The 54,158-nt window shown below is 70.0% G+C and carries 44 protein-coding genes, 1 tRNA gene and 5 pseudogenes; 19 read left to right on the top strand and 31 right to left on the bottom strand.

Annotation, left to right across the window (positions count from 1 at the left end; all coding sequences use genetic code 11):
- The 4 genes and pseudogenes from BJF85_RS13920 to BJF85_RS31450 form a co-directional block, all read right to left on the bottom strand.
- Positions 1-522: SRPBCC family protein (locus BJF85_RS13920; RefSeq protein WP_369822170.1), on the bottom strand; the 522-nt coding region annotated here is incomplete at its 3' end.
- Positions 519-3,377, bottom strand: coding sequence for an excinuclease ABC subunit UvrA (gene uvrA / locus BJF85_RS13925; protein ID WP_075847995.1), 2,859 nt, complete (start codon positions 3,375-3,377; stop codon positions 519-521). The genes BJF85_RS13920 and uvrA, both read right to left, overlap by 4 nt.
- A 121-nt stretch (positions 3,378-3,498) precedes the next feature.
- On the bottom strand, positions 3,499-4,245 hold the full coding sequence (locus tag BJF85_RS31445) for an acyltransferase family protein (protein WP_369822171.1): 747 nt from the start codon (positions 4,243-4,245) through the stop codon (positions 3,499-3,501).
- Positions 4,233-4,610, bottom strand: a pseudogene (locus BJF85_RS31450) (acyltransferase family protein); the annotation flags it as partial. The pseudogene BJF85_RS31450 and the gene BJF85_RS31445, both read right to left, overlap by 13 nt.
- Before the next feature lie 254 nt (positions 4,611-4,864).
- On the opposite strand from BJF85_RS31450, the gene BJF85_RS13935 reads away from it, so the two are divergent.
- Positions 4,865-5,542 (top strand): MBL fold metallo-hydrolase, encoded by a 678-nt coding sequence (locus BJF85_RS13935; RefSeq protein WP_075847996.1) that lies wholly within the window; start codon positions 4,865-4,867, stop codon positions 5,540-5,542.
- Between the two features lie 19 nt (positions 5,543-5,561).
- Here the strand turns inward: BJF85_RS13935 and BJF85_RS13940 are convergent, their stop codons facing one another.
- Complete coding sequence (locus tag BJF85_RS13940) at positions 5,562-6,776, bottom strand: DUF222 domain-containing protein (RefSeq protein ID WP_369822172.1); 1,215 nt, start codon at positions 6,774-6,776, stop codon at positions 5,562-5,564.
- A 576-nt stretch (positions 6,777-7,352) separates the two neighbouring features.
- Between BJF85_RS13940 and BJF85_RS13945 the strand changes: the two genes are divergently transcribed.
- Together BJF85_RS13945 and BJF85_RS13950 are read left to right on the top strand one after the other, a co-directional pair.
- Positions 7,353-8,126: an IclR family transcriptional regulator gene (locus tag BJF85_RS13945; protein ID WP_075847998.1), complete on the top strand. Its 774-nt coding sequence runs from the start codon at positions 7,353-7,355 to the stop codon at positions 8,124-8,126.
- The gene (locus tag BJF85_RS13950; RefSeq protein ID WP_075848000.1) at positions 8,123-8,974 is read left to right on the top strand and encodes an SMP-30/gluconolactonase/LRE family protein; all 852 of its coding nucleotides are present in this window, start codon (positions 8,123-8,125) and stop codon (positions 8,972-8,974) included. The genes BJF85_RS13945 and BJF85_RS13950 overlap by 4 nt, the downstream gene beginning before the upstream one ends.
- A gap of 18 nt (positions 8,975-8,992) precedes the next feature.
- Here the strand turns inward: BJF85_RS13950 and mmsB are convergent, their stop codons facing one another.
- From mmsB to BJF85_RS13985, 8 genes and pseudogenes are all read right to left on the bottom strand, one after another.
- The gene (mmsB, locus tag BJF85_RS13955) at positions 8,993-10,231 is read right to left on the bottom strand and encodes a multiple monosaccharide ABC transporter permease (protein ID WP_075848002.1); all 1,239 of its coding nucleotides are present in this window, start codon (positions 10,229-10,231) and stop codon (positions 8,993-8,995) included.
- 10 nt (positions 10,232-10,241) lie between these two features.
- Positions 10,242-11,774, bottom strand: coding sequence for a multiple monosaccharide ABC transporter ATP-binding protein (mmsA, locus tag BJF85_RS13960; protein WP_075848053.1), 1,533 nt, complete (start codon positions 11,772-11,774; stop codon positions 10,242-10,244).
- A 122-nt stretch (positions 11,775-11,896) separates the two neighbouring features.
- On the bottom strand, positions 11,897-13,027 hold the full coding sequence (chvE, locus tag BJF85_RS13965) for a multiple monosaccharide ABC transporter substrate-binding protein (protein ID WP_139320625.1): 1,131 nt from the start codon (positions 13,025-13,027) through the stop codon (positions 11,897-11,899).
- Positions 13,028-13,029: 2 nt separating this feature from the next.
- On the bottom strand, positions 13,030-13,767 hold the full coding sequence (locus BJF85_RS13970) for a hypothetical protein (protein WP_255375625.1): 738 nt from the start codon (positions 13,765-13,767) through the stop codon (positions 13,030-13,032).
- Positions 13,768-14,026: 259 nt separating this feature from the next.
- Positions 14,027-15,046 (bottom strand): zinc-binding dehydrogenase, encoded by a 1,020-nt coding sequence (locus BJF85_RS13975; RefSeq protein WP_075848004.1) that lies wholly within the window; start codon positions 15,044-15,046, stop codon positions 14,027-14,029.
- Positions 15,043-15,753, bottom strand: coding sequence for a mandelate racemase/muconate lactonizing enzyme family protein (locus BJF85_RS30140; protein ID WP_255375626.1), 711 nt, complete (start codon positions 15,751-15,753; stop codon positions 15,043-15,045). The genes BJF85_RS13975 and BJF85_RS30140 overlap by 4 nt, the downstream gene beginning before the upstream one ends.
- 172 nt (positions 15,754-15,925) lie before the next feature.
- Positions 15,926-16,465, bottom strand: a pseudogene (locus BJF85_RS30145) (hypothetical protein); the annotation flags it as partial.
- Positions 16,404-17,048, bottom strand: coding sequence for a class I SAM-dependent methyltransferase (locus BJF85_RS13985; protein WP_075848006.1), 645 nt, complete (start codon positions 17,046-17,048; stop codon positions 16,404-16,406). The gene BJF85_RS13985 and the pseudogene BJF85_RS30145, both read right to left, overlap by 62 nt.
- A 153-nt stretch (positions 17,049-17,201) precedes the next feature.
- On the opposite strand from BJF85_RS13985, the gene BJF85_RS13990 reads away from it, so the two are divergent.
- Positions 17,202-18,458, top strand: coding sequence for a M14 family metallopeptidase (locus tag BJF85_RS13990; protein ID WP_075848008.1), 1,257 nt, complete (start codon positions 17,202-17,204; stop codon positions 18,456-18,458).
- Positions 18,459-18,513: 55 nt separating this feature from the next.
- On the opposite strand, the gene BJF85_RS13995 is transcribed toward BJF85_RS13990, so the two are convergent.
- The gene (locus BJF85_RS13995; RefSeq protein ID WP_075848010.1) at positions 18,514-18,972 is read right to left on the bottom strand and encodes an SRPBCC family protein; all 459 of its coding nucleotides are present in this window, start codon (positions 18,970-18,972) and stop codon (positions 18,514-18,516) included.
- A gap of 2 nt (positions 18,973-18,974) precedes the next feature.
- The gene (locus BJF85_RS14000) at positions 18,975-19,340 is read right to left on the bottom strand and encodes a helix-turn-helix transcriptional regulator (RefSeq protein ID WP_075848012.1); all 366 of its coding nucleotides are present in this window, start codon (positions 19,338-19,340) and stop codon (positions 18,975-18,977) included.
- 117 nt (positions 19,341-19,457) lie between these two features.
- Between BJF85_RS14000 and BJF85_RS14005 the strand changes: the two genes are divergently transcribed.
- Together BJF85_RS14005 and BJF85_RS14010 are read left to right on the top strand one after the other, a co-directional pair.
- Positions 19,458-20,042, top strand: a complete 585-nt coding sequence (locus BJF85_RS14005) for a helix-turn-helix domain-containing protein (protein ID WP_075848014.1) — start codon at positions 19,458-19,460, stop codon at positions 20,040-20,042.
- A gap of 50 nt (positions 20,043-20,092) precedes the next feature.
- Positions 20,093-20,742: pseudogene (locus BJF85_RS14010) on the top strand (RES family NAD+ phosphorylase).
- Positions 20,743-20,764: 22 nt separating this feature from the next.
- Here the strand turns inward: BJF85_RS14010 and BJF85_RS14015 are convergent.
- A pseudogene (locus tag BJF85_RS14015) lies at positions 20,765-22,745 on the bottom strand (alpha/beta fold hydrolase).
- Positions 22,746-22,777: 32 nt separating this feature from the next.
- Positions 22,778-23,734: a TerC family protein gene (locus BJF85_RS14020; RefSeq protein ID WP_075848016.1), complete on the bottom strand. Its 957-nt coding sequence runs from the start codon at positions 23,732-23,734 to the stop codon at positions 22,778-22,780.
- Between the two features lie 329 nt (positions 23,735-24,063).
- Between BJF85_RS14020 and BJF85_RS14025 the strand changes: the two genes are divergently transcribed.
- Together BJF85_RS14025 and BJF85_RS14030 are read left to right on the top strand one after the other, a co-directional pair.
- Positions 24,064-26,991 carry an alpha/beta fold hydrolase gene (locus BJF85_RS14025; protein ID WP_075848018.1) on the top strand — a complete coding sequence of 976 codons (2,928 nt, stop codon included), beginning with the start codon at positions 24,064-24,066 and terminating at the stop codon, positions 26,989-26,991.
- A complete protein-coding gene (locus BJF85_RS14030; RefSeq protein ID WP_075848020.1) occupies positions 26,991-27,959 on the top strand; it encodes an ABC transporter permease in 969 nt (322 codons plus the stop codon). The genes BJF85_RS14025 and BJF85_RS14030 overlap by 1 nt, the downstream gene beginning before the upstream one ends.
- Positions 27,960-28,069: 110 nt before the next feature.
- Here the strand turns inward: BJF85_RS14030 and BJF85_RS14035 are convergent, their stop codons facing one another.
- On the bottom strand, positions 28,070-28,642 hold the full coding sequence (locus tag BJF85_RS14035; RefSeq protein WP_075848022.1) for a TetR family transcriptional regulator: 573 nt from the start codon (positions 28,640-28,642) through the stop codon (positions 28,070-28,072).
- A gap of 112 nt (positions 28,643-28,754) precedes the next feature.
- Between BJF85_RS14035 and BJF85_RS28970 the strand changes: the two genes are divergently transcribed.
- The 3 genes from BJF85_RS28970 to BJF85_RS14045 all read left to right on the top strand — a co-directional run bounded on the left by BJF85_RS28970 (position 28,755) and on the right by BJF85_RS14045 (position 30,774).
- On the top strand, positions 28,755-29,504 hold the full coding sequence (locus BJF85_RS28970) for an MFS transporter (RefSeq protein ID WP_222844554.1): 750 nt from the start codon (positions 28,755-28,757) through the stop codon (positions 29,502-29,504).
- A 10-nt stretch (positions 29,505-29,514) separates the two neighbouring features.
- Complete coding sequence (locus BJF85_RS28975; RefSeq protein ID WP_222844555.1) at positions 29,515-30,276, top strand: MFS transporter; 762 nt, start codon at positions 29,515-29,517, stop codon at positions 30,274-30,276.
- 114 nt (positions 30,277-30,390) lie between these two features.
- Positions 30,391-30,774, top strand: a complete 384-nt coding sequence (locus BJF85_RS14045) for a VOC family protein (RefSeq protein WP_075848024.1) — start codon at positions 30,391-30,393, stop codon at positions 30,772-30,774.
- A gap of 19 nt (positions 30,775-30,793) precedes the next feature.
- Here the strand turns inward: BJF85_RS14045 and uvrB are convergent, their stop codons facing one another.
- On the bottom strand, positions 30,794-32,953 hold the full coding sequence (gene uvrB / locus BJF85_RS14050; protein ID WP_075848057.1) for an excinuclease ABC subunit UvrB: 2,160 nt from the start codon (positions 32,951-32,953) through the stop codon (positions 30,794-30,796).
- Between the two features lie 94 nt (positions 32,954-33,047).
- On the opposite strand from uvrB, the gene BJF85_RS14055 reads away from it, so the two are divergent.
- The gene (locus BJF85_RS14055) at positions 33,048-33,563 is read left to right on the top strand and encodes a DUF402 domain-containing protein (RefSeq protein ID WP_075848026.1); all 516 of its coding nucleotides are present in this window, start codon (positions 33,048-33,050) and stop codon (positions 33,561-33,563) included.
- Positions 33,564-33,576: 13 nt separating this feature from the next.
- On the opposite strand, the gene coaE is transcribed toward BJF85_RS14055, so the two are convergent.
- Positions 33,577-34,770: a dephospho-CoA kinase gene (gene coaE / locus BJF85_RS14060; protein WP_075848059.1), complete on the bottom strand. Its 1,194-nt coding sequence runs from the start codon at positions 34,768-34,770 to the stop codon at positions 33,577-33,579.
- Between the two features lie 155 nt (positions 34,771-34,925).
- Here coaE and BJF85_RS14065 point away from each other — a divergent pair.
- Positions 34,926-35,134 (top strand): annotated as a pseudogene (locus BJF85_RS14065) (hypothetical protein); the annotation flags it as partial.
- A 209-nt stretch (positions 35,135-35,343) separates the two neighbouring features.
- Here the strand turns inward: BJF85_RS14065 and rpsA are convergent.
- Positions 35,344-36,879, bottom strand: coding sequence for a 30S ribosomal protein S1 (rpsA, locus tag BJF85_RS14070; protein WP_075848028.1), 1,536 nt, complete (start codon positions 36,877-36,879; stop codon positions 35,344-35,346).
- A gap of 297 nt (positions 36,880-37,176) precedes the next feature.
- Between rpsA and BJF85_RS14075 the strand changes: the two genes are divergently transcribed.
- Positions 37,177-38,064: a class I SAM-dependent methyltransferase gene (locus tag BJF85_RS14075; protein WP_075848029.1), complete on the top strand. Its 888-nt coding sequence runs from the start codon at positions 37,177-37,179 to the stop codon at positions 38,062-38,064.
- A gap of 7 nt (positions 38,065-38,071) precedes the next feature.
- Here BJF85_RS14075 and BJF85_RS14080 read toward each other — a convergent pair whose 3' ends face one another.
- Together BJF85_RS14080 and polA are read right to left on the bottom strand one after the other, a co-directional pair.
- Positions 38,072-38,680, bottom strand: coding sequence for a hypothetical protein (locus tag BJF85_RS14080; RefSeq protein ID WP_255375627.1), 609 nt, complete (start codon positions 38,678-38,680; stop codon positions 38,072-38,074).
- A gap of 73 nt (positions 38,681-38,753) precedes the next feature.
- Positions 38,754-41,435 carry a DNA polymerase I gene (gene polA / locus BJF85_RS14085; RefSeq protein ID WP_255375629.1) on the bottom strand — a complete coding sequence of 894 codons (2,682 nt, stop codon included), beginning with the start codon at positions 41,433-41,435 and terminating at the stop codon, positions 38,754-38,756.
- 132 nt (positions 41,436-41,567) lie between these two features.
- On the opposite strand from polA, the gene BJF85_RS14090 reads away from it, so the two are divergent.
- A complete protein-coding gene (locus tag BJF85_RS14090; protein ID WP_075848031.1) occupies positions 41,568-42,023 on the top strand; it encodes a hotdog fold thioesterase in 456 nt (151 codons plus the stop codon).
- A gap of 59 nt (positions 42,024-42,082) precedes the next feature.
- Positions 42,083-43,822: a hypothetical protein gene (locus BJF85_RS14095; protein WP_075848033.1), complete on the top strand. Its 1,740-nt coding sequence runs from the start codon at positions 42,083-42,085 to the stop codon at positions 43,820-43,822.
- Positions 43,823-43,887: 65 nt separating this feature from the next.
- On the opposite strand, the gene BJF85_RS14100 is transcribed toward BJF85_RS14095, so the two are convergent.
- Positions 43,888-44,502, bottom strand: a complete 615-nt coding sequence (locus BJF85_RS14100) for an ANTAR domain-containing response regulator (RefSeq protein ID WP_075848035.1) — start codon at positions 44,500-44,502, stop codon at positions 43,888-43,890.
- Between the two features lie 198 nt (positions 44,503-44,700).
- On the opposite strand from BJF85_RS14100, the gene BJF85_RS14105 reads away from it, so the two are divergent.
- Positions 44,701-44,774, top strand: a tRNA-Leu gene (locus tag BJF85_RS14105).
- 71 nt (positions 44,775-44,845) lie between these two features.
- Here the strand turns inward: BJF85_RS14105 and BJF85_RS14110 are convergent.
- From BJF85_RS14110 to BJF85_RS14130, 6 genes are all read right to left on the bottom strand, one after another.
- Positions 44,846-45,259, bottom strand: coding sequence for a hypothetical protein (locus BJF85_RS14110; RefSeq protein WP_139320626.1), 414 nt, complete (start codon positions 45,257-45,259; stop codon positions 44,846-44,848).
- Positions 45,260-45,427: 168 nt separating this feature from the next.
- Positions 45,428-46,000 (bottom strand): hypothetical protein, encoded by a 573-nt coding sequence (locus BJF85_RS14115; RefSeq protein ID WP_075848039.1) that lies wholly within the window; start codon positions 45,998-46,000, stop codon positions 45,428-45,430.
- Positions 46,001-46,101: 101 nt separating this feature from the next.
- A complete protein-coding gene (locus BJF85_RS14120; protein ID WP_075848041.1) occupies positions 46,102-47,721 on the bottom strand; it encodes an ABC transporter ATP-binding protein in 1,620 nt (539 codons plus the stop codon).
- Positions 47,722-47,833: 112 nt separating this feature from the next.
- The gene (locus BJF85_RS14125; protein WP_222844556.1) at positions 47,834-48,697 is read right to left on the bottom strand and encodes a DUF1611 domain-containing protein; all 864 of its coding nucleotides are present in this window, start codon (positions 48,695-48,697) and stop codon (positions 47,834-47,836) included.
- Positions 48,694-48,993 carry a hypothetical protein gene (locus BJF85_RS28980; protein ID WP_222844557.1) on the bottom strand — a complete coding sequence of 100 codons (300 nt, stop codon included), beginning with the start codon at positions 48,991-48,993 and terminating at the stop codon, positions 48,694-48,696. Before BJF85_RS28980 ends, BJF85_RS14125 begins: the two co-directional genes overlap by 4 nt.
- Before the next feature lie 181 nt (positions 48,994-49,174).
- Positions 49,175-50,068 carry a LysR substrate-binding domain-containing protein gene (locus BJF85_RS14130; RefSeq protein WP_075848043.1) on the bottom strand — a complete coding sequence of 298 codons (894 nt, stop codon included), beginning with the start codon at positions 50,066-50,068 and terminating at the stop codon, positions 49,175-49,177.
- 104 nt (positions 50,069-50,172) lie between these two features.
- Here BJF85_RS14130 and kdgD point away from each other — a divergent pair, with 104 nt between their 5' ends.
- On the top strand, positions 50,173-51,108 hold the full coding sequence (gene kdgD, locus BJF85_RS14135; protein ID WP_075848045.1) for a 5-dehydro-4-deoxyglucarate dehydratase: 936 nt from the start codon (positions 50,173-50,175) through the stop codon (positions 51,106-51,108).
- Positions 51,105-52,682, top strand: a complete 1,578-nt coding sequence (locus BJF85_RS14140; RefSeq protein ID WP_075848047.1) for an aldehyde dehydrogenase (NADP(+)) — start codon at positions 51,105-51,107, stop codon at positions 52,680-52,682. The genes kdgD and BJF85_RS14140 overlap by 4 nt, the downstream gene beginning before the upstream one ends.
- Here BJF85_RS14140 and BJF85_RS14145 read toward each other — a convergent pair.
- The gene (locus BJF85_RS14145; RefSeq protein ID WP_075848049.1) at positions 52,679-53,932 is read right to left on the bottom strand and encodes a DUF222 domain-containing protein; all 1,254 of its coding nucleotides are present in this window, start codon (positions 53,930-53,932) and stop codon (positions 52,679-52,681) included. The genes BJF85_RS14140 and BJF85_RS14145 overlap by 4 nt on opposite strands.
- Positions 53,933-54,158: the final 226 nt, after the last annotated feature.

The following is a 54,158-nucleotide window of genomic DNA, read 5'->3' on the forward strand; positions in this document are numbered from 1 at the left end:
CCGGTTGGTCGGGGTTAGTCTCCGCGACCGGGATCCGGGTTCAGGTGAGCGAGACCAGCCCGCGCAGGCGCGCAGCCCGCGGCGCATCATCAGTCCGTGGTTCATGCGGAAGATCGGATGGGCGACCGGTGACAGCACGCGCAGTACCGTCTTGTCGACGACCACGTGCTGCCGGATGTCGAGCACGGTGCCGTCGGACCCGTCGGCACCGCTGCGCTCGACCTGTCCGGTGAGAGTGCCGTCGAGATCGCCGGTGAGCCGCACGGCGACACGGCCGGCCGCACGGTCCTCCTCGAGGCGGGTCATCCGCAACCGCAACGCCAGGGGCAGGCTCGACCGGCACACCAGTGCCGCCGTGTCGTCGTCGACCTTCGTCACCGACCGCACGTCGGGCCACCAGTCGGGGTACCGGGCGAGGTCGACGAGCGCGTCGAACACGGGACCGGGTGGGGCCGCCAGCGACCACGTGGTGTGGAACGCGTAGCGGTTCAACGGCAGTGCGGCCATGCCCGGCGCACTCACACGTCCAGGGACGACTTGAGGAAGCGGCCGGTGTAGCTGTCCGGGTTCGCCGCGACGTCCTCGGGGGTGCCTTCGGCGACGACGGTTCCGCCGCCGCGGCCGCCCTCGGGGCCCATGTCGATGACCCAGTCCGAGGTCTTGATGACGTCGAGGTTGTGTTCGATGACGATCACCGTGTTGCCCTTGTCGACGAGGCCCTGGACCACGTCGAGCAGCCGGCGGATGTCCTCGAAGTGCAGTCCGGTCGTCGGCTCGTCCAGGATGTACACGGTCTGACCGGTGGAGCGCTTCTGCAGTTCGCTGGCGAGTTTGACGCGCTGCGCCTCGCCGCCGGACAGTGTCGGCGCGGGCTGGCCGAGGCGCACGTAGCCGAGGCCGACGTCGACGAGCGTCGACAGGTACCGGTGGATCGGCTTGATCGGCTCGAAGAACTCGGCGGCCTCCTCGATCGGCATGTCGAGGACCTCGGCGACGGTCTTGCCCTTGTAGTGCACCTCGAGCGTCTCGCGGTTGTAGCGGGCGCCCTTGCAGACCTCACAGGGCACGTAGACGTCGGGCAGGAAGTTCATCTCGATCTTCAGCGTGCCGTCGCCGGCGCACGCCTCGCAGCGGCCGCCCTTGACGTTGAACGAGAAACGGCCGGCCTGGTAGCCGCGGACCTTCGCCTCGGTCGTCTCGGCGAACAGCTTGCGCAGCCGGTCCCACACGCCGGTGTAGGTGGCGGGATTGGATCGCGGGGTACGCCCGATCGGCGACTGGTCGACCCGCACCAGCTTGTCCACATTGGCCAGTCCGTTGACACGGGTGTGCCGGCCGGGGACCTGGCGTGCGTTGTTGAGCTTGTTGGCCAGCACGGTCGCCAGGATGTCGTTGACGAGCGTGGACTTGCCTGATCCGGACACGCCGGCCACGGAGATCAGCGTGCCGAGGGGGAACGAGACGTCGATGCCGCGCAGGTTGTTCTCGCGCCCGCCGACGACGGTGAGCTGCTTCTTCTTGTTGATCGGCCGCCGCAGTTGCGGGACCGGGATCTCCTTGCGGCCGGCCAGGTACTCGCCGGTGATCGACTTCTTGCTCTTCAGCAACTTCGAGTACGGTCCGCTGTGGACGACCTGACCGCCGTGCTCGCCCGCGCCCGGCCCGATGTCGACGACCCAGTCGCTGGCCTTGATCGTGTCCTCGTCGTGTTCGACGACGATCAACGTGTTGCCGAGGTCGCGCAGCCGGCTCAGCGTGTCGATGAGCCGCTGGTTGTCCCGCTGGTGCAGGCCGATGGACGGTTCGTCGAGCACGTACAGCACGCCGACGAGGCCGGAGCCGATCTGGGTGGCCAGGCGGATGCGCTGCGCCTCGCCGCCGGACAGCGTGCCGGCGCCGCGGTCGAGGGACAGGTAGTCGAGGCCGACGTCGAGCAGGAAGTGCAGGCGGGCCTGGATCTCCTTCAGCACCGCCCCGGCGATCATGGCCTGCCGTTCGCCGAGCACCAGGTCGTCGAGGAACTCGGACGCCTCGGCCACCGACAGGGCGCACACGTCGGCGATCGAACGCTCCCCGTGCTTGCCGTGTTCGAGGGTGACGGCGAGGATCTCCGGCTTGAGCCGCGTGCCCTGGCATACGGGGCACGGCACCTCGCGCATGTAGCCCTCGTACCGCTCCCGGGTGTGCTCCGACTCGGTCTGGTCGTGGCGGCGTTCGAGGAACGGGATGACGCCCTCGAAGTTGGCGTAGTACGAGCGGCGCCGGCCGTAGCGGTTGCGGTACTGGACGTGGACCTGCTCGTCGACGCCGTAGAGCACGGCCTTCTGCACCTTGGCCGGCAGCGACCGCCACGGCGTGTCCATGCGGAAGCCCATCGCCTCCGACAGGGAGGTCAGCAGCCGTTCGAAGTAGTCGGCGCTCTGCCCGCCGCTCCACGGCTGGATCGCGCCGTCGCCGAGCGGCAGATCCTCGTCGGGGACGATCAGCTCGGGGTCGACCTCCTTGCGGACGCCGATGCCGGTGCAGTCGGGGCACGCGCCGTAGGGCGAGTTGAACGAGAACGACCGCGGTTCGAGGTCCTCGACGGTGAGGGCGTGCCCGTTGGGGCAGGCGAGGTTCTCGGAGAAGCCGCGGATGCGGTGCGGGTCGTCCTCGGGCAGGTCGACGAACTCGAGTTCGACGAGCCCGTCGGCGAGCCTCAGCGCCGTCTCGACGGAGTCGGTGAGGCGCTGTTTGGCACCCGCCTTGACCTTGAGCCGGTCGACGACGACGCCGATGTCGTGCTTCTCCTGTTTCTTGAGCTTGGGCGGGTCGGTCAGCGAGTGCACGACACCGTCGACGCGCGCCCGCGCGTAGCCCTGCTGCTGGAGGTTGGCGAACAGGTCGACGTACTCGCCCTTGCGCCCGCGCACGACGGGCGCGAGGACCTGGAAGCGTACGTCGGCCTCCATGTCGAGCACCTGGTCGACGATCTGCTGCGGGGTCTGCTTGCTGATGGCCGCGCCGCACTGGGGGCAGTGCGGTTTGCCCGCGCGCGCGTACAGCAGCCGCAGGTAGTCGTAGACCTCGGTGATCGTGCCGACGGTCGAGCGGGGGTTGCGCGAGGTCGACTTCTGGTCGATCGACACGGCCGGCGACAGGCCTTCGATGAAGTCGACGTCCGGCTTGTCCATCTGACCGAGGAACTGCCGCGCGTACGCCGACAGCGATTCGACGTAGCGGCGCTGACCCTCGGCGAAGATCGTGTCGAAGGCCAGGCTCGACTTGCCCGATCCGGACAGCCCCGTGAACACGATCAGGCTGTCGCGGGGCAGGTCGATGTCGATCCCGCGCAGGTTGTGTTCCCGGGCGCCGCGGATTACCAGTCGATCAGCCACCGGCGAAGGTCCCTTCGAATGAGTGCGTGAGGCAGGCGGCGCGCTCACCTCGCGCGCCTACCGTCCTCCACTGTAGGCCGCACCCCTGACAGAAACGGCGCCCGCCGCCGGGTGCGGGCGCTCATCCCCTGGTCGGCGGCGCCTCCGGCGCCACTTCCGGGGCCGTCTCGGGGGCCACCTCGGGGGCCGCCTCGGGTGCCGGGCGCGCGGTGCGCCGCGGGGCGAGGAGGCGGTGCGCGGGCCGTTCGACGAGCACGGTGAGCGCCCACGCGGCGAGCAGGATGGCGCCGATCACGAAGGCGAGGCGGAGCCACCACTGTTCGATCTCGAGGCCGGTGGCGACGCGGGCGAAGACGTAGCCGAGCTTCTGGTGGACGAGGTAGATGCCGAAGCTGATGCCGGCCAGCCAGGAGATGGGTCGCCGGGCGAAGCCGAGCACGGGGGTCCAGTCGGGGCCGCGGGCGGCGAGGCACATGAGGCCGAGCATGACGCCGAGACAGGCGACGATCAGCAGCCGCGGTTCGCTGGAGCGGAAGATCTGCATGATCAGCACGGCGAGCAGCATCGCGGTGAGGTTGGGGCCGGCGATGCGCCGTTCGGACCACAGCCAGATCGCGGTGCCTGCGGCGAACAGATGGGCGTAGTACAGGCCGATGGCGGTGGGCATGACCTCGGTGATGCCGCTGAGCACGGGGCTGACGGCGGAGGCTGCGAGGACGGCCCAGACGACGACGGCGGGTCGCGGGCGGCGGCGGGTCGTCTTGCGCCACCACAGCCAGGCGACGACGGCGGCGCGACGAAGGCGGCGACCTGCACGGGCAGCGTCCAGTAGGAGGCGTCGATGCGTTCGTGCATGGTGCCGGTCCACTCGTGGACGAGCAGCAGGTTGCGCAGCAGGTCGTCGGCGCCGGGCAGGTACCAGGGGCCGTCTCCGTCGACGGCGTCGTTGAAGGTGGGGACGACGGCGCGCAGGACCAGGAAGGTCACGAGCATCGCGACGAAGTAGGCGGGCAGCAGGCGCGCGAGTCGGGCCTGCAGCCAGGCGCCGACGCTGAGTTTGCGCAGGGTGGGGCCCATGAAGAAGCCCGAGAGCACGAGCAGGGTGAACGTGCCGAACGGCAGTCGCAGCGTGCCGGGGTAGGGCTCGATGTCGGGCATGGCCTGGGCACCGGCGGTCACGTGTCCTGCGACGACGAAGCTGATGGCGAGGACGCGGATGACGTCCCAGCTCATCTTGCGGTTCGACGTCCGCGCCCCGGCGGCCGGTGCAGGTGTCGACGGCGGCGGCGTGTCGGTTCCGGTGGGTTCGGTTTCGGGCGTCGCCGGAACCGGGGTGTCGGGGTTGACGGGTGCGGTTGACGTTGAGGTCACCTGCTGTCCCCCTTGCCGCGTGCCGCGCCCGTCCGGTTTGACTGCTTGTCGAATGCCGCACCCTAACGGCCGCGGCAGGTGTCGTGTGACGACGGTGGCGTAATACGCTGTGTGATGTGAACGTCTCGGAGGACTACACCGGTCATGTCGAGCCGGGTGGCGACGCGGCCCGTCGCACGTTGGAGAAGCTGACCATCACGAAGTTGTCCGTCGGCCCGATGGACAACAACGCCTACTTGTTGGTGTGTCGCGCGACGAACGAGGCGTTGCTGGTCGATGCCGCGGCCGATCCGGAGCGCATTTCCGATCTGATCGGCCACGCGGAGGACCGGCCCACGTTGCGCACGGTCGTGACGACGCATCAGCATCCGGATCATTGGCAGGCGTTGGGTGCGGTCGCGGGCGCGAACGGCGCGTACACGGCTGCGCATCCGGCGGATGCCGAGCCGTTGCCGGTGCCGCCGGACCATCTGGTCGAGCAGGGCGACACGTTGTCCGTCGGCGAGTGCACCCTCGAGGTGATCCACCTGCGCGGCCACACACCGGGTTCGATCGCGTTGTTGTACCGCGACCCGACGGGCCACCCGCACCTGTTCACGGGCGACTCCCTGTTCCCCGGCGGCGTCGGCAAGACCGGCTCGCCGGACGACTTCACGTCCTTGATCGACGACGTCGAGCAGCGCGTGTTCGCCGAGCTGCCGGACGACACGTGGTTCTACCCGGGTCACGGCGACGACTCGACGTTGGGCGCCGAGCGTCCGAAGCTGGCCGAGTGGCGCGACCGCGGCTGGTGAGCCGGGACGTCCTGTCGGGTCAGAACGGCGGCGGGTCTTCGGGCACGTCGGCCGGTTCCGGTGATCGGGGTTCGAGGACGGGCTCCCGCTTGTCGGTGTAGGTGACGCCCAGCGGCGTGGTGACCGAGGACGTGCCGTGCAGCGGGTCGTAGGAGTGAATCCAGCCCGGGGCGTTCTTGAGCCGGTGGTGCTTGCGGCAGCGCGGTGCGGCGTTGTCGGTGGCGGTGGTGCCGTTGTCTTTGGCCCACTGTTTCTGGTGGTCGAAGTCGCAGTGCCGGGCGGGCCTGCGGCACCAGGGCACGATGCACATCCGGTCGCGGACCTCGACGAGTTTCCGGATCGTCGAGTTCGGACGATACGAGGTGCGGCCGAGGTCGACGGGGTTTCCGGTGGCGGAGTCGCAGAGGACCTTCCGCCAGATCGACTTGGGGTTGGTCATGATCTCCCGCGCGTACACGGCCGGGATTGGTCCGATCCCGTCGATCGATGCGCCGGTCTCGGACATCGACAGGGCCGTGTCGATGGGCATGTGCAGATAGACCATCGCCGCCGACTGAGGCACGGTCACACCGGGATCGTTGCCGAGCAGCAGGTCCGCGAACACGTCCGCCCGCAGCTGGTCGAGATTCCGCGACGAGTCCCCCAGTCGCAGCTTGCGCGCCATGGCGTCGACTCGCGCGTAGGCGGCGGAGGCAACGTCCGACGGCAGATCGGCCGCCAGGCGCGACTGGGCATAGACACCGTGATCGAGCGTCACCTTGCGACCCTCATGAGCCATGCGAGCGGCCGCGGTCTCAGCACCGGGATCGACCTGCTTGACGAGCTGAGAAGCATGCCAGGCCATATTCCGAGGCTGCCAAGCAGTCAGAGATAGCCGAGAAAGCTTCTCCTCCAACAGCCGGTCAACTTCGAGCGCATCGGAATCGGAAACCGGCGCAACTACATTCAACACCCGCTCAGCGCCATACCGATCCACCTGACCATGCTGCATAGCGGAAAGAAGCCGAGGCATCCGATAAGTCAAAGCCAGCGCGGTATGAATCCGATCCAAAACGCCCTGCGGAGATAGTCGAAGCTCAGGCGCCAAAGCCTCAGCCAACGACCGCCGCTCCAGTGAATCAGACGACGCCCCAGAGTCGAGCGAAGCAAGAAACGAAACCTCAGCAGCATCAGCACGAGCCCGAACAGCCAGCACCGAACGGGCCAACTCAACAATCCCCTCAACATCTCTCACGCACCCAACGATACCAAACAAATAATCGACAAGGCTCGCCCATTAGGGCTACAACAAACCCTAACTAAAAGTAACCCCACCCCACACCACAAAACCGCCACCGCCGAAGCGAAGCAAGGCACCCCCGCCAACCACCCCACCCACAAATCCGCCAAGAGAAGTGGCATCCCGTCGACCTAAAACGCAACCATCACACTGCAGTCAGGGCGCAACCAACCCCCAAACAGGAACCAAGAAACAAAACCTTGCGCCCTGACTGCAGTGTGATACCCCAAAGCCGAGGTCGACGGGATGACACTTCACCCGGGCGGCAAAGCCGCCCAACATCCCAGAGACCAGCCCGCCGGCGAGGCATCCCCACACCCCGAACCGCCAACAAAGCGACACGAGGTGCCAACACAACGACGCAGAATGCCAACACGGCGACGCGAAGTGCTGACACGGCGACGCAGGATGCTGACACGGCTGACAGGCCCACTCCCACGGCGTATCCTGATGTCCGAGATACCGGCCCACGTCCGTAATACCGAACACAACGGAACAAGAACCACCACGAGAACCGAACACGGGGAGAGCATGGGACGTCAGGTACCGGCTGTGGCGAGGGCGCTGGACATCCTCGAGTTGTTCCTCGACGGGCCTGTGGTGCTGTCGCCGCCGGAGATGACCAGGAAGCTCGGGTTGCCGCGGACGACGGTGCACGAGCTGGTCAGCACGCTCACGGCGCGTGGTTACCTCTCCCCCGCGCCGGATCAGCCGGGCGGTTACCGCCTCGGGGTGCGTACCTATCAGCTCGGCAGCCATTACGCGGAGCAGCTCGATCTCGCGGCGGAGGGCAGGCAGGTGGCCGCCGACGTCGCGCGTACGTGCGACGAGACGGTGCACATCGCGATCCTCGAGGGCACGGACGTCATCTACATCGCGAAGGTCGACAGCACGCACGCGGTGCGGATGGTGTCGGCCGTGGGCCGCACGTTGCCGGCGCACTGCACGGCGGTCGGCACGATGCTGTTGGCGATGTTGCCCGAGGACGAGCTGGACGAGCGCATCCCCCGCGGCGGCGCCCTGGCCGCGATGACCGACAACAGCATCACCTCCCCCGTCGCGCTGCGGGCCCGGCTGGCCGAGGTCCGGACGCGGGGCATCGCCGTCGAGGACCGCGAGTCCAATCCGGACGTCCACTGTGTGGCCGCTCCGGTGCGCGACTCCTCCGGTGCCGTGGTCGCGGCGTTGAGCATCTCGGTGCCGTCGATCCGCTGGGACGACCGGCGCACGCCCGAGCTGGAACAGCTCGCCCGCAAGGGTGCCGCCGACCTTTCCGCCCGCCTCGGCCACCGGAGCGCACCGTGACCGCCCGCGCCGACGTGGCCGTGCGCGCCGAAGCCCAGCTCGGCGAGGGCCCCACCTGGGACGTCGAGACGGGCAGGCTGATCTGGGTCGACATCCTGTCGGCACGCGTGCACACCTCCGATCTCGCCACCGGCGAGACGTCGACGCTGGACGTCGGCCAGCACGTCGGTGCGGCCAAACCCCGCACGGGCGGCGGCCTTGTGCTGAACCTCCGCGACGGCATCGGCGCCTACGACGCCGCAGGCACGTTCGCGTGGCTCCACCACGAACCCGTGGACGGTCGGCGCGGCAACGACGCCGCCGTCGCCCCGGACGGTGCCCTGTGGGCCGGCACGATGCGCTACGACGAGGCGGCCGGCGGCGGCACGCTCAGCCGTCTCGCGCCCGGCGGTCCGGCGGACCCGGTCCTGCCCGACGTGACGATCAGCAACGGCACCGGCTGGAGTCCCGACGGACGCCGGATGTACTACGTGGACACCCCGACCCGGCGGATCGACGTGTTCGACGTCCACGACGACGGTTCCGTCGGCGGCCGCCGCCCCCTCGTCGTCGTCGAGGACGGCGCCGGCTTCCCCGACGGGCTGTGCGTCGACGCCGACGGGTGCGTGTGGGTCGCGCTGTGGTCGGGCGGCGCCGTGCGGCGCTACACACCCGACGGCCGCCTCGACCACACGATCACCCTGCCGGTGAGTCATCCGACCGCGTGCGCGTTCGCCGGCTCGGCACTGTCCGATCTGTACATCACCACCGCGCGTGTCGACCAGCAGGCACCGCATCCGGACGCCGGTTCGGTGCTGGTGGTCCCGGACGCCGGCCGGGGCCTGGCGCAGCCCGCGTTCGCGGGCTGAACCGGCCCCGGCCTCCGGTCAGGTCGTCGTCGCGGTCCTGCGCTTGTTCCACACGTCGAACCCGACGGCCGCGAGCAGCACGAGACCCTTGATCACCTGCTGTGCGTCGGTGCCGATGCCGACGAGCGACATGCCGTTGTTCAGCACGCCCAGCACCAGACCGCCGATCACGGCGCCGATGACCTTGCCGACGCCGCCGCGCATCGACGCACCGCCGATGAACGCCGCGGCGATCGCCTCGAGCTCGAACATGAGACCGGCCTGTGGCGTGGCCGCGTTGAGCCGCGCGGCGTACACACAGCCCGCGAGCGCGGCCAGCACGCCCATGTTGACGAACACGAGGAACGTCACGCGCTTGTCGCGCACACCCGACAGCTTCGCCGCCGCCTTGTTGCCGCCGAGCGCGTAGATGTGCCGGCCGATGACGAAGTTGCGCATGACGTAGCCCAGCACGATCACCAGCGCGCACAGGATCAGCAGCACCACGGGCACGCCGTGGTAGCTGGCGAGCGTGAGCGTGACGACCACGATCGCCGCGGTCATCGCCGCGCACTTGGCCAGGAACAGCTTCCACGGCAACACGTCGAGATCGTGCGCCAGCTGTTGCCTGCGGTCGCGCCACTGCTGCACCAACAAGCCTACGACGGCCAGCAGGCCCAGGACGAGCGTCGGATTGTGGTACTGCGTGTACGGCCCCATCTCGGGGATGAAGCCCTGCGCGATCTGCTGGAAGCCCTGCGGGAACGGCGCGACCGACTGTCCTTCGAGGACGATCTGCGTGGCGCCGCGGAACAGCAGCATGCCGGCCAGCGTCACGATGAACGACGGAATGCCGACGTAGGCGATCCAGAACCCCTGCCACGCCCCGGCAAGGGCGCCGATGCCGAGCGACAGCGCGAGCGCCAGTCCCCACGGCAGGTTGTAGTTGACCATCATCACGGCCGCTATCGCGCCCACGAACGCCGCGAGCGAGCCGACCGACAGGTCGATGTGCCCCGCGATGATGACGATCATCATGCCGATCGCGAGGATGAGGATGTAGCTGTTCTGCTGGACGAGGTTGGACACGTTGCTGGGCAACAACAACGTGCCGTCGGTCCAGATCTGGAACAACAGGACGATCAGCGCCAGCGCGATGAGCATGCCGTACTGGCGGACGTTGTTGCGCGCGACGTCGAGCAGGATCCCGCCGGTGGACTTCGGTCCCGGCAGATGCTCCTCCGACGGCGCGTTCGGGCGGTCTTCGGTCGTCGTCATGTGCCGGCCCTCAGTTCCTGTCCATGGTCATGTACCGCATGAGCACTTCCTGCGTGGCGTCGGCACCGTCGACCTCACCGGTCAACCGGCCCGCCGCCATCGTGTAGATCCGATCGCACATCCCGAGCAGTTCGGGAAGTTCGGACGAGATGAACAGCACGGCCTTGCCCTGCGCGGCCAGCTCCTCGATCACGGTGTAGATCTCGAACTTCGACCCGACGTCGATGCCGCGCGTCGGTTCGTCGAGGATCAGCACCTCCGGTCCGGTGTGGATCCACCTGCTCAGCACGACCTTCTGCTGATTGCCGCCGCTGAGCCGTTCCACCGGCTCGAACACGGTCGGCGTCTTGATGTTCATCGACTTCCGGTAGTGCTCGGCGACCCGCTGCTCCTTGTGCTCGTCGACGGCTCCGTGGCGCGTGAGCCCGGGCAGCGAGGTGAGCGAGATGTTGCGGTGCACCGTGTCGATGAGGTTGAGGCCGAACGTCTTGCGGTCCTCGGTGACGTAGGCGACGCCGGACCCGATCGCCTCCGGCACGGTCCGCGTCCGCACGGGATTCCCGTTCACCGCAACGGTTCCGCCCTCGTACACCCCGTAGCTGCGGCCGAACACGTTCATCGCCAGTTCGGTCCGGCCCGCGCCCATCAGTCCGGCGATGCCGACGATCTCGCCGCGGCGCACGGTGAGCGACACGTCGTCGACGACCTTCCGCGGTTCGACGGGGTGGCGCACCGTCCAGCCGGACACCTCGAACGCGACCTCGCCGGCGCCGTCCCCCTCGTAGGGGCGGCGTTCGGGGAAGCGGCTGTCGAGGTCGCGGCCAACCATGCCGCGAATGATGCGGTCCTCGGACAGCTCCGGCTCCGCGTCGGGCGTCTGCCGCACGCGCAGGGTCTCGACGCTGCGGCCGTCGCGCAGGATCGTCACCGAATCGGCGATCCTGCGGATCTCCTCGAGCTTGTGCGAGATGACGATGCAGGCGATGCCCTGATCGCGCAGGTCCAACATGAGCTGCAGGAGGTTGTCGCTGTCCTCCTCGTTCAACGCGGCCGTCGGCTCGTCGAGGATGAGCAGGCTCACCTCCTTCGACAGCGCCTTGGCGATCTCGACGAGCTGCTGCTTGCCCACGCCGAGCTCGGCCACCCGGGTACCCGGGTTGTCCGGGAGTCCGACGCGGCGAAGCAGGCGCGCCGAGTCCCGCAACGTGGCGCCCCAGTTGATGACCCCGCGGGACGCCTGCTCGTTGCCGAGGAAGATGTTCTCCGCCACCGACAGTTCGGGCACGAGCGCCAGTTCCTGGTGGATGATGACGATGCCGTGCCGTTCGCTCTCGGCGATGTCCCGGAACGCGACGGGCTCGCCCTCGAACCGGATCTCCCCGTCGTAGCTGCCGTGCGGATGCACCCCGCTGAGAACCTTCATCAGCGTCGACTTGCCGGCACCGTTCTCCCCGCACACCGCGTGGATCTCGCCCGCGCCGACGACGAGGTCCACCCCGGACAGCGCCGTGACCCCGGGGAAGGTCTTCGTGATCCCGCGCATCTCCAGCACCGGGCCGTCATCGCCGTCGGCGGCTTCGGCCGGTGCCGTGTCTGCCGGCGCGGTGTCTGCCGGTGCCGTGTCGGCCGGTTCGGTCTCGGCGGGTTCGGTCTCGTCGGTCGCCGTCATCCGATCTGCCCTGCCGTGTAGTAGCCCTCGTCGACGAGGAGCTGCGTGTTGGACTCGTCGATGCTCACCGGGTCCAGCAGGTAGGCCGGCACGACCTTCGGGCCGTTGTCGTAGTCGGTCGTGTTGTTGAACTCCGGCTCGCCGCCGGTGAGCAGCGCGTCGGCGATCTGCACCGCGCGGTCGGCGAGTTTGCGGGTGTCCTTGAAGACGGTCTGCCGCTGTTGGCCCGCGTTGATCGACTTGACCGAGGCGAGTTCGGCGTCCTGTCCCGTGACGATCGGGTAAGGCTGGTTCGCGCCGCCGTACCCGGAGCTGCGCAGCGCGGAGATGATGCCGAGCGAGATGCCGTCGTACGGCGAGAGCACCGCGTCGACCTCGGCGTTGCCGTAGTGCCTGCTCAGCAGGTCGTCCATCCGGCGCTGCGCGGTGCCGCCGTCCCAGCGCAACGTGGTCGCCTGGTTCATGCGCGTCTGTCCACTGCCGACCTCGAGCTGGCCGCTCTCCATATAGGGCCGCAGCGCCGACATGGCCCCGTTCCAGAAGAACTGGGTGTTGTTGTCGTCGGGCGAACCGGCGAACAGTTCGATGTTGAACGTCTCGTTCGGGTTCTGCTCGAGTTCGAGCGCATCGACGATGTACTGGCCCTGCAGCCGGCCGACGCGTTCGTTGTCGAACGAGGCGTAGGCGTCGACGTGTTCGGTGCCCATGATCAGCCGGTCGTAGGCGATCACCTGGGTTCCCTGCTGCTCGGCCTGCTCCAGGACGTTCGTCAGCGCCGCACCGTCGACGGCCGCGACCACCAGCAGCGCATGGCCCTGGGTGATCATGTTCTCGACCTGGGCGATCTGGTTCTCGACCTTGTCGTCGGCGTACTGCAGATCGGTCTGGTAGCCGGCTTCCTCGAACGACTCGGCCATGTTCTCGCCGTCGGCGATCCAGCGTTCGGACGATTTCGTCGGCATGGCCAGGCCGACGGTCGCCCCTTTGCCGCCCTCCGGTTGGTAGCGGCTGCCACCGCGCGCCTCCTGGCCACAGCCGGCCAGTGTCACCACGAGCGCGACGGCCATCGCGGTGGCGGACACGACCGTCGCCACGCTGCGACCGCCGTGCCTCACACGTTTGCGCATGATCAACTCCTTTCGGGTACGGGGAACCTCGTGAGCGGTCCGGGGGCGCGCGAGCCGAGCGGCGACATACCGCCGTCGGCCCCGTGCCGGGCGAGCAGGTCGAGGGCGAGCCGGCCGCGTCGCACGCGTTCCCGCGCGGTGTCGAGCGCGGTGTCGCGCAGCTGCCCGCCGTAGGGGTAGATGCCGGGTGCGTTGCTGAGGCCGAACTTCAGGTACAGCGGGGCTCCGCGCCGGACGAACTCGGCCGCGTCGTACATACGCACGTAGCCGCCGAGGTCGTCGGGCGCCTCCAGGTACAGGTCCATGGGTGCGCGCGACGCGCGGCGGATCTCGGTGAGCTGGTCGAGGCCGAGGTCGGAGGGGATGTTCACCGAATCGGCGCCGAGCCCTTCCCACACCGCGTACGCCGCGGGATTCACCGGTCCGACGAGCGCGGAGACCTTGAACGTCGTGTCCGCAGGCACCGTTCCGTTCTCCCGCAGCCGGTGCAGGGTCCACAGCACGCCCTCGTCGGCGATCAGGAGGCAGCGCACGCCGAGTTCGGTCGCCCGCACCGCGTCCTCGACGCAGCCGGCGAGCGCGGCGTGCCCGCGGGCGCGCAGGCCGCCGCCGCCCGAAGCCGTGCGCGTGGCCGCGCCGATGTCCCACGTGCCGCGCGGTCCGGTGAACAGGCACAGTTCGACGTCGCGTTCGGCGCACGCCTCGACCATCTCGGTGATCTCGCGTCGGTGAGCATCCACACGCCGCTGCCCTGGCTGACCCGGTGCACGGGCACGTCCAGCCGGGTGGCCTCCTTGAACACGGTCGCCAGCGCCTCGGGTCCCTCGACGGACGGGATCTCCGTGCGCCAGGTGCCGCCGTCGGGGAACGTGTGCGCCGAGCCGTCCGCCGGATCCGGCGCGGGGACGCCCAGGCCGAGTGGCGCCAGTGCGCCCTCGGCCGGTCTGCGGGGGCCGCGGGGCCGATTCGGTGCCGTCATGGAACTCCTTCTGCCGGGTGTCAGGGCATGAGCAGGACCTTGCCGACCGCCGGGTCGCCGGAGCCGGCGAGCGCGATCGCCTCGTCGGCCCGTTCCAGCGGCAACCGGTGGGTGATCAGCGGTTCGGTCCGAAGTAGACCGATGCGGTACGCGCGGACCGCGTGCGCCCAGGCGCGCGGCGGGGCGCCGAACACGGTCCGCACGTCGAGCCTGCGCACGACGAGGTCCGTCGGGTCGAGACCCGCCGCACCATCGGCGGGGATGCCGGTGAGCACGAGGCGTCCGCCGCGGCGCAGCAGCGACGCCGCCGTCACGGCCGACGTCGACGCCCCTGCGGTCTCGACCACGACGTCGAAGCGGCCGGCGAGCTCGTCCAGCGGATCGTCCTTGGTGTGGAAGGAATCCGCGCCGAGTTCCAGCGCGAGTGCGCCGCGCTGCGGACCGCCGCCGATCATCAGCAGCTCCGCGGGCGAGGCCGCCGCCAGCAGCTGCAGCGCCGTCAGGCCGAGGGTTCCGTCGCCGACGACCGCGATGCGCTCACCGGCCGCCGGTTCGGCCGCCAACACCGCCGCGGCGCTGCATGCCGCGGGTTCCAGCAACGCGGCGCCTGCGAGGTCGGCGTCGTCGGGCAACACGTGCACCAGCCGTGCGGGCAGGGTCACCGCGGAGGCCATGGCGCCAGGGCTCGTGAAGCCCGTCTCGTCGTAGCCGGCCGTGCACAGGGTCGGATCGCCGTCCCGGCACCGCTCGCACGTCTGGCAGTTGCGAAAGCCCTCCGCGACGACCTTGCGCCCGACAAGGCCGGGATCGACCCCGGCACCGACGGCCTCGACGACACCGGCCCACTCGTGGCCGGGCGTCACTGGGTAACGCACGTACTCGGCGGGCCGGGTGCCGGCGAACAGTTCCCGGTCGCTGCCGCAGAGCCCGCACGCATGCACGCGCGCGAGCACCTCACCCTCGCCGGGGGCGGCGGGTTCGTCGTCGACCACCCGGACGCTGCCCGGGGCGTCGACGACGACCGCGCGGCCGGAGGTCACGACGCACCCGTCGGGTCGCGCTTCTCCCACCCTTCGGCCCACAGGTCGAAATGTGCGCGCTGCTGCGGGAACTCCGCCGCCGCGTCGGTGTCGAGTTCCACGCCGAGGCCCGGTTCGGTCGGCAACGCGAAGTAGCCGTCGACGACCTTCGGTGCGCCCCGGACGACGCGGGCGATCTCGGCGTCGGCGAAGTCGTTGAAGTGCTCCAGGATCTTGAAGTTCGGCGTGCAGCCTGCCACCTGCAGCGAGGCCGCGGTGAGCACCGAACCGCCGACGTTGTGCGGCGCGACGAGCATGTAGTGCGTCTCGGCCGTGGCGGCGAGCTTGCGGGTCTCCGAGATCCCGCCCAGGTGGCCGACGTCCGGTTGGAGGATGTCGACGGCCTGCGAGTCGAACAGCTCGCGGAACTCGATGCGGTCGTGGATGCGTTCACCCGTGGCGATGGGCGCGTCGACCTTCGCCGCGACCTTCTCCAGTGCCTTGAGGTTCTCGGGCGGCACCGGCTCCTCGATCCACGCGGGCTTGTACGGCGCGAGTTCGCGCGCCAGCCGCACCGCCGTGGCCGGGCTGAACCTGCCGTGCATCTCGAGCATCAGCTCGCACTCGTCGCCGATGGCGTCGCGTACGGCCTCGATCAGCGAGACGGCGTAGTTCGTCGCGTCGTGGTCGAGTTCGAGATATCCGGTGCCGAACGGGTCGATCTTCACGCCCGGTAGCCGCGTTCGACGACGGTGCGTGCCGCCGCGTGGTAGGCTCCGGCGTCCGTTCGGTGGTGTACCAACCGTTCGCGTACGCCTTGACTCGATCCGTGACCTTGCCGCCGAGCAACTGCCACACCGGGACGCCGAGCGCCTTGCCCTTGATGTCCCAACACGCCATCTCGACGCACGCGATGCCGGACATGACGATCTCGCCCGCCCTGCCGAAGTCGCCGTACTTCATGCGGCGCACCAGGTCCTCGATCGCGAACGGGTCGGAGCCGGCGATGTGGTTGGCCTCCGCCTCGCGCAGGTATCCGCGTAACGCCTCGGTGTGGCCCAACATGCGCGTCTCGCCGACACCCGTCAGCCCGTCGTCGGTGTGGACCTGTACGTACGTCAGGTTCCGCCACGGCGTCCCGACGACATGCGTACTGATTCCGGTGATCTTCACAAGCACACTCCGCTGTGTGTTGGAGAGCTCCAGTTGCTGAGAGCTGTGTTCGATATTTCGGACACCGTTCGATATGCAGATCAAATCTAGGGCGTCACCCGTCCGGGTGTCAATGCGCTGCCCCGGCGACGAACCCGGGCGCACACGCAGGCGGGGTGCGCACCCGTCCCGGTGCGCACCCCGCCCTTCCGCGTGCCGGCCGCCGTCAGTCGCGGCGGATGCGGGCCAGCCAGGCCGGCAGCTCGACGGTGTCGCCGACGGCGACACCCAACGCCTCGGCGTGCTCGGCGACGACGGCCTCGCCGCGGTAGCGCGACGCGGCCAATTCCTCGATCGTCCAGCCGTCGGTGAAGGCCTCGCGGATCGCGGTGTCCCGGATGATCGGCCCGAACGCCGGCTCCCCGGTGTCGGCCAGCGCCAGCAGGTGGACAACCCCACCCGGCCGGAGCAGCCGGTGCAGCACCTCGGCATAGCGGCGCTGGGCCGCGGCCGGGAACACGTGGAACAGGGCGCTGTCGACCACGGTGTCGAAACGGCCGTCGTAGTCCTCGTCGAGCGCGAACACGTCGGCGACCGCGAACTCGGCCGCGACGCCCCGGTCGGCCGCCGCGCGGCGCGCCCGGTCGACGGCGCCGGTGGCGAAGTCGATGCCGAGCACGTCGTACCCGCGGGTCGTCAGCAGCATCGTGTGCTCCCCGGTGCCGCAGCCCGCGTCGAGGACGCTGCCCCGGATGCGGCCGTCCCGTTCGAGCGCCACCACCGCGGGTTGCGGCTCGCCGATCACCCACCCCGTCGACCCGTCCGCGTACGCCTGCTCGAACTGTGTGCTCTCGATCGTCTGCTCGGTCATACCTGTTGTCCCCTCTCGTCCCCGGCCCTGCCGGTGGTGCCGCACTCACGGCATGACCCGAGCGTCATTGCTCGACCGCGCTGGAGGTCAAGTGGTAAACCGGCACGACTTCCGTCGGTTGCCCTCCGCGGGCTGCGGGACCAGCCTGATCACATGCGGATGACACGTCGAACACTCAGCGTCACAGCAGGCGCGCTGCTTCTGCTGGCCACCGCGGCGCCGGCGGGTGCGCAGGCGCCCACGGACACCGCCGGCGAGCGCGGCGTCTACGAGATCACGGCCACCGGCGACGACCGACACGCACTGGCCCGTTCGGGCGTGGACGTGCTGGGCTCGAGCGGCGAGACGATCACCGTCGTCGCGAACCCCGCACAGGCCCGGCAGCTGGAGGCGGCCGACGTCGACCTCACCCACGTCGGCGACTTCGACGAGCTGCTCGCCGAGCGCAACCCCGAGGTGTCGGACCCGAGAGCCGCCGCCGACGAGTTCCCCGAGGGCGACGAGGCCTTCCACACCTACGACCAGCTCACCGAGGTCCTGGAGACCGCGGCGGCGGACCACTCCGACATCGTGGAGCTCTCCGACGTCGGCGAGACCCACGAGGGCCGCACGATCCCGCTGGTGAAGATCAGCGGCGGGTCCGATGCCGACAAGCCCGAGGCGCTGTTCACGTGCAACCAGCACGCGCGCGAACACCTCACCACGGAGATGTGCCTGCACATCGTCGAGCGCTTCACCGACGGCTACGGCACCGACGAGACCGTGACCGAGTTCGTCGACTCCCGCGAGATCTGGGTGATCCCGACGGTCAACCCGGACGGTGCGACCTACGACATCTCCGGCGGCCAGTACCAGGGCTGGCGGAAGAACCGCCAGCACCAGGGCACCGACCTCAACCGCAACTGGGGCTACGAATGGGGCTGCTGCGGCGGTTCCAGCGGAAGCCCCACCTCGGACACCTACCGCGGCACCGAGGCGTTCTCCGCCCCGGAGACCACGGCGGTGAAGAACTTCGTCGACTCCCGGGTCGTCGACGGTGAGCAGCAGATCAAGACGCACATCGACTTCCACACCTACGGCGAGCTCGTCCTGTGGCCGTTCGGGCACACGACCGACGAGACCACCGAGGACATGACCGAGGAGCAGGCGCAGCGCTTCCAGCAGGTCGGCACGGAGATGGCCGAGACCAACGGCTACACGCCGCAGCAGTCGAGCGATCTCTACATCACCGACGGCGACATCAACGGCTGGATGTGGGGCGAGCACAACATCCTGAGCTTCACGTTCGAGATGTACCCCGGCAGCGGCGGCGGTCTCGACGGGTTCTACCCGGGCGCCGAGCACATCGAACCGGAGACCCAGCGCAACGACGAGGCGGTCGACATCGCCCTCCGCGAGGCGGGCGCGTAACAGCGCACCGGGTGGGGCGTACGGGGATCGTGCGCCCCACCCGCAAGGTCCACGGTCAGGACGGCGAGTTCTGCGAGTTCTGCGGGGGCATCCCGTCGAGGGTCGACCGCAGGACGTCGAGGCAGGTCTTCCAGCCGGTCGCGGTCTGCTCGGCCCACGGGTTGTCGGCGAAGGTGTGCACGAACGTCAGCACGGAGCCGGCGCCGTCGGGTTCCACCGTGAGCCGCAGGCGGTGCGCGCCGGTCTCGGCGTCGAACTCCGTGAAGGCGAGCACGCGCTCCGGTTCGAGTTCGGTGATCTCGGCGTAGAGATCGGTCGGCTCGCCGTCGGGGTCGCGGAAGCGGATGATCCCGCCGACGCGCAGGTCGAGCTCCTCGACCGGGAACGGGTACCAGGCCCCGAGGTGCTCCGGCTCGGTCAACGCCCTCCACAGTTTGGCGGGCGGATGCGGGAATCGGCGTTCGAACCGCAGCTCGATGTCGCCCTGGTCGGTCGTCCGTTGCGTGTCGGCCACGTCTACTCCTGGATCTCGGTCGCCCCGCCGGCCCGCTCGGGCTGGTCGGGCTGGTCAGGCTGGTCGGGCATCGTGTCGAGGTGGCGTTCGAGGGCGTCGAGACTGTCGGACCAGAGCCGCCGGTACGGCGCGAGCCACTCGTCGATCTCGGCCAGGGGTTCCGGCCGCAGCCGGTACCAGCGGCGCTGAGCGTCCTGGCGCACCGACACCAGGCCCGCCTCGCGCAGCACCCGCAGATGCTTGGACACGGCCGGCTGCGTCAACGACAGCTCGCCGACCAGGTCGCCCACCAGGCGGTCCCGGGTCCGGAGCAGGTCGAGGATCTGCCGCCTGCGCGGTTCGGCCAGCACATCGAACGTAGTTGCCACCTGAGCAATATAACCCACTAGGCATGCAGAGGCGACGCGGAATGCCAACACGGCGACGTGGGGTGCTGACACGGCGCGTTGGCGCACGAATGCGCACGTGCGTGCTAGTATGGGTGCATGACTGTTGCGCTGGAGACCGTGCTCGCCCGTGCGGGACTGAAGGTGGACACCGCCGAGTTCCTCGCGCTCGTGGAACAGGCCGCGAAGCGCCTGTCCCCCGGCGACCCCGAGCCCGCGCACTACTTCTCGGTCGAGCAGCGCGAGGTGCTCGCCGACGTCGGCCTCGACCTGTCCGCGCAGGGTGAGGCCGAGACCGACCCGCGCGTCGCGGCCGTCGCCACCCAGGCGGTCTTCGCCGACTCCGCCCTGACCGTGACCGAGGCCGCCCGCAGGCTCGGCGTCGACGACAGCCGGATCCGCCACCGCCTCAAGCAGCATCGCCTCACCGGGTGGAAGGGCCACGGCGGCTGGCGCCTGCCCGCATGGCAGTTCACGGCGGACGGTGTCGTCCCGGGGCTCGACGTCGTGCTGCGCGCCGCGCCCGAGGACCAGCCCGCCCTGGTCGTCGCCGGCTTCATGACCACCCCGCAGGACGATCTGCTGATCCACGACACCCCGGCGACACCGCGCAACTGGCTGCTGGCGGGCGGCGATCCCACGCGCGTCGCCGAGCTGGCCGCTACCCTCGGCACACCTGCGTAACCCACCCACACCGGTACAGACCACGCACCGAGGAGCACGTCGGCACACCCATGGCACGGCTACCCCTGCCCCCGCCGGGCGAGGTCCTGCGCGAGCACCTCCGCCCCGACGAGGACATCGTCGCGGTCCACCCGGCGACCCGCCTCGTGCGCGTGTTCTCCGCGCGCGGCCGGCATCCGCAGCGGTGGGACACCTTCCGCCGCGTCGGCCCGATCGCGCACGCCCGGTTCGACCCGCATCCCGCGGCCGAGACACCCACCGCCGACCCGGGCAACGGGGTGCTCTACTTCGGACTGTCGGTGCGCACGAGCGTCGCCGAGGTCTTCCAGACCACGTCCATCGTGGACAGGTCGACCCGCGGCCCGCACCTGGTGGTCGTCCGGCCCGCGCGCACACTGCGCCTGCTCGACCTGACCGGGCTGTGGCCCACGCGCGTCGCGCCTCGCAGGAGATCTCCAGCGGCGCCAAGAAGGTCACGCAGGCGTGGGCGCGCGCGATCCGCGCCGAACTGCCCGACGTCGACGGCCTCTGGTACCGCTCGTCGATGGACGGCGGAGCGCCCGCCGTGTGCCTGTGGGACCCGCCCGCCGGAACGGCCCTGCCCACCACGCCGGACATCCTGCTGGGCCTCGATCACCCGGGCCTGGACGTCCCGCTGGCGCGCGTGTGCCGGGAACTCGGCTACGTCCTGCTCGACTGAGTCCCCGGCACGCGCGGCCCGCTCAGACGGGCAGGTGCCGCGACCACCAGTCCAGGACCGCCTCGAACCGCTGCACGCGGTGCCGCGGCTTGCCCGAACGGGTCAGCTCGTGGCCCTCCCCCGGGAACAACAACAGCTCGGTGTCCGCGCCGTTCTTCTTCAACGCCACGAACAACCGCTGCGCCTGCTCCAGCGGGCACCGCCAGTCCTGTTCGGAATGCACGACGGCGAACGGGATCGCGATGTCGGCCGCGTACGTCAGCGGGCTGCGCCGGCGCTGCTCCTCGACGTCGGCGCCGACGTAGTTGTCGGTGAACGACCAGCCGATGTCGGAGGCACCGGCGAACGAGTCCCACGCGTTGACGGCACGTTCGCTCCACGCCGCGCGGAACCGGTGTCCGTGGTGCGCGGCCAGCCACCCCGTCATGAACCCGCCGTACGAGCCGCCCATGACGCCCACCCGGTCGGCGTCGGTGTCCGGCCGTTCGAGTGCGGCGTCGAGCAACGCGAGGACGTCGTCGGCGTCGACCGTGCCGAGCGCGTGCAGCACCGCCCGGCCGTGCGATTCGCCGTAGCCGGCCGAACCACGCGGGTTCGCCAGCACCACGGCGTAGCCGGCGGCGGCGTACACCTGCGCCTCGTCGAACAGGCTCCACTCGTACGCCGCGAACGGACCGCCGTGCACGACCAGCAGCACCGGGTGTGGACCCTCGCCCTCCGGCGCGACGAACCAGCCGTGCACCGGATACCCGTCGGCCGACGTGGCCGTCAGTTCCTCGGCATCGAGCACCCCGGCCTCGCGCAGCGGCGCCGCGAAGTCCGTGAGCGCGGCGAATTCGCCGTCGCCCGTGGACAGCAGCACCTCCCCGGCGTCCCGCGGTCCGGCCTGAACCACCGCGATCCGGTCACCGTCCACAGTGAACGCGCGCACGGCGGCGCGACTGCCCGTCAGCACCGGCAGGTCCTCGAGCCGCGCCTCCGACGCGCCCATCGGCACGGCCCGCAGCTCCGCGGCGCCGCGGTCGGCGGTCACCACGAGCACGTCGTCACCGCGAACGGCGGGCGGGCCCGCCGCGGCGACCACGTCGACCGTCTCGGCGTCGGTGAGCCGGCGCGGCGGCTGCGACCCGTCGAGCGGCGCGGCCCACAGACCGCAGTTCTGCGCGGCGGCCTCGATCCCCTCGAACGCCGTGCCGTAGAAGTAGACGGTCTCCCTTGCACCAGCACCTGCGACCACCGGCCGCAGGGCCGTCCCCTCGGTGCGCACGACCAGCCGCGGCGCGCCACCGGCGGCCGGCACGGCGTAGACGTCGCTATGCAAGGTCTCGGCCACGTCCCAGTCGCGTGGCGCGGCGACCAGCACGGTCTCCCCGTCCGGGGTCCACGCCGGATCGCGCACGGACGCGGCGTCGTCGGTCAGCGGCTCCGGGTCACCCCGTCGGCTCGCTCGGTTGAATCCGCCGCCGCGACGGCGTCGACGACGAACAGCCGTTGCGGGCGGTCGCGCAGGAAGCCGACGTCGTCGATGCGGTAGTCGTAGCGCGTGATGCGGCGCGGCGCCTCCTCGGCGGGCTCCGGCACAACAGCGTCACCGGCGTCACCGGCGTCGCTGTTCTCGGCCGTGCCGTAGCGACCCGGTTCGGGCACGCGGGCGGTGAAGGCGATGCGCCGGGAGTCCGGCGCCCACACGGGTTCGCCGACGCCGAGCGGCAACGCGGTCACCGCGCGCGCCTCGCCGCCCGCGGCGGGCATCACGTGCAGCTGCGCGGGTTCGCCGTCGCCGGCGCGCAGGAACGCCACCCAGCGGCCGTCCGGGGAGATCGCCGGCGCACTGTCGTGCCTGCCGTGCGTCCACGGATGCACGCCGTCGGCATCGATGCGCTGCACACCGCCCACGCCGCGGTTGGCGACGAGGTCGGGACGCTGACGGCCACGAGCAGAAGGTCCCCCGACAGCGCGGGCCGGCCGGGGGACGTCAGCAGTTCGATGTCGGTAGGACGCACGTCGCCCACCGTACACCGATTCGTTAGCTAGACTAAAGAGAAGCGCGCTCGTCCCGCCTGGACTTCGCCAGGCTAGCCACGGTGGTCACGGTCAACACGACGACGATGACCCCGAGGGACACCCAGTTGCCGACCTCCAGCCACGGCGGCGTCACGTGGTACTCGTGCAACGCGTGCAGCACGAGCTTCACCCCGATGAACGCGAGGATCACCGCCAGCCCCTGCGACAGGTACACGAGCTTGTTGACCAGGCCACCGAGCAGGAAGTACAGCTGCCGCAGACCCATCAGCGCGAAGGCGTTGGCGGTGAAGACCAGGAACGCGTCCTGGGTGATCCCGAAGATCGCCGGGATCGAGTCGACCGCGAACAGCAGGTCGGCGCTGCCGATGGCGACGATCACCAGCGCCATCGGCGTCAGATACCGCTTGCCGTCGCGCTTGACGATCGAGTGGTGACCCTCGTAGTCGTCGGTCACGCGGAACACCTTGCGCGTCAACCGGGTCACCAGGTTCTCGTGGTACTCGTCCTCCTCGTCCTTCTTCCGCACCATGTTGATCGCGGTGAAGATCAGGAACGCGCCGAAGAGGAAAAAGATCCACACGACCTGCGCGATCGCCCACGCACCGATCGCGATGAACACACTGCGCATCGCCAACGCGATCACGATGCCGATCAACAGCACCCGATGCTGGTGGATCGCCGGCACCTTGAACGAGGCCATGATCACCATGAAGATGAACAGGTTGTCGACCGACAGCGAGTACTCGGTGATGTAGCCGGTGAAGAACTCGACGCCGGACCCCTGCCCGGCGAGGACCCACACGCCGATGCCGAACAGGACGGCGACCGCGACGTAGAACGTCACCCAGCGGGCGGCCTCGCCCGTGGTCACCTCGTGGGGTTTGCGGTCGACGATCACCAGATCCATGACCAGCAGGGCGATCAGACCGCCGACGGTCGCGGCCCAGATCCAGAACGGCACGTTCACAGGCGAATACCTCCGGTTAGCGGGTGGCTGCCACTATCCGGAGGTCTCTTCCGCCGACGGCGCCTCACGGCGACGAGTCGGCCGCGATGCCGGGTGCTCGAAGGCAACCGTGTTGACGACATCGCCGTGCGGGAATACTCCCCTCGACAGCCCCTCCATCCTTGCGCCGGCCGGCGCGGGGCGCCAGTCGCATCCGACGTTCCCCCGGCCACGCCCCGCGTAACATCGATCACAGCAGGTCAGCGAACTACGCGGCGTACCCATCAGGGACGAACCGCCCGCTCCACACCGCCGGAACCGGGCCCAATAGTGTTGGCGGTGTGCCCCCTGTGCCCCGTTTCCTCCACGGCCGCGGCCGCCGGCTGACCGCGCTGCTGGCCGTCGTCGTCATCGTCGTCGCCGGCGGGTTCCTGCTGCTCGGCGACAACGAGGAGCCGGTGCCGTACCGGGCGCACGCCGCGACCATCGACGTCGAGGCCACCCCGGGTTCCGAGGACCGCGAACAGCTCGACACCACGGTGTACATCCCGGACGAGACGCCCGCGCCCGCCGTGCTCGTCCCGCACGGCTTCGGCGGCGACAAGCGCAGCGTCGAACGCGACGCCCGCGAACTGGCCGAACGGGGTTTCGTGGTGCTGACCTGGTCGGCACGCGGATTCGGCGAGAGCACCGGGCAGATCGCGCTCAACGACCCCGACCGCGAGGTCGCCGACGCGTCCCGCCTGCTCGACCACCTCTCCGGCATGCCCGAGGTGCGCACCGACGAGGACGGCGACCCGCGCGTCGGCGTCACCGGTGGGTCCTACGGCGGCGCGCTCGCCCTGCTGCTGGCCGGCACCGACGACCGCGTGGACGCGATCGCCCCCGCCATCACCTACAACGACCTCGGCCGCTCCCTGCTGCCCAACCACGCGGCCGAGGCCGACAGTGACGTGGCCACCCCGGCGCCCGGCGGTTCCGCCGAGTCGGGAGTGTTGAAGCAGACGTGGATCGGCACGTTGTTCTCCGCAGGAACGGGCGCCCCGACCGCGTCGGGTGACGCCGGGCCGGACGCCGTCGAGGCGGGGCAGGAACAGGACAGCGACGACGTGGCGACCGGTCCGGACGCCGGCGGCGCCGGCGGCAACGGTGTCGGTGGCGCCGTCCCCGATCTCCCCGGTGGACCCGGCGGCCCGGGCGACGGTCAGGACACGGGCGACGGGCTGTGCGGCCGGTTCACCGCCGAAGTCTGCGCGGCCTTCACCGATGTGGCCACCAACGGCGAGGCCGGTCGGGACACGCTCGACCTGCTGCACCGCGTGTCGCCCGCATCGGTCACCGACAACATCACCGTCCCGACCTTCCTGGTCCAGGGCGAGCACGACACGCTCTTCGGTCTCGACCAGGCCGACGCCAACGCGCGCGAGATCGCCGAGGCCGGTGGGGACGTGTCCGTCGCCTGGTACGCGGGCGGGCACGACGGCGGCGGGCCCGGCCCCACGTTGCGCGGCGTCATGGGCGAGTTCCTGTGGCACCACCTCACCGGTGAGGGCGAGGACCCGGCGGCACCGTTCGCCTACGACGTCACCGGCGCCCTGCGCGCGGGCGGCGCGCCGTCGGTGCGCAACGTCGAGGCCCCCGCGTACCCCGGTGTCACCGGCGACGACGTGCAGCGCCGCGACGTGCAGCTGACCGGGCCCGAACAGCAGGTCGTGCGGCCACCGGGCGGCACCCCGTCGTCCATCTCCGGCATCCCCGGCCTCAACCGCGTCGTGTCCGGCACGTCGCGCCTGTCCGGACTGTTCACGATGGACCCGCCCGGCCAGGCCGCGATGTTCACGTCGCAGCCGATGAACAGCCAACTGCTCGCCGCCGGCGCACCGACGGTCCGTCTGCAGGTCACCCCGGAACAGGCCGGACAGCAGGGCCGACAGCAGGGTCGTGGCCAGGGCCAGGACGAGGCGGTGCTGTTCGCGAAGGTCTACGACGTCAACCCCGACGGCACGCGCACGCTGCCGGGCAACGCGGTCGCCCCGATCCGCGTGCCGCTGGCCGAGGACGGCTCACCCACCGAGGTCGACGTCACGCTGCCCGGCATCGTCCGCCCGTTCGAGTCGGAACACCGACTGCAGCTGGTGGTCAGCACCACCGACCAGTCCTTCCACGCGCCCGACTCCCCCGCCGCGTACCGGATCTCGCTCGCCGACGACCGCGGCATCAGCGTCCCCGTCGTCGCGGGCACCACGGCCACCGCGGGCTGGCCGGTCGCGCAGCTCGCGGGCATCGGCGGGGCGCTCGCCGTGGCCCTCGCGGTCGCCGTGATCGCCGCGATCCGCCGCAAGCGTTCCCACACGGTCGACCCCGAACTGGCCGAGACGCCGATGGTGATCTCGGGGCTGACGAAGTCGTACCCCGGCGGGCTCACGGCCGTCAGCGACCTGTCGTTCCGCGTCGAACCGGGCCAGGTCCTCGGCCTGCTCGGCCCCAACGGCGCCGGCAAGACGACGACCCTGCGCATGCTGATGGGCCTGATCACGCCCACCGAGGGCGAGATCCGCGTCTTCGGCCACCGCGTCACGCCCGGCGCGCCGGTGCTCTCGCGCATCGGCTCGTTCGTCGAGGGCGCGGGATTCCTGCCGCACCTGTCCGGCGCGGCCAACCTCGAGCTGTACTGGCAGGCCACCGGACGTCCCGTCGACAAGGCGCACGTGGCCGAGGCGCTCGAGATCGCCGGGCTCGGCGACGCGGTGCACCGGAAGGTGCGCACCTACAGCCAGGGCATGCGGCAACGACTCGCGATCGCGCAGGCGATGCTGGGCCTGCCGGAGCTGCTCGTGCTCGACGAACCCACCAACGGACTCGACCCGCCACAGATCCACCAGATGCGTGAGGTGCTGCGTCGCTACGCCGCCACCGGCCGCACCGTGGTGGTGTCGAGCCACCTGCTGGCCGAGGTCGAGCAGACGTGCACCGACGTCGTGGTCATGCACCGCGGCAAGTTGATCGCCTCCGGCGGGGTGCACGACATCATCGCCGCGGGCGGGGAGGCGACGTTCCGCGTGGACGACGCCGACCGTGCCGCGGACACGCTGCGCACCCTCGACGGGGTGTCCGATGTGGAGGTCGACGGCGAGCTCGTGCACGCCGATCTCGGCGGACTGCCCCGCAGCGAGGCGGTCGCCGCGCTCGTCCGCGCCGACGTGTCCGTCGAACAGGCCGGACCACGGCGCCGGCTCGAGGACGCGTTCCTGCAACTCGTCGGGGAAGGTGACGGCTGATGAGCGACACGGAACGGGACACCGCCGGCGGCCGGGCGGACGGCCAGCACGGCGTGCACACCGACCCGGCCGCCCTGCAGGAACTCACCGACGCCGCCGACGCCGAACCCACCGCAGGTTCCGGAACCGACGGCGCCGTCGCCGGCTACCGCGCCGGCCGCACCCTGCGACTCGGCGTCGAACTGCGACGGCAACTGCGGCGGCGGCGCACCCAACTGGTGCTGGCGTTCGTCGCGCTGCTGCCGTTCATCCTCGTCGCGGCGTTCGAGCTCGGCGACGCCAACCCGAATCGGCGCTCCGGCGGATTCATCGACCTCGCCACCGCCAGCGCGCCGAACTTCGTCGTCGTGGCGATGTTCGTGTCCGGCTCGTTCCTGCTGCCGATGATCGTGGCGCTGTTCTTCGGCGACACCATCGCCAGCGAATCGTCGTGGTCGAGCCTGAAGTACCTGCTGGCGATCCCCGTGCCACGACACCGGTTGCTGCGGCAGAAAGCCGTCGCCTCGGCGCTGCTGGCCGCGACGACGATCATCGTCCTGCCCGTGTCGGCGCTCATCGCCGGCACGATCTGGTACGGCACCGGCCAGGCCATCAGCCCCACCGGCGACTCCATCGCCTTCGGCGACAGCCTCATCGCCATCGCCCTCGCGACCCTCTACGTCATCATCCATCTGACCTGGGTCGCCGGGCTCGCCATGGCGCTCAGCGTGTCCACCGACGCACCTCTCGGCGCCGTCGGCGGCGCCGTCCTCGTGTCGATCCTGTCGCAGATCCTCAACCAGATCACCGCCCTCGGCGATCTGCGCGAGTTCCTCCCGACCCACTTCTCGTTCGCCTGGATGGACCTCATCGCCACCGACGTCGAATGGAGCCGGATGGCCTCCGGCGCCCTCTCCGCGGTCGTCTACGGCACCCTCTTCTTCCTCATCGCCACCCGCCGCTTCTCCACGAAAGACATCACCAGCTGAGCGGAGGCAGTAGGCGCCGTGTCAGCACCCCACGTCGCCGTGTCAGCACCCCACGTCGCCGTGTCGGCGTTTCGCGGCGCCGTGTTGGCGTTTCGGGGACGGACCCGCGCCTACCCAGCGCCGGCGAACAGGCCCTGCACGGCGCGTTGCAACTCGTCGGGGTCGGCGATCGTGTCCGGGTCCAACAACGCCTGCGCCACCAGGCCCGCGACGATCGCATACGCCAGGAAGCCGACGCCTCGCTCCTCGGACGAACCCGGAGCGACCTCGTCGCGCCCGAGCACCACGGCGGCGAGCTGACACCGCGCCGTCGTCAACGCCTCCGCGACCTGGGGGCGTAACTCCTCGTCACGCTCGGCATGCGCCAACACCTGCAGGCCGGCCGCCTGCAGATCACGCGCACCCGGCACGCCGCGCGCCAACTCCGCCACCAACGCCGCCAGCCGCTCCACCGGCGACCCGACCACGGCCACCCGGGCCGCCGACTCGATCGCATCGCCCCACTCCGACGTCAACTCGATCGCCGCAAGGCTCAACAACCGGTCCTTCGAACCGAAGTGATAGCCGATCGACCCCAGGTTCGCCCCCGCCGCAGCCGCAACATCCCTGGCCGTCGCCCGGCCATAGCCTTTCTCCGCCAAACACCGCTTCGCCCCGGCCAACAACGCGTCACGCTGACTCATCCCACCAGTCTTACACAACCGTCTTACACACACGTCCAACACAACCGCCTTGAACGGCCGTCTTGCACAAATGTCTTGCACATTTGTGCAAGACGCTTGTACGGTCGCTGCCATGACCGCCGAACACACCTCCCCCGGCTCGACGGCCCGCGCCTCGGCGCGCACGTGGGCAGGCCTGCCGATCCTGTTGCTGCCCACGCTGCTCGTGGCGATGGACATCTCGATCCTGTTCGTCGCCGGACCGGCCGTGGCCCGCGATCTCGCCCCGAACGCCACGCAATGGCTGTGGATGATGGACATCTACAGCTTCGTGATGGCCGGCCTGCTCCTGACGATGGGCGCCGTCGGCGACCGCATCGGCCGCAGGCGGCTGCTGCTGATCGGCACGGTGGTGTTCGGCATCGGATCGGCCGGACTGGCGTTCGCGCCGTCACCGGAGGTGTTCATCGCCGCGCGCGTGCTGCTCGGCGTCGGCGCCGCTACCCTCGCGCCGTCGACACTCGGCCTGATCCGCGCGATGTTCCACGACCCCGACCAACGACGCGCCGCGGTCGGAGCGTGGACGGCGGCGTTCGCCGGCGGCGCCGTCGCCGGACCGGTGTTCGGGGGCCTGCTGCTCGAACACTTCTGGTGGGGCTCGGTGTTCCTCATCAACATCCCCGTCATGGCACTGCTCCTGGCAACGCGCCCGTGCTGCTGCCCGAATCACGCGACCCCGACGCCGGCGGATTCGACCTGCTCGGCGCGCTGCTGTCGCTCGCCGGCATCGTGTCCGTCGTCTACGCCGGCAAACGGCTCGCCGAACACGGCGCCGACGGCATCGCACTCGCCGCCCTCGGCGCCGGCATCGCCCTCGCCGTGAGCGCGGTGGCGTGGATGCGGCGCGCCCGCCACCCTCTGCTCGACCTGTCGCTGTTCACCCGGCCGCCTTCGGCGCCGCCGTCGGCACCAACATCGTCGTCGGCCTCGCCATGGCCGGACTGGGCCTGCTCGCGTTCACGTTCCTGCAGACCGTCCACGACCTGTCTCCGCTACGCGCCGGGCTCGTCGCCCTGCCGACCATCGCCGGCAGCATCGCCGGCACCGCCGTGGCCGCACGCCTCGGCGGACGGATCCGCCCGGCCACACTGGTGGTCGTCGGCTTCGGCCTCACCGCAGGCGGACTCGCCGGGGTCGGACAGCTCGACCCCGACACGCACGTGGCGGTGTTCATCACCGGCTACACCGTGCTGACCCTCGGCATCGGCATCCTCGGCACCCTCGCCAACACGCTGGTCCTCGATACCGCACCGACCGAACGCGCGTCGAGCGCCGCCGGAACGTCGGAAACGGGCATGGTGCTCGGCGAAGCCCTCGGCATCGCCCTGTTCGGCACCGTGTCCGCCGCGATCTACCAACGCCTCATGGCCCGCGACCCGGGCATCGCCCTACCCGACGGAGCAGGCAACACCGTCGCCGGCGACGTCGGCATCGCCCGACAACTCCCCGCCGACGAGGCAGCCACCCTGATCGACGCGGCACACGAGGCGTTCACCTCCGGCTTCACCACGGTGTCCACCACCGCCGCCGTACTCCTGACCTGCGCCGCCGTCGCGGCCGCCGTCGCGCTGCGCCGCGTCCCGGCACGCGGGTAACGATCAGTCGCGGATCGCCGTTCCAGGTGACAAGCGTGGCCGGCATGACCGACAATCTCGGTGCAGGATCGTCTTTTCCGCCACACCCTCTGATGTCCGGTTAGGAGGCCCGTCATGCCTCGGCCCGTGTTCTTCGAGGTATACGCGAGCGATCCCGAACGCGCGATCACGTTCTACACGACCGTCTTCGAGTGGCACTTCGAAAGATGGGCACCCGAAGCCACGTGGGCGATCACGACCGGCACCGGAAGCACCGGCATCGACGGCAGCCTCGTGCAACGGGAGGAACCCCCGCCGAGTAACGGCGCCGCACCGCCCACCTGCTCGCTCACGATGGAGGTCGACGACCTCGATCTGATGCTGCGCGAGATCGAACAGGCCGGAGGCAGCGCAGCCGGCCCCGTGCAGACGATCGCCGCCGTCGGCCGGCTCGCCTACTGCCGCGACCCCGAGGGCACCCTGTTCGGCCTGCTCGAACCGGACCCCAGCATCGGCTGAACCGACTGGGCCGCGACGGTCACTGCTGACCCGCGGCGTCCATCCCGCGTAGTTCCTTCTTGAGCTCGTGGATCTCGTCGCGCAGCCGGGCGGCGAGCTCGAACTGCAGATCGCGGGCGGCCTGCATCATCTGGTCGGTCATCTGCTGGATGAGGTCGGCCAGTTCGGCGCGCGGCATCGAACTCGGCTCGCGGTCGACGAGCATGCCGGAGCTACGGACCTTGTCGCCCTGCTCGGGCTTCTTGCCCCGCGAGGAGTTCCGACCGGAACCGCCGACGTCGACCCCGTCCTCGGAGTCCTCGGCCTCGGTGTAGACGCGATCGAGGATGTCGGCGATCTTCTTCCGCAACGGTTGCGGGTCGATGCCGCGTTCGGTGTTGTAGGCGACCTGCTTCTCCCGCCGCCGGTTGGTCTCGTCGATGGCGTACTGCATCGAGTCGGTGATCGTGTCGGCGTACATGTGCACCTGGCCCGACACGTTCCGTGCCGCGCGACCGATCGTCTGCACGAGCGACGTCCCGCTGCGCAGGAAGCCCTCCTTGTCGGCGTCGAGGATCGCCACGAGCGACACCTCGGGCAGGTCGAGGCCCTCCCGCAGGAGGTTGATGCCGACGAGCACGTCGAAATCGCCCGACCGCAGCTGGCGCAGCAGCTCCACCCGGCGCAGCGTGTCGACCTCGGAGTGCAGGTAGCGCACGCGGATGCCGAGTTCCAGCAGGTAGTCGGTGAGATCCTCGGCCATCTTCTTCGTCAACGTGGTGACGAGGGTGCGTTCGTCCTTGTCGGCGCGGGTGCGGATCTCGTGCACCAGATCGTCGATCTGCCCCTCGGTGGGTTTGACGACGATCTCCGGGTCGACCAGGCCCGTCGGCCGGATGACCTGCTCGACGAACTCACCGCCGGCCTGGCCCATCTCGTACGGGCCGGGCGTCGCGGACAGGTACACCGTCTGCCCGATCCGGTCGGCGAACTCCTCCCACGTGAGCGGACGGTTGTCGAGGGCGCTCGGCAGGCGGAACCCGTGGTCGACGAGCGTGCGCTTGCGGGACATGTCGCCCTCGAACATCGCGCCGATCTGCGGCACCGTCTGGTGCGACTCGTCGATGACGAGCAGGAAGTCCTCGGGGAAGTAGTCGAGCAGCGTGGCCGGCGACGACCCGGCCGGCCGGGCGTCGATGTGGCGCGAGTAGTTCTCGATGCCCGAGCAGAACCCGACCTGGCGCATCATCTCGATGTCGTAGCTCGTGCGCATGCGCAGCCGCTGAGCCTCGAGGAGCTTGTTCTGCTTCTCGAGCTCGGCGAGGCGCTCCTCGAGCTCGGACTCGATGGCGTGCACGGCCCGCTCCATGCGTTCCGGACCGGCCACGTAGTGGGTGGCCGGGAAGATCCGCACCTCGTCGACCTCGCTGACGATCTCCCCGGTCAACGGGTGCAGGTAGTAGAGGCTGTCGATCTCGTCGCCGAAGAACTCGACGCGGATCGCGAGCTCCTCGTAGGCGGGGATGATCTCGACGGTGTCGCCGCGCACGCGGAACGTGCCGCGCGCGAACGCCAGGTCGTTGCGGGTGTACTGCACGTCGACCAGGGCGCGCAGGAAGACGTCGCGCTCGACCTCCTCACCGACCGCGAGCCGGCTCGACCGGTCGAGGTACGACTGCGGCGTGCCGAGGCCGTAGATGCACGACACGCTCGCGACCACGATCGTGTCGCGGCGCGAGAGCAGGTTCATCGTCGCCGAGTGCCGCAACCGCTCGACGTCGTCGTTGATCGACGAGTCCTTCTCGATGTAGGTGTCGGTCTGCGGGACGTACGCCTCGGGCTGGTAGTAGTCGTAGTAGCTGACGAAGTACTCCACCGCGTTGTTCGGGAAGAACTCGCGCAGCTCGTTGGCCATCTGCGCGGCCAGCGTCTTGTTGGGCTCGAGCACGAGCGTGGGCCGCTGGACGCGCTCCACCAGCCACGCGGTCGTCGCCGACTTGCCCGTACCGGTCGCACCGAGCAGGACGACGTCCTTCTCCCCCTGGCCCAGCCTGCGCTCCAGCTCCTCGATCGCCGCCGGCTGGTCGCCCGCCGGCTCGTACTCGCTGACGACCTCGAACCGGCCGCCCGTACGGGGGATGTCGGAGACGGGCCGGAACTCGGAGTGCGCCAGCACTGGGTGTTCGGTCGCGAATGCCACGAGGTCCAGGGTAGGCGCCTCCACCGACAGTTTCGGTCCCGCGTCGCGGAGTCCACCGGTCGATGGCTCGACGGCCTCCGCCCGGCCGAGCAAGATGATCGTCATGCACCCGCCGAAGTGCGAGACCTTCGACGTCGCGGCCGGAACGAACACCGACCCCAAGGGCATCGTCCGTGAGGTCGAGGAGTACCGGGTGGAGCCCTTCGGCCTGTACCTCGCCCGCCCGACCCCCGGCCGGCCGCAGTTCCACTACCTCGAGTCCTGGCTGCTGCCGGACCTGGACCTACGGATCACCGACTTCTGGTTCAATCCCGGCCACGAACGCGATCAGGACTTCTACCTAGACGTCGTGTCCATCACCCGCGGCGACGACGTGTGGCACGCCCGCGACCTGTACCTCGACCTGGTGTTGCGGCAGCATCGCGAGATCGAGGTGATCGACACCGACGAGCTCCTCGAAGCCGCCGGCACCGGCCTGCTCACCCACGCCGAGGCAGCCGAGGCACTCGAAACGGCCTACACCGCGTTGGCCGCCCTCTCGCGGCACGACCACGACCTCGCCGCCTGGCTGGACTCCCTCGGCATCACGCTCACCTGGAAACGCCGCTGACGTCCGGGACGGCTCAGACCTCCCAGCCGGTGTCGGCGGCCCAGCGCTGCGCGCGGACGAACGCCGCGTCGACCCACGACTGCTTCTCCTCGGCGTAGTTGAGGGAGCTGAGGTCGCGGCTGTGCTTGGTCGCCAACCGCAGCTTGATGTCCGCGTACGCCGCGGCCTCGGCCGGGTTGGCCCGCAGCCAGTCGCGGAACAACAACGCCAACCGCCACGCGGGCCCCTCGGCCGAGCGGACGTGCAGGTTCACCGGACGTGCCGGGTCGGCGCCGTAGTGGAACCGCTTGTCCCACCGGCCCGGCCCCGACTCGTCGTCCTGCGGCTGGTCGAACCAGTGCCCCTCGGCGCGCACGAAACCCGCGTCGGACAGGGCGTCGGAGATGCGGTCGGCGTCGAGGAGGTTCGGCACGGTCAGCTGCAGGTCGACGACATCCTTCGCCGGCAGGTCCGGCACGGCCGTCGACCCGATGTGGTCGGCGCGCAGGCCCACCGAGCCCGCGGCCAGGCGCACGCGCGCGAGCAGCCGCTCGGCCTGGGCCGCCCACGTCGGATCCGGGACGCCGATCAGCGGCGGCCTCGGCGGACGTGGGGAACGCAGGCGCACGGCCGCCTCGAACGGCACGAGTCGTTCGTTCCACAGCGCGTCGACCTCGGCCCGCACGACGTGCGGGGCATCGTTGTTGTCCAGCCACTCGTCGGCGGCGGCCACGCGCTGTTCCCGCGTCGCCTGGGCGGCGATCCGAGCCCGCGCGTCGGCCTCCGACATCCCCCGCGACGCCACGAGCCGCTCTACCCGCACGTCCTCGTCTGCGTCGACGACGAGGACCAGATGATAGTTCGCGCCCAGACCGCCCTCGACCAGCAGCGGGATGTCGTGCACGACGATCGCGTCCGCCGCCGCACCGTTCATCAGCTCGGCCGTGCGCGCGCCGATCCGCGGATGCGTGATCGCGTTCAACCGCGCCCGGGAATCCTCGTCCGCGAACGCCTTTGCGGCCAGCGCCGCGCGATCGAGCACGCCGTCGACGGTCAGGACGTCCTCGCCGAACGCCTCGACGATCTCCGCCAGCCCGTCGGTGCCCGGTTCGACGACCTCCCTCGCGATCCGGTCCGCATCGATCACCGTCGCACCCAGCTCGGCGAGCCGTGCCGTCACCGTCGACTTGCCCGACCCGATTCCGCCCGTCAGCCCTACACGCAGCATCCGCGCATTCAACCAGTTCGCCGTCCCGACCCACTCTCCGACGTCGACCAAACCGTTATGCAGGGATTTCGGGTGACACGCCGCCAGGTTCCACCACACTCAGGCGTCAACTACCTAATGTGACCGGCGACGGCTATCGCTCATACGGAGGAACGATGCCCGCCAACACGTACGTCGGCAAACACCGCCTGGGCAACCCGGGCCTCGTGCACTGCATCATGCACCGCGCCGTTGCGCAGCGCTCGACGAGCACCGCCGCAACTGGCTGACCGCACTGCTCGTGCCCGCGAAACACAGCCTCGCCGGGCTGCGCCGCCGCGCCCGCGCCGCCGCGTACGAACGCGCCTGGATCCCGGCCACGCGTCCGCCTGACCCGACCGGCCCGACCTGCCGGGCCGACGCACCCGGCCTCGACGACACGGCCCGCCGCTGCCTGACGCAGCGGCGGGCCGTTCTGCTGCGCACCCGCGGAGACAGCCCGCCCGCACGCGACTCGGCCGGACCACCCACCCACGAAAAGGGGTGGCCCCGGCCCGATGATCGGACCGGGGGCCACCCCGTGGTTCAGGCTACTCACGCACCGCCGGAGAGCTTCTCCCGCAGAGCCGCGAGCTGCTCGTCACTGGCCAGCGTGCCGCCGCTCTGGGCGGGCTGCTCGGCCGACGACGAGGAAGAGGAGGAGGACGACGAGGACGTCGAGCCGCCACCCGAGGTGTAGTTCTGCTCGCCGCCACCCTCGACGCCGGTCGCGGCGTCGGCCGCAGCAGCGGCGTTGGCGGCAGCAGCCTCGGCGACCTGCTTCATGTGCTGCTCGTAGCGAGCGTGCGCCTCGGCGTACTGCTTCTCCCACTCCTCGCGCTGGGTGTCGTACCCCTCCTGCCACTCCTGGGTGTCCGGGTCGAAGCCCTCGGGGTAGATGTAGTTGCCCTGCTCGTCGTACTCGGCAGCCATGCCGTACTGGGTCGGGTCGAAGTCGGTCTCCGGCGTCAGACCCTCGTTCGCCTGCTTCAGCGACAGCGAGATGCGGCGACGCTCGAGGTCGATGTCGATGACCTTGACCATGACCTCGGTGCCGACCTGCACGACCTGCTCCGGGATCTCCACGTGGCGCTCGGCCAGCTCGGAGATGTGCACCAGGCCCTCGATGCCCTCCTCGACGCGGACGAACGCGCCGAACGGGACGAGCTTGGTGACCTTGCCCGGCACGATCTGGCCGATCGCGTGGGTGCGGGCGAACTGACGCCACGGGTCTTCCTGGGTGGCCTTCAGCGACAGGGACACGCGCTCGCGGTCCATGTCGACCTCGAGCACCTCGACCGTGACCTCCTGGCCGACCTCGACGACCTCGGACGGGTGGTCGATGTGCTTCCAGGACAGCTCCGAGACGTGCACCAGACCGTCGACGCCGCCGAGGTCCACGAACGCACCGAAGTTGACGATCGAGGAGACGACACCCTTGCGGACCTGGCCCTTGGCGAGCGCGTTGAGGAACTCGCTGCGGACCTCGGACTGGGTCTGCTCCAGGTAGGCGCGACGGGACAGGACCACGTTGTTGCGGTTCTTGTCCAGCTCGATGATCTTGGCCTCGAGCTCGCGGCCGACGTACGGCTGCAGGTCGCGCACGCGGCGCATCTCGACCAGCGAGGCGGGCAGGAAGCCGCGGAGACCGATGTCGAGGATGAGGCCGCCCTTGACGACCTCGATGACGGTGCCCTTGACGGGCTCGTCCTTCTCCTTGAGCTCCTCGATCGTGCCCCAGGCGCGCTCGTACTGGGCGCGCTTCTTGGACAGGATCAGCCGGCCTTCCTTGTCCTCCTTCTGCAGGACAAGGGCCTCCACCTCGTCACCGACGGCGACAACCTCGGCCGGGTCGACATCGTGCTTGATGGACAGCTCACGAGAGGGGATGACGCCCTCGGTCTTGTAACCGATGTCGAGCAGCACTTCGTCGCGATCGACCTTGACGATCGTGCCTTCGACGATGTCACCATCGTTGAAGTACTTGATGGTCTTGTCGATCGCGGCGAGGAAGTCTTCCTCCGTCCCGATGTCGTTGACGGCGACCTGGGCCTGCGCGGCGCTCGGGGCGGTGGTGGTGTCGATGGTCATTAGGTGGGTTGCTCCGGTAGCGGATAGAAGTCGAAGGTGTGCAGTTTGCCAGCGCAGTTCGCCGATACGAGCCGCTCCGCCGAACGCGGAATCCGCTGGAGACCGCGTCGTGGAACAGCCGCTGAGGATCATCTCGAGATGCGCTGCCGCACCACCCCGACGAACCGGAAACCGGACCGCTGGGTGCAGGAAGCGCGAAACCCACTGCGCTAACAAACATCGTACGCGGCGTGCTGTAACCGGCACAATCAGGGGTGCACCGGTGATCAGCCCGCCCACCAGGGGACGATTGGACCTGTGTCCTCGGCATCCCCGGAACCACCGGAAACCTCGGAACCACCGCCCGCGCAGCGGTACGCCGGCACCGAGACGAAACTCGGCACCACCGGCGTCGCGTACCGCCGCGTCGACTCCCCCGAGGCCGAGCGCGCCACGCTCGCCTGGTGGGACACCGACGCCGATACGTATCACGCCCAACACGGGGCGTTCCTCGGCGAGGCCGACTTCGTGTGGTGTCCCGAGGGCGTGCGCGAGGTCGACGTCCGGCTGCTCGGCGGCGCCGAGACCCTGCCCGGTGCGGACGTCCTCGAGATCGGCTGCGGCTCGGCGCCGTGCGCGCGGTGGCTGACGGCGCAGGGTGCCCGCGTCGTCGCGCTCGACCTGTCGGCGGGCATGTTGCGGCATGCCACCGCCGCCGCGGAGCGCACCGGCCTGTCGCCCGCGCTGCTGCAGGCCAACGCCGAGCACCTGCCGCTCGCGTCCGGGTCGTTCGACATCGCCTGCTCGGCGTTCGGGGCACTGCCGTTCGTGCCGTCCGCGGAGACCGTCTTCGCCGAGGTGGCCCGGGTGCTGCGGCCGGGTGGCAGGTGGGTGTTCTCGGTGACGCATCCGATGCGGTGGATCTTCTCCGACGATCCCGGCCCCACCGGGCTGACGGCCGTCGAGTCGTACTTCGACCGCACGCCCTACGTCGAGCAGGACGCCGCCGGCGCCGCGACGTACGTGGAGTACCACCGCACGCTCGGCGACTGGATCCGCGCACTGAACGCGACCGGGCTGCGACTCGTGGACCTGATCGAACCCGAGTGGCCCGCCGGACACGACCGCGTCTGGGGCCAGTGGAGCCCGCTGCGCGGCAAGTACTTCCCCGGCACGGCGATCTTCTGCACCGAACGCGCCGACTGACGAGCGGTCAGTAGCCGGCGACGGGCCTGCGTTCGCCGAGCTGGTGCACCGACGTGGGCCTGCCGTCGAGCGCCCTGCGGACGCCGTCGAGCACGCCGCGTTCGATCTCCTCGTGCCCGAGCGGCCTGCGCAGCGAGACGTCCGAGGTCGCCCCGAGCAGCACCTGCTGGGTCCGCCGCTCGGGGCAGAACGGATCCGGCGGCACCGCGACGTCCGCCGCGTCGCCCGATTCCGGCACCGCCGACACCTCGACGACCGGTGCGTCGTCGGCCAACAACGGGGACACGGCGGCGAGCACGGCCGAGCGGTACGCCTCGTGCAGCCACGCGACGAGCAGGTCGGCGGGGCCGCCGAGGTCGTCGAGGACGAGACCGGCCTTGCGCGCGAGTTCGCCGGGCTGGTCCCAGTGCGCCTCCACCCAGATCGCCTTGCCCGAACCGACGCTCATCTGCCGGTTTCCGGACGCCCAGCGCACCGAATGCTGATCGGGCTGCCCGGCGGGGATCGGGGCGTAGCGGCGACTGGGCAGGACGACCCGCCAGCCGTCGACGGCGAGCTCGCGCGCCACCCTGCGGAGCATTCCGGTTCCGGCGAGCACCAGCGCACGACGCGTCATGGTCGCGACGTTAGCCGCGCGGCGGGCCGCACGCAGCCCACAACCGGACCAACGAGGGCCCGCGTGTACCGGTTCAGTGGGCCGCGTCGTCCCAGGAACGGCCGAAGCCCACCGACACCTCGAGCGGCACGGCGAGTTCGTAGGCCGAGCCCATCTCGCGGCGCACGAGCGTCTCGATCTCGGCGTGCTCGCCGTCGGCGACCTCGATGACGAGTTCGTCGTGCACCTGCAGCAGCACCCGGCTGCGCAGTTCCGAGGCGGCCAGTGCGTTCTGCACGTTCAGCATGGCGACCTTGATGATGTCGGCGGCGCTGCCCTGGATGGGCGCGTTGAGCGCCATCCGCTCGGCCATCTCGCGCCGCTGCCGGTTCTCGCTCGTCAGGTCGGGCAGGTAGCGACGCCTGCCGAAGATCGTCTCGGTGTAGCCGGCCTTCGCCGCCTCGTCGACGACGGTGCGCAGGTAGTCGCGCACGCCGCCGAAGCGGGCGAAGTAGTCGTCCATGAGGCCCTTGGCCTCCTCGGTGGAGATCCGCAGTTGCCCGGACAGTCCGTACGCCGACAGGCCGTACGCCAGGCCGTAGTTCATCGCCTTGATCTTCGCCCGCTGGCCGCCGGTGACCTCGCTCGCCTCGACGCCGAACACGGCGGCCGCGGTCGCGGCGTGGAAGTCCACACCGGACTGGAACGCGCTGATCAGATCCTCGTCACCGGACAGGTGCGCCATGATCCGCATCTCGATCTGGCTGTAGTCGGCGGTCATCAACTGGTGGTAGCCGTCCCCGACGACGAAGGCCTCGCGGATCTGCCGGCCCTCGTCGGTGCGGATGGGGATGTTCTGCAGATTCGGGTCCACAGAGGACAGGCGGCCGGTCGCGGCGATCGTCTGGTGCAGCGTCGTGTGGATCCGCCCGTCGACCGAGACCGCCTTGATGAGGCCCTCCACGGTGCTGCGCAGCCGGGCCGCGTCGCGGTGCTCGAGCAGGTGCTGCAGGAACGGGTGCTCGGTCTTCTCGTACAGCGTCTGCAGCGCGTCCGCGTCGGTCGTGTAGCCGGTCTTGGTGCGCTTGGTCTTCGGCATGCCCAGCTCGTCGAACAGCACCACCTGCAGCTGCTTGGGCGAACCGAGGTTGATCTGCTTTCCGATGACGCTGTGGGCGTTCTCGGTGGCTTCCTTGACCCGCGCAGCGTAGTGCGCCTCGAGGGTGGTGAGCCGGTCGAGGTCGACGGCGATGCCCGCGGCCTCCAGCTCGGTGATCACCGACAGCAGCGGCAGTTCGATCTCCGCGAGCAGCGAGGTGCCGCCGATCGTCTCGAGTTCGCCCGCCAGAGCCTCGCCCAGTTCGGCGGTGGCCCGCGCACGCACCAGCTCGTCGTGGACGAGTTCGTGCTCCTCGTCGTGGTCGGCGCCGCCGGAGGTGTCGAGCAGCGACAGCTGCCCCTGTCCGCCCGCGGATTCGGACCGCAGTTCGCGCTGCAGATACCGCAGGACGAGGTCGGCGAGCTCGAAGGTGCGCTGACCGGGCCGGACGAGGTAGGCGGCCAGCTCGGTGTCCATGGCCAGGCCGCGCACCCGCCAGCCGCGCGCGAGCAGCCCGTGCAGCGGCGCCTTGAGCGCGTGGCCGACCTTGCCGACCGCCGGATCGGCGAGCCAGGCACCCAGTGCGGTCTCGTCGGCGGGGTCGAGGGTGGTCAGGTCGAGGTAGGCGCCCTCCCCGTCCGGGGCGGCCAACGCGATCGACGCCGCGTCGGCGGTCACGGACGCGCCGGTGGTGCGCACGGACAGTCCGACGGTCGTGCCCGCAGGGGCGTGCTGCGCCAACCACGCCGCGACGGTGCCCGGTTCGAGCGCGGCGCCGGTGACCGTGAAGCCCTCGTCGGCCTCCGGTTCCGCGCTCGAGAGGGTCGCGAACAACCTGTCGCGCAGCACGCGGAACTCGAGTTCGTCGAACAGCCGGTGCACCGCGTCGCGGTCCCAGGCGCGGACCTCGAGGTCGGCGGGGGTGGACTCGAGCGGCACATCGCGCACCAGCTCGGTGAGCTGACGGTTGAGCAGCACCGCGTCGAGGTTGCTGCGCAGCGCGTCACCGACCTTGCCCTTGACCTCGTCGACCCGGTCGACGAGGTCGCCGAGGGAACCGAACTGGCGGATCCACTTCGCCGCCGTCTTCTCCCCCACGCCGGGAATCCCGGGCAGGTTGTCCGACGGGTCGCCGCGCAGGGCGGCGAAGTCCGGGTACTGCACCGGGGAGAGGCCGTACTTCTCCTCGACGCCGTCCGGGTCGAAGCGGACGAGGTCGGACACACCCTTCTTCGGGTACAGCACGGTGACCGTGTCGGTCACGAGCTGCAGCGCGTCGCGGTCGCCGGTACAGATCAGCACCTCGTAGCCCGAGCCGCCCGCCTCGGTGGTGAGCGTGGCGATCAGGTCGTCGGCCTCGTAGCCGCTCTTCTCCAACGTCGGGATCGCGAGCGCGTCGAGCACCTGCTTGATCAGCTCGACCTGGCCCTTGAAGTCGTCCGGCGTGGCCGAGCGGTTGGCCTTGTACTCGGCGAACGTCTCGGAGCGGAAGGTCTGCCGCGACACGTCGAAGGCGACGGCCAGATGCGTGGGCTCCTCGTCGCGCAGCAGGTTGATCAGCATCGAGGTGAACCCGAAGACGGCGTTGGTGACCTGCCCCGTGGACGTGCGGAAGCGGTCGGCGGGGACCGCGAAGAAGGCACGGTAGGCCATCGAATGGCCGTCGATCAGCAACAGCCGCCCGGTGGTGGTGGCTGCCTCGGGCGGGGTGGTGACGGTCTCGCCGGTCTTCGCGTCGGGGCTCACAGCCGTGAGTCTAGGGTGGGGCACCGACAGTGCCGCGGGTCGTATCGACGACGGGAGCGACGAGTGACCGACACCGATTCCAGTACCGGTTCCGAGCAGGCGTTTCGCGAGGCGCTGGCGGGTATCACGCCCGAGATCGCGGCGCAGCAGCTCAACGAGAAGGTCGGCATGGTGTTCGGCGAACTCTCGCCCGAACGTGTGACCGCGACGATGCCTGTGGAGGGCAACCTGCAGCCCTACGGCCTGCTGCACGGCGGCGCCAACGCGGTGCTCGCCGAGGCACTCGGGTCGACGGTCGCCGCGCTCAACGCGGGCGAGGACCGGATCGCCGTGGGCATCGAGCTCAATTGCACGCACCACCGTTCGGCCACCGCGGGCACGGTCACCGGCGTCGCGACCCCGTTGCATGTGGGCCGCAGCGCCGTCACCTCGGAGATCGTGATCACCGACGACGCGGGACGGCGCACCTGCACGGCCCGCCTGACCTGCATGGTCCGCGACCGACCCCCGTCGGCCTGAGCATCGCCGGCGTGACTGGCTAACCTGCCCCCGACCAGCGGCGTGACAGAGGAGATCCGATGAACCGCGACGAGCAGGTGGCCGCCACGACGAGCATGCTGTCGACCTACCTCGCCACCGGTGCGGCCGACGAGCCGGACTTCGACGTCGACACCGAGCTCGTGCACGAGGCGTACCGGCTGCTCGTGGACGAGTGCGGGGTCGACGACCTGGCCCGGATCGGCAGCGGGGACCTGACGCGCCTGCTGCTGGAACTGTTGCCGCAGGCCCGGCCGGACACCGATCCGAACGCCCTCGTCGACGCCGTCGACGTCCTGGCCGACTTCGCCTTCGACGGCGCGTTCATCGACGAGGACCTGCACGGCGAGCTGCTCGAGGAGCTCGACACGGCGGAGACGGCGATGTTCGGTTCCCTCGTCGACCCGCGCGTCCCGGGCAACGAGACGAGCCTGAAGGAGCTGTTCAACCTTCCCGACCGGCTCGGCCCGATCCGCCTGCCGGACGAGCCGGAACTGGCCGAACGGGCGCGCGGCTCCGAACTGCTCACGCGGGTGCGCACGTTCGCCGAACAGCGGCTCGACGGCGCCTCCACCGCGGACGCGGCCGCCGCGGCCGGGATTCCCGACGGCGATGTGGCCACGGTGTCGCGGCTCGCCGACGAGCTCGGATTCATCACGATCGACCTCGACACGGCGGATGCGGACACCACCGAAGGCACCGGGAATTCCGCCGGTGATGCGGCCGGGACGCGTGGCGACACGTTCGACGAGTGGCCGGACGGGGACGACGACACCGTCCTGACCGTGTGGGGGCATGCACTGAACTGGCTCCTCGCCTGGAGCCTGCCGCTGGACGCCGAGGACACCGGCGAGGAGACACTCGACTTCACCGGCACCTCGGCGTGGTTCGCGCCGCTGTTCATGTCGTGGCGGGTCGGGCTTCCCGTAGGCGCGATCAGCGACATCATGGCCGACATCGCGGGTGACGAGCTCACGGCCGATCGAGCGAAGGCCGCGTGGACGGCGTGGACGGCCGAGCACGGCGACCCCGCGGAGGTGCTGCTGAGCCGGCTGGCCGGGCTGGGCGCGGTCGAGCTCACGGAGTCCGGCGCAGGATCCGAGTCGGAGGCGGCGACCGGCGGAACGCTGGCGCGCATCTCCGATCTCGGCGCGGCGTCGCTGCGCGCCGAACTGATCGAGTCCGATATGGACATTCCGCTGCTGCCCGAGCCGGACGAGGTCACCGCCGCCGATCTCGTCGAGGTGCTGATGCACGGACTCGACGGGGAGCTCGAACAGGAGGCGTCGACGTGGTTCGCGGCGCGCACGACCGAGGAGGCGGCCGACGCGCTGCTCGCCGAGGCCGCGGCAGGCGACGCGATGCGCCGGGCCGGCGCGCTGGGGCTGGTGCGCGCCTACACCGGCGCGGAGGCCGAACCGGCGTGGCGCCGCGCGGTCGACGCGCCGAACGTCGGGCTGCATGCGCGCAACGAGCTGGCCGCGATGCACGGGGAGGACACCGGGCTGTCCGACGACGAGATCGGCTGGCTCGTGGTGGACACGATCGCGGCGCAACTACCGCTCGACACCGGACATCCCGAGGACGCCGAGGAGCTGCAGGGCCTGTTGACCCGGCTGGTCAGTGCGGAAACGGTGTCCGTGGTGGAGTCGATGTGGCGGGCGGATCACCCGGACGTCGTCGCCGTGCTCACCGCATTGGGCGACCGGCATCCGGACAAGGCGATCGCGAAGGCGGCGCGCAAGGCGAGCCGCAAGGCCGCCGACCGCGACCGTTCCTGACGACAACGGCGCTCCGTCACCGTGGTGACGGGGCGCCGTTCGTGGGGCTCGGCGGAGCGTTCGCTCTACTCGGCGATGCTCTCGATGACGGCCTCGGCGACCGCCTTCATCGTGGACCGGCGGTCCATGGCGGTGCGCTGGATCCAGCGGAACGCGTCCGGTTCGCTGAGACCCTGCTGGCTCATGAGCAGACCCTTGGCCCGGTCGATCACCTTGCGCGTCTCGAGCCGGTCGGTCAGGCCGGCCACCTCGGACTCGAGTGCCTGCAGTTCGGCGAACCGGCTCACGGCCAGTTCGATCGCGGGCACCAGGTCGCGCTTGGCGAACGGCTTGACCAGGTAGGCCATGGTGCCGGCGTCGCGCGCACGCTCCACGAGGTCGCGCTGGCTGAACGCCGTCAGGATCACCACCGGGGCGATACGGTCGCCCGTGATCTTGGAGGCCGCCTCGATACCGTCCAGCTTCGGCATCTTGACGTCGAGAATCACCAGGTCGGGCTTGAGCTCGGTCGCCAGTTTGATGGCTTCCTCGCCGTCGCCGGCCTCGCCGACGACCTCGTAGCCTTCCTCGCGCAGCATCTCGACGAGGTCGAGACGAATCAGCGCCTCGTCCTCTGCGACCAGCACACGACGCTGGGGCGCCGCGGCCTCTTCGCCGGCCTCGGTTGCCGCTTCGGTCACAGGGCTCCTCCTGGGACGATCAAACACGTAGAGACATGGCGGGTTTCGCCACGTGAAGACTACCTGCTACGTCGCTGACCGTGACGATGGCCTTCGCCACGCAAGGTGATCACATGCTGGAAACCTACCCCGGCACCGCGCGTGCTAACCCGAATGCCGCCGGCAGCACCACGCCGAGTACAGTGATCGGCACCGCACGCCCCCGTAGCCCAATTGGCAGAGGCACACGACTCAAAATCGTGCAAGTGTGAGTTCGAGTCTCACCGGGGGCACTTCGACACCCAGACATACGAGAAGGGGCCGATGATCTCGCGATCATCGGCCCCTTCTTCGTGCTCCACGCTCAGGCGGGCGGCGGCACCCGCACCGAGTACGCCTCGCCGAGTTCGGCGCAGTGGATCCGCAGCGACGGACGCACCGATCCGTTCGACGGGGCGATCGCCAGGATCAACCGGTGTTCCTCGTTCGGGCCGAGATCGATGGGCTTCTCGGCGGTCGGCAGGTGCCGACCGAGGCGGAGGCCGGTGGCCTCGCCGGGTTCGATCACGACCTCGTTGGCGGGAACCGGGCCGGTGTTGACGAGCCGGTAGACCAGACCACTGACGTTCTCCAGACGGAACGCCGGCGCGTGGTTGTCGGTCGGCTCCTCCCGGCGGCTGCGAACCCGGCGGCCGATGTTCTTGGCTCGGCTCGCCACTCGTCCCATCACTCGTGTCCCGATCTCTTTCGCGTCGTCCTGCTTGCGCACAGCGGTCAAACCCCACACCGTCGAGTAATCGAATAACCACTTGCGCGCAGGCGGAAACTCCCGCCGCGCGCCACCGCACTACCGGTAGACGCGGTTCGTACTACCCGTCGTTCGCAGGCCCGCCGATGTTACGAATCCCAGTTCAGGACGCCGCGATGATCGACCCGGGTCCGGTGATCAGTCGTCGTCGTTGCAGATCTGCACCTCGACGCGACCGTCGTCGAGTTCGACCTCGAGGTCGAGCTGCTCGCGGCCCTTGCGGAACTCGATCTCCACCTCGTCGCGGTCGCGGCTGTCGACCGACTGGCGCCAGCCCTCGGACGGCTGGACTCCGCGCAGCACCAGGCGGTTGCCCTCACGGACGACCTGGGCGGTGCCGGCCTCGTACACCTGGTACTCGCCGCTGGGCTGCGGCGGCACGTCCACGCAATCGTCGTAGGCGGGCTTCGGCGGCAGGTAGCCCGGCAGGCCGCCCTGCTCCTGTCCGCCCTGCCCCTGACCCTGGTCGTCGTGCCGGTCGTCGCCCTGGCCGTCGTCGGACTGCTGCTCGTTCTCGGCCGGCGCCGACTGCTCGGGGCTGCGCTCGGCGCTGCCCACCTCGACGGGCTCGGGAACCGACTGCGGGGCGTCGCCCGCGTTGTCTCCCCCACCACCGCAGGCACTGAGCGTGAGCGCGCCCGCGGCAACAACAGCGGCGATCTGCGCGACCCGGCGGGTCCGAGCGCTGCGGGAAAAGGTCGTGCTGTTCATGGCGTGTACGGCCTCCTGTCGTAACGTCCTGTGCTCGTGGAGCGTAAGCAATGAATCACGGGCGTTCCGTGAACGCATCATGAGGAAATCTTCAGACAACCTCAGCCAACCCCGCCCCTGCTGAGGGGGCTGCGCGCACTGGTTGGACGGGCGAAACCGGCGGCGATGACGCGGCCCGGGGTCGCCTCGGCGGCCGGGTCGGTGGCGAGGTCCCACACGTCCCAGCCGATCTCGCCGGGCAGCAGCCGTTCGGGTGCGTCGGTGGCCAGGACGACCACGCCGGGGTAGTCGGCGAGCAGCCGCTGCACGAGTTCCGCACCGCCTGCGCCGAGTTCGTCCTCGATGTGGTCGAGCACCACCAGCGGGGGTCGGGCGTACAGCGCGCGGGCGAGCTGCAGCCGCGCGCGTTCGGGCGGCGCCAGGGGTTCGCCGCCGCGGCGCAGTGTCGTCCGCTCCCCCTCCGGCAGTGCGCGCACCCGTTCGGCGAGCCCGACCGCTTCGAGTTCCCGGTCGACCGGCAGGTCGGATTCCGGGTTGCGGTAGCGCACGGCGCGCGCGACGGTGCCGCGTTCGAGCGCCAGTCCGCGTGCCGCGTAACCGACGTGCCGGCGACGTGCGGCGGGCCGAAGACTGCCGAGATCGCGGCCGGCCACGCGCACCCACCCGCGCGCCTCGGATCCGGTGCCCGCCAACAGATCCAGCACGGCGGCAACCCGCTCCGGGGACTCGCTCCGCAGCACCACCCGCGCGCCCGGCGCGGCCACCAGACCCGGCAGCCGCACCCCGCCGACCGCGAGGTCGTGGACGTGCACCTCCGCCGCGCCACGGACCTCCCCGCCGTCGGCACCGCCGCGGGACGACGCCCGGGACGGTGTCGCGCGCGCCAGCTCCGGGGCGAGGATCCGCCGGGCGGCGAGGTAGGACTGCCGGTACTCGACGATCCGGCCGAGGTCGTGGATCGGCGTGGCCAGTACGCCGACGATGGTGATCGTCGTGGCCACGAGGGCGTGGGTGAGACCGGCGCCCGCGCCGACGATGACGACGCCGAGGGTGGCGAGCGCTGCGGTGGACACGGCGGTGCCGCGCAGGTAGCCGGCCACCCGCGCCCGCTGGATCGCGGTCTTCTGCACCCGGCCGCTGAGTTTGCGCAGCCGCCCCAGTTCGCGGTGCACTCCTCCACCGGCGCGGATCGCCGAACCGGCCGCAACCGTGTCGGCGACCTGCGAGGCGAGCCGGCCACGCGCCCTGCGCACCGTCCGCGCCCGCATGTACGCGACGCGCGCGAGCGCGGCGAACACACAGGCCAGCACCACGACGGGTCCCACGACGGCCAGGGTCAGTGCCGGGTGCAGGCTCGCGAGCACCACCAGCACGCCGAGGATCAGCGGGATCCCGCTCGCCAACGGTGCGATCCCCCAGGCGATCCAGTTGCGCACCGCCGTCAGGTCGTTGGTGGTGCGGGCGATCGTGATGCCGACCGACGGTCCGCGCCCCTCGCCGAGTGCCGCGCCGAGCAGGCCGAGGCGGATCTGGTGCACGTAGTCCTGACTCAGCTTCTCCGCGAGGATCCACTCGACGACCCGCACCCCGCCCATGCACACGGCCGCCAGCACGAGCACGCCGAGCCACGTCCACCGGTCGCCGGGAACGGCCGAGAGCAGCCGCGGCATGGTGAACGCGGTGACCCCGGCCAGGGCCGCCTGTCCCAGCCCGGCGCACACCAGCAGCGCGAACGTGAGACGCCGCCGCCGGTGAGCAGCCGTGGCAACGCGGCAGCCTCGGCAGCGGTGTCCCGCTCGCCGCGTTCGTCGGGGTCGCCGTTGTCGGCAGTGCTCACAGCACGGTCCTGACGACGTCGGGTTCGGTCAGGTCCGAGGTCTCCACCACCGGCACGTCGAGCATCGACCGTGCCTCGCGCATCGCCAGCGGTGCCGACGTCAGCACGCCACTGACGGCGGCGACCTGCAGACCCGCGCGCGTCAGCACGTCCATGCCGCCGATCGCGCCGGCGGCACCGTCCGCGGCGAACACCACGCGGTCGACGACGGAGCGGAACACCGGGTGCGTCAGCAGCTGTGCCGTCTCGTCCTGGTAGAGCCCGTCGGCGATCTCGACGACCACGACGTCGGTGTCCGGGGTGGACAGTTCGGTGACCACCGACGCGAGCAGGGCGCGCACCTGCGCGGGCGCGAGACGGAAGGTGGAGGCGAAGCCGAAGTCGGTGAAGTCCAGCACCTGGCCGGCACCCGCGTCGGCGAAGCCGTGCGGGTCGCCGCCGGCTCCCGTTCCCGTCACCTTGCCCGCCGAGACGGTGAGCCCCGAGCGCACGAGGCCGCGGATGAGGGAGGAGACCGTGGTCGACTTGCCCGAGTTCATCGACGTGCCGAGCACGGCGACGACCATGGGTCCGGGACCCATCCGCGGGGCGAGCGCCTGCCCGCCGAGGCGGCGTTCGGCGAACCGGCCGAGGGTCACGACGCCGTGGTCGTCGGCGAGCAGCCCCAGCGGCTGGATCGCGGTCGCCTCCGACACCTTGGCGTGCTTGGAGGTCGCCAGCGCCGCCAGGCCGCCGGCGGCGACGAGGTTCACGGGCCGCAGGTCGCCGGGCACCTCGGCCTCGAACTGGTCGGGTGCGTAGCGGTGGCCGTAGGCGACGAGGATCTCGTCGCCCACGTACAGCAGCTGGCGCCGACTCACCGGGCTCTCCAGCCGGGTGTGCATGCCGAGCCGTTCGACCCTGGCCAGGACGACGTCACCGGGGTCGGGCGTGACGTCGGGGCCGTCGAGCAGCGTGTAGCCCGTCGGGTCGCGTCGATGCGCGCGGCGACGGACCGGGTCGTGTACGCCTTCTTCGCCCTGCGGAGGCGGGCCGCCGACAGTTCCGGTCGCGGCTGCGTTCCCGGTGCGGTGGCCGATTCGATCGCCGGCTCTGCAACGTGCACGCGGACCGCAGTCGCCGCCGGCGGGCCGATCTGATCGGTGGAGACGCTCATGGTGCCCCTTCTCTTCCCTCTGCGAGCGCGCGATCCCACGCGCCGTCAACAAAAAGAAAGTTACCGACGCCGAATGAGCCCTTAATGGAAAACGGATGAAGAACCCCTCATCGACGGTTCCCGGGAATTCTGCGGAGATGAATATCCGTCGACGTGGACATGTTTCAGCCGTGAATGGAAATCACCCATAGCGCACATTCTCGGCGAGGGTGAGGTCGAGAAAGGTGCGTAAGGCCGGATTGTCGTTGTCGGCCCGCCAGGCGACATGAAGTTCGACCGGTTCGGCCACCGGGGTGCGCACGCGGCGGAACACCAGCCCCTCGAACCGCAGCCGCGCGGCCGTCTCGGGCACGAGCGCGATGCCCATGCCGGCCTCGACGAGCGCGAGCACCGTGTGCACCTGGTGTGCATGTTGCACGTGGGTGGGCCGGACGTCGGCGGCGCCGAGGACGCCCACGACGAGGTCGTAGAAGTAGCGCGCCTCGAGGGGCGAGTAGCCGACGACGTCGGCGCCGTGCAGTGCCGACAGTGCGATCTCGTCCTGCACGGCGAGGGGGTGGTCGACGGGCAGCGCGGCCATGAGCGCCTCGCTGCGCACGAGCCGGGATTCGACGGCGGGCGGCGTGGGCGGCCGGACGAGTCCGGCGTCGAGCGTGCCGGCGGTGATGCGGTCGATCTGGTCGCGGGTGACGAGCTCGCTGAGGACGATCTCGACGTGGGGCAGCTCGCGCGCGGCGGCGCGCAGCACGGTGCCGAGCACGCCGTAGCCCGAGGTGGCCGTGAACCCGAGACTCAGCACGCCGGCGCGGCCGTCGGTGACCCGGCGCACCGATTGGGTGGCGTTCTCGGCGTCGTTGAGCAACCGCCGGGCGTCTCGCAGGAACGCCCGACCGGCCGGGGTGAGGCGCACGGTGCGGCCGCTGCGGTCGATGAGCGTCACCCGCAGTTCCTTCTCCAGCTGCTGGATCTGCCTGCTCAGGGGCGGTTGCGTCATGCTCAGCCGCTGCGCCGCGCGACCGAAGTGGCCTTCCTCGGCGACGGCGACGAAGCCGCGGAGCTGGTGGATCGTGAACATCGATGCGCTTCCTGTATCAGAGGATGCCGAAATGGAGTTGGACGTGCATTGAACGTCGAGCCTAGCGTTGGGGCACGGGCAATCACACCTGGAGGAAGCACGCGATGTCCCAGTTCACGCCTCGGGAAGCGGCCGACCAGCTCGCCGGCGGTCTGCTGTCGTTCCCGGTGACCCACTTCCGCGACGATCTGAGTTTCGACGAGAAGGCGTATCGCGAGAACGTCGCCTGGCTCGGCCAGTTCGGTGCCGCGGGACTGTTCGCCGCGGGCGGCACGGGCGAGTTCTTCTCGCTCACCCCGGACGAGGTGTCGACGGTCGTCGCGGCCGCGGTGGCGGAGTCTCCGGACGGTGTTCCGGTGATCGCGCCGACCGGGTACGGCACGGCCACGGCGGTCGAGTTGGCGCGCGCCGCGGAGCGCGCGGGGGCCGACGGGCTGTTGTTGTTGCCGCCGTATCTGACGGAGGCGTCGCAGGACGGCTTGGTGGAGCACGTGAAGGCGGTGTGCGCGGCCACGTCGCTCGGCGTGATCATCTACAGCCGGGCGAACGCGGTGTACACCGACGAGTCGGTGGCCAGGATGGCGGAGGCGTGCCCGAATCTGGTCGGGTTCAAGGACGGTGTCGGCGATATCGAGCGGATGACGCGGATCCACACGCGGCTCGGTGACCGGTTGACCTACATCGGCGGGCTGCCGACGGCGGAGACGTTCGCGTTGCCGTACCTGGAGATGGGGGTGACGACGTACTCGTCGGCGATGTACAACTTCGTGCCGGAGTTCGCGCAGCGGTTCTACTCGGCGGTGCGGGCGCATGATCGGGCCACGGTTGATCGTCTTCTCGCCGATTTCGTCCTACCCTATTGCGACATCCGCAATCGCAAGGCGGGGTACGCGGTCAGCATCGTGAAGGCGGGGATGCGGGCGATCGGCCGTCCGGCGGGACCGGTCCGCCCGCCGTTGACCGATCTGACGGGCGACGAGCTGACGCAACTGGACGAGCTGATCTCGAGGATCTCAGCGGGGACGAAGGAGTCTGCATGACGGTGACCGGACGCATGATCATCGCGGGTGAGTCGGTGGCGGGCACGGGCGCGGCGGTCCGGGCGGTCGATCCGAGCACGGGTGAGGAGTTGGACCCGGCGTTCGCCCACGGCACGGGCGCTGACGTCGAGCGTGCGTGCGCGGCCGCGTGGGAGGCGTTCGGTGCCTACCGCGCGTTGGCGGCGGGTGCGCGGGCGGATTTCCTGGATCGGATCGCCGCGAACATCGAGGCGGTCGGCGACGAGCTGGTGGAGCGCGCGCATGCCGAGTCGGGTTTGCCGGTGGCGCGTCTGACGGGTGAGCGGGGCCGGACGACGGGCCAGTTGCGCATGTTCGCGACGTTGGTGCGGGACGGCAATGTGGAGATCCCCCGCATCGATCCGGCGCAGCCGGATCGTACGCCGCCGCGGGCGGATATTCGGCAGCGTGAGGTGCCGTTGGGGCCGGTGGCGGTGTTCGGGGCGAGCAATTTCCCGTTGGCGTTCTCGGTGGCCGGTGGTGATACGGCGTCGGCGCTGGCGGCGGGGTGTCCGGTGGTGGTGAAGGGCCACGATGCGCATCCGGGCACGTCGGAGCTGGTGGGCCGCGCGATCGCGGACGCGGTTGCGGAGTCGGGGTTGCCGACGGGCACGTTCTCGTTGTTGTTCGGGTACGGCCCGGATCTGGGGACGGCGTTGGTGTCGGATCGGCGGATTCGCGCGGTGGGCTTCACGGGTTCGCGGCAGGGTGGGCTTGCGTTGGTGGCGGCCGCGCAGGCGCGGCCGCGGCCGATTCCGGTGTATGCGGAGATGAGCAGTACGAATCCGGTGTTCTTGTTGCCGGGTGCGTTGGCCGAGCGGGCCGGCGACATCGGTGCGGCGTTCGTGGGTTCGTTGACGTTGGGTGCGGGCCAGTTCTGCACGAACCCGGGGATCATCATCGGTGTCGACGGCCCGGATCTGCAGCGTTTCGTCGACGCGGCGACGGAGGCCATTTCGGGTTCGGGTGCGGCGACCATGTTGACGCCGGGCATCGCGGATGCGTACGCGTCGGGGGTGACGCGGCTGGCGGGCCATGAGGGTGTCGAGGTCGTGGCGCAGGGTCCGGAGCAGGAGCGTCCGATCACGTGCCGTCCGGTGTTGTTCGCCACGGACGCGGATCGTTTCGTCGGCGACGAGGCGTTGCAGCAGGAGGTGTTCGGTTCGGCCGGCATCGTTGTGCGCTGCAAGGATGTCGATCAGCTGCACGCGGTGGCCGACGCATTGGAGGGCCAGTTGACGGCGACCGTCCACACCGGACCGGGCGACGAGCGCCTGGCGGCCGATCTGTTGCCGGCTCTGGAGTTGCTCGCGGGCCGCGTGTTGTTCAACGGCTGGCCCACGGGTGTCGAGGTGGGTCACGCCATGGTGCACGGCGGCCCGTTCCCGTCGACGTCGGACAGCCGCACCACGTCGGTGGGCACGCGCGCGGTGGAGCGTTTCCTGCGCCCGGTGGCCTACCAGGACGTGCCGGCGGAGTTGCTGCCGAGCGCGATCGCGGACGGCAACCCGGACGGCCTGCTGCGCCGGGTCGACGGTGTTCCGGGCAAGCACTAGAACGGCGGGGTGTCGGACGTCCTGTCGTCGGGATCGGATGATCGCGGCGGCAGGACGGTCTCGTGTTTGTCGGTGTACGTCACGCCGAGTGGTGTGGTGACCGAGGACGTGCCGTGGACCGGGTCGTAGTGGGTGACCCAGCCTGGTGCGTTCTTCATGCGGTGGTGTCGTCGGCAGCGGGGTGCGGCGTTGCTGGTGGACGTTGAGCCACCGTCTCTGGCCCACTGCTGTTGGTGGTCGAAGTCGCAGTGGCGGGCAGGTCGTCGACACCAGGGCACGACGCACATGCGGTCTCGCACCTCGACGACCTTGCGGATCGTCGAATTCGGACGATACGACGATCGGCCCAGGTCGACAGGGTTGCCGGTGGCGGGGTCGCAGAGGACTTTGCGCCAGGTCGACTTCGGATTGGTCATGATCTCGCGCGCGTACGCGGCAGGGACCGGACCGATCCCGTCGATCGATGCCCCGGTCTCGGACATCGACAGGGCCGTGTCGATCGGCATGTGGAGATACACCATCGCGGCAGACTGCGGCACGACCACTCCCGGGTCGTTGCCCAGCAACAGGTCGGCGAACACATCGGCACGCAACTGGTCGAGATTCCGCGACGAGTCGGAGAGCCGAAGCTTGCGAGCCATGGCGTCGACCCGCGCGTAGGCGGCTGAAGCAACGTCGGAGGGCAGATCGGCCGAGATCCGAGACTGGGCATGGACCCCGTGGTCCAGGGTGACCTTGCGCCCCTCATGAGCCATGTGAGCAGCAGCGGTCTCGGCACCAGGATCGACCTGCTTGACGATCTGCGAAGCATGCCAAGCCATATTCCGAGGCTGCCACGCCGTAAGCGACAGCCGCCCCAGCTTCTCTTCCAGTAGCCGGTCAACCTCAAGGGCATCGGAGTCGGAAACCGGCGCAACAGCATTCAGTACTCGCTCAGCGCAATACCGATCCACCTGCCCCTCGCGCATAGCCGCAAGCAGCCGCGGCATCCGATAAGTCAGGGCCAAAGCGGTGTGAATCCGATCCAAAACCCCCTGAGGCGACAGTCGAAGCTCAGGCGCCAACGCTTCAGCCAACGACCGTCGCTCCACCGAATACGACGACGCGCCGTCATCGAGCGAAGCAAGAAACGACACCTCAGCAGCATCAGCCCGAGCCCGAACAGCCAGCACCGACCGAGCCTCGCCGACAATCCCCTCAACATCTCTCACGCAACCAACAATACCGAACAAACGATCGACTGTAATCACCCATTGGGGCCACAACAAAACCTAACCCAAAGTAACCCATCCAACCCCACAAGAACCGCCAACCGCCGAAGCGAAGCAAGCAGAACCGCCACCCACCACCCCACCCACAGAACCGCCCCTGTGAAGTGTCATCCCGTCGACCTAAACCGAAACCATCACACTGCAGTCAGGGCGCAACCCAAAACCAAACAGGCGACCCAAACAACGAAACCTTGCGCCCTGACTG

Origin of the sequence: Saccharomonospora sp. CUA-673 (genome assembly GCF_001942305.1) — a bacterium.
Taxonomy (GTDB): Bacteria; Actinomycetota; Actinomycetes; order Mycobacteriales; family Pseudonocardiaceae; genus Prauserella.

Excerpts from the sequence above, each read along its gene's own strand:
- BJF85_RS13945 (WP_075847998.1), top strand. The coding sequence starts at position 7,353 with ATGGGACGTCAGGTACCGGCTGTGGCGAGGGCGCTGGACATCCTCGAG.
- mmsB (WP_075848002.1), bottom strand. The coding sequence starts at position 10,231 with ATGACGACGACCGAAGACCGCCCGAACGCGCCGTCGGAGGAGCATCTG.
- mmsA (WP_075848053.1), bottom strand. The coding sequence starts at position 11,774 with ATGCGCGGGATCACGAAGACCTTCCCCGGGGTCACGGCGCTGTCCGGG.
- chvE (WP_139320625.1), bottom strand. The coding sequence starts at position 13,027 with ATGCGCAAACGTGTGAGGCACGGCGGTCGCAGCGTGGCGACGGTCGTG.
- BJF85_RS13985 (WP_075848006.1), bottom strand. The coding sequence starts at position 17,048 with ATGACCGAGCAGACGATCGAGAGCACACAGTTCGAGCAGGCGTACGCG.
- BJF85_RS13990 (WP_075848008.1), top strand. The coding sequence starts at position 17,202 with ATGCGGATGACACGTCGAACACTCAGCGTCACAGCAGGCGCGCTGCTT.
- BJF85_RS14005 (WP_075848014.1), top strand. The coding sequence starts at position 19,458 with ATGACTGTTGCGCTGGAGACCGTGCTCGCCCGTGCGGGACTGAAGGTG.
- BJF85_RS14030 (WP_075848020.1), top strand. The coding sequence starts at position 26,991 with ATGAGCGACACGGAACGGGACACCGCCGGCGGCCGGGCGGACGGCCAG.
- BJF85_RS14035 (WP_075848022.1), bottom strand. The coding sequence starts at position 28,642 with ATGAGTCAGCGTGACGCGTTGTTGGCCGGGGCGAAGCGGTGTTTGGCG.
- BJF85_RS28970 (WP_222844554.1), top strand. The coding sequence starts at position 28,755 with ATGACCGCCGAACACACCTCCCCCGGCTCGACGGCCCGCGCCTCGGCG.
- BJF85_RS14045 (WP_075848024.1), top strand. The coding sequence starts at position 30,391 with ATGCCTCGGCCCGTGTTCTTCGAGGTATACGCGAGCGATCCCGAACGC.
- BJF85_RS14055 (WP_075848026.1), top strand. The coding sequence starts at position 33,048 with ATGATCGTCATGCACCCGCCGAAGTGCGAGACCTTCGACGTCGCGGCC.
- coaE (WP_075848059.1), bottom strand. The coding sequence starts at position 34,770 with ATGCTGCGTGTAGGGCTGACGGGCGGAATCGGGTCGGGCAAGTCGACG.
- rpsA (WP_075848028.1), bottom strand. The coding sequence starts at position 36,879 with ATGACCATCGACACCACCACCGCCCCGAGCGCCGCGCAGGCCCAGGTC.
- BJF85_RS14080 (WP_255375627.1), bottom strand. The coding sequence starts at position 38,680 with ATGACGCGTCGTGCGCTGGTGCTCGCCGGAACCGGAATGCTCCGCAGG.
- BJF85_RS14095 (WP_075848033.1), top strand. The coding sequence starts at position 42,083 with ATGAACCGCGACGAGCAGGTGGCCGCCACGACGAGCATGCTGTCGACC.
- BJF85_RS14115 (WP_075848039.1), bottom strand. The coding sequence starts at position 46,000 with ATGAACAGCACGACCTTTTCCCGCAGCGCTCGGACCCGCCGGGTCGCG.
- BJF85_RS28980 (WP_222844557.1), bottom strand. The coding sequence starts at position 48,993 with ATGAGCGTCTCCACCGATCAGATCGGCCCGCCGGCGGCGACTGCGGTC.
- BJF85_RS14130 (WP_075848043.1), bottom strand. The coding sequence starts at position 50,068 with ATGTTCACGATCCACCAGCTCCGCGGCTTCGTCGCCGTCGCCGAGGAA.
- kdgD (WP_075848045.1), top strand. The coding sequence starts at position 50,173 with ATGTCCCAGTTCACGCCTCGGGAAGCGGCCGACCAGCTCGCCGGCGGT.
- BJF85_RS14140 (WP_075848047.1), top strand. The coding sequence starts at position 51,105 with ATGACGGTGACCGGACGCATGATCATCGCGGGTGAGTCGGTGGCGGGC.